Origin of the sequence: Paracoccus sp. J39, assembly GCF_000518925.1 — a bacterium.
GTDB lineage: Bacteria > Pseudomonadota > Alphaproteobacteria > Rhodobacterales > Rhodobacteraceae > Paracoccus.
On the sequence record NZ_JAEN01000026.1, the window covers coordinates 1 to 55,883 of the forward strand.

At 66.7% G+C, this 55,883-nt stretch carries 53 protein-coding genes, 1 pseudogene and 1 riboswitch (1 of these 55 running past the window's edge); of the genes and pseudogenes, 35 read left to right on the forward strand and 19 right to left on the reverse strand.

Going from position 1 to position 55,883, the window contains the following annotated elements:
- The first annotated feature begins 374 nt into the window (after positions 1-374).
- The 6 genes from L632_RS23115 to L632_RS0118610 all read left to right on the forward strand — a co-directional run bounded on the left by L632_RS23115 (position 375) and on the right by L632_RS0118610 (position 4,107).
- Entirely contained in the window at positions 375-899 is a 525-nt protein-coding gene (locus L632_RS23115; protein WP_028714246.1) for an Hsp20 family protein, read from the forward strand.
- A 261-nt stretch (positions 900-1,160) separates the two neighbouring features.
- Positions 1,161-1,841: a phosphatidylserine decarboxylase gene (locus L632_RS0118590; protein ID WP_028714245.1), complete on the forward strand. Its 681-nt coding sequence runs from the start codon at positions 1,161-1,163 to the stop codon at positions 1,839-1,841.
- Positions 1,841-2,584, forward strand: a complete 744-nt coding sequence (gene pssA, locus L632_RS0118595) for a CDP-diacylglycerol--serine O-phosphatidyltransferase (protein WP_028714244.1) — start codon at positions 1,841-1,843, stop codon at positions 2,582-2,584. The genes L632_RS0118590 and pssA overlap by 1 nt, the downstream gene beginning before the upstream one ends.
- A 9-nt stretch (positions 2,585-2,593) precedes the next feature.
- A complete protein-coding gene (locus L632_RS0118600) occupies positions 2,594-3,214 on the forward strand; it encodes a class I SAM-dependent methyltransferase (protein WP_028714243.1) in 621 nt (206 codons plus the stop codon).
- A gap of 39 nt (positions 3,215-3,253) precedes the next feature.
- Positions 3,254-3,637 carry a DUF4186 domain-containing protein gene (locus tag L632_RS23120; protein ID WP_028714242.1) on the forward strand — a complete coding sequence of 128 codons (384 nt, stop codon included), beginning with the start codon at positions 3,254-3,256 and terminating at the stop codon, positions 3,635-3,637.
- The gene (locus tag L632_RS0118610; RefSeq protein ID WP_028717329.1) at positions 3,634-4,107 is read left to right on the forward strand and encodes an aminoacyl-tRNA deacylase; all 474 of its coding nucleotides are present in this window, start codon (positions 3,634-3,636) and stop codon (positions 4,105-4,107) included. Before L632_RS23120 ends, L632_RS0118610 begins: the two co-directional genes overlap by 4 nt.
- A 23-nt stretch (positions 4,108-4,130) precedes the next feature.
- Here L632_RS0118610 and L632_RS24040 read toward each other — a convergent pair whose 3' ends face one another.
- A complete protein-coding gene (locus tag L632_RS24040; protein ID WP_308352010.1) occupies positions 4,131-4,517 on the reverse strand; it encodes a transcriptional repressor in 387 nt (128 codons plus the stop codon).
- Between the two features lie 52 nt (positions 4,518-4,569).
- On the opposite strand from L632_RS24040, the gene L632_RS0118615 reads away from it, so the two are divergent.
- The 5 genes from L632_RS0118615 to L632_RS23130 all read left to right on the forward strand — a co-directional run bounded on the left by L632_RS0118615 (position 4,570) and on the right by L632_RS23130 (position 10,762).
- Positions 4,570-5,778, forward strand: coding sequence for an SRPBCC family protein (locus L632_RS0118615; protein ID WP_232221003.1), 1,209 nt, complete (start codon positions 4,570-4,572; stop codon positions 5,776-5,778).
- 5 nt (positions 5,779-5,783) lie between these two features.
- Positions 5,784-6,812: a hybrid-cluster NAD(P)-dependent oxidoreductase gene (locus L632_RS0118620; protein ID WP_028717331.1), complete on the forward strand. Its 1,029-nt coding sequence runs from the start codon at positions 5,784-5,786 to the stop codon at positions 6,810-6,812.
- Between the two features lie 111 nt (positions 6,813-6,923).
- Positions 6,924-8,507, forward strand: coding sequence for an NAD(P)/FAD-dependent oxidoreductase (locus L632_RS23125; protein ID WP_028714239.1), 1,584 nt, complete (start codon positions 6,924-6,926; stop codon positions 8,505-8,507).
- Positions 8,494-9,687 (forward strand): FAD-binding oxidoreductase, encoded by a 1,194-nt coding sequence (locus L632_RS0118630; RefSeq protein ID WP_036698863.1) that lies wholly within the window; start codon positions 8,494-8,496, stop codon positions 9,685-9,687. Before L632_RS23125 ends, L632_RS0118630 begins: the two co-directional genes overlap by 14 nt.
- Before the next feature lie 52 nt (positions 9,688-9,739).
- Positions 9,740-10,762 carry a GlxA family transcriptional regulator gene (locus tag L632_RS23130; protein ID WP_028714237.1) on the forward strand — a complete coding sequence of 341 codons (1,023 nt, stop codon included), beginning with the start codon at positions 9,740-9,742 and terminating at the stop codon, positions 10,760-10,762.
- Positions 10,763-10,775: 13 nt separating this feature from the next.
- On the opposite strand, the gene L632_RS0118640 is transcribed toward L632_RS23130, so the two are convergent.
- The 15 genes from L632_RS0118640 to L632_RS0118710 all read right to left on the reverse strand — a co-directional run bounded on the left by L632_RS0118640 (position 10,776) and on the right by L632_RS0118710 (position 23,834).
- Positions 10,776-12,101, reverse strand: coding sequence for an MmgE/PrpD family protein (locus L632_RS0118640; protein ID WP_028717332.1), 1,326 nt, complete (start codon positions 12,099-12,101; stop codon positions 10,776-10,778).
- Between the two features lie 10 nt (positions 12,102-12,111).
- Entirely contained in the window at positions 12,112-13,674 is a 1,563-nt protein-coding gene (locus L632_RS0118645) for a class I adenylate-forming enzyme family protein (protein ID WP_028717333.1), read from the reverse strand.
- A 15-nt stretch (positions 13,675-13,689) separates the two neighbouring features.
- Positions 13,690-14,880, reverse strand: a complete 1,191-nt coding sequence (locus tag L632_RS0118650; protein WP_028717334.1) for an acyl-CoA dehydrogenase family protein — start codon at positions 14,878-14,880, stop codon at positions 13,690-13,692.
- Positions 14,881-14,892: 12 nt separating this feature from the next.
- Positions 14,893-15,768 (reverse strand): nitrilase-related carbon-nitrogen hydrolase, encoded by an 876-nt coding sequence (locus tag L632_RS0118655; RefSeq protein WP_036698867.1) that lies wholly within the window; start codon positions 15,766-15,768, stop codon positions 14,893-14,895.
- Between the two features lie 65 nt (positions 15,769-15,833).
- Positions 15,834-16,718, reverse strand: a complete 885-nt coding sequence (locus L632_RS0118660) for a glycine betaine ABC transporter substrate-binding protein (protein ID WP_028714233.1) — start codon at positions 16,716-16,718, stop codon at positions 15,834-15,836.
- Positions 16,719-16,755: 37 nt separating this feature from the next.
- Positions 16,756-17,478 carry an ABC transporter permease gene (locus tag L632_RS0118665; RefSeq protein WP_036698864.1) on the reverse strand — a complete coding sequence of 241 codons (723 nt, stop codon included), beginning with the start codon at positions 17,476-17,478 and terminating at the stop codon, positions 16,756-16,758.
- On the reverse strand, positions 17,475-18,623 hold the full coding sequence (locus L632_RS0118670; protein ID WP_028714231.1) for a betaine/proline/choline family ABC transporter ATP-binding protein: 1,149 nt from the start codon (positions 18,621-18,623) through the stop codon (positions 17,475-17,477). The genes L632_RS0118665 and L632_RS0118670 overlap by 4 nt, the downstream gene beginning before the upstream one ends.
- A 25-nt stretch (positions 18,624-18,648) precedes the next feature.
- Complete coding sequence (locus L632_RS0118675; RefSeq protein WP_028714230.1) at positions 18,649-19,299, reverse strand: ABC transporter permease; 651 nt, start codon at positions 19,297-19,299, stop codon at positions 18,649-18,651.
- 535 nt (positions 19,300-19,834) lie between these two features.
- Positions 19,835-20,146: a hypothetical protein gene (locus L632_RS23135; RefSeq protein ID WP_051416336.1), complete on the reverse strand. Its 312-nt coding sequence runs from the start codon at positions 20,144-20,146 to the stop codon at positions 19,835-19,837.
- Positions 20,143-20,826 (reverse strand): hypothetical protein, encoded by a 684-nt coding sequence (locus L632_RS23140; protein WP_051416335.1) that lies wholly within the window; start codon positions 20,824-20,826, stop codon positions 20,143-20,145. The genes L632_RS23135 and L632_RS23140 overlap by 4 nt, the downstream gene beginning before the upstream one ends.
- Before the next feature lie 2 nt (positions 20,827-20,828).
- Entirely contained in the window at positions 20,829-22,223 is a 1,395-nt protein-coding gene (locus L632_RS0118690; protein WP_028717336.1) for an APC family permease, read from the reverse strand.
- A gap of 1 nt (position 22,224) precedes the next feature.
- Positions 22,225-22,395 carry a hypothetical protein gene (locus L632_RS24750; RefSeq protein WP_028714228.1) on the reverse strand — a complete coding sequence of 57 codons (171 nt, stop codon included), beginning with the start codon at positions 22,393-22,395 and terminating at the stop codon, positions 22,225-22,227.
- A gap of 7 nt (positions 22,396-22,402) precedes the next feature.
- The gene (locus tag L632_RS0118700; RefSeq protein ID WP_036698865.1) at positions 22,403-22,780 is read right to left on the reverse strand and encodes a hypothetical protein; all 378 of its coding nucleotides are present in this window, start codon (positions 22,778-22,780) and stop codon (positions 22,403-22,405) included.
- Positions 22,773-23,096 (reverse strand): hypothetical protein, encoded by a 324-nt coding sequence (locus L632_RS23145; protein WP_232215737.1) that lies wholly within the window; start codon positions 23,094-23,096, stop codon positions 22,773-22,775. Before L632_RS23145 ends, L632_RS0118700 begins: the two co-directional genes overlap by 8 nt.
- 324 nt (positions 23,097-23,420) lie before the next feature.
- Positions 23,421-23,834 (reverse strand): universal stress protein, encoded by a 414-nt coding sequence (locus L632_RS0118710; RefSeq protein WP_028717337.1) that lies wholly within the window; start codon positions 23,832-23,834, stop codon positions 23,421-23,423.
- Positions 23,835-24,479: 645 nt separating this feature from the next.
- Here L632_RS0118710 and L632_RS23150 point away from each other — a divergent pair.
- Together L632_RS23150 and L632_RS23630 are read left to right on the forward strand one after the other, a co-directional pair.
- Complete coding sequence (locus L632_RS23150; RefSeq protein WP_051416334.1) at positions 24,480-25,583, forward strand: hypothetical protein; 1,104 nt, start codon at positions 24,480-24,482, stop codon at positions 25,581-25,583.
- Between the two features lie 86 nt (positions 25,584-25,669).
- Complete coding sequence (locus L632_RS23630; RefSeq protein WP_051476496.1) at positions 25,670-26,638, forward strand: alpha/beta fold hydrolase; 969 nt, start codon at positions 25,670-25,672, stop codon at positions 26,636-26,638.
- Here the strand turns inward: L632_RS23630 and L632_RS23635 are convergent.
- Entirely contained in the window at positions 26,593-27,171 is a 579-nt protein-coding gene (locus tag L632_RS23635; protein WP_028714225.1) for a DedA family protein, read from the reverse strand. The two genes, L632_RS23630 and L632_RS23635, sit on opposite strands and share 46 nt — an antisense overlap.
- 256 nt (positions 27,172-27,427) lie before the next feature.
- Positions 27,428-27,619, forward strand: a riboswitch (cobalamin riboswitch).
- Between the two features lie 176 nt (positions 27,620-27,795).
- On the opposite strand from L632_RS23635, the gene L632_RS25130 reads away from it, so the two are divergent.
- The 22 genes and pseudogenes from L632_RS25130 (at position 27,796) to L632_RS0118830 (ending at position 51,639) form a co-directional block, all read left to right on the forward strand.
- Entirely contained in the window at positions 27,796-28,569 is a 774-nt protein-coding gene (locus tag L632_RS25130; protein ID WP_028717338.1) for a TonB-dependent receptor, read from the forward strand.
- The gene (locus L632_RS25010) at positions 28,526-29,677 is read left to right on the forward strand and encodes a TonB-dependent siderophore receptor (protein WP_305809641.1); all 1,152 of its coding nucleotides are present in this window, start codon (positions 28,526-28,528) and stop codon (positions 29,675-29,677) included. Before L632_RS25130 ends, L632_RS25010 begins: the two co-directional genes overlap by 44 nt.
- A gap of 1 nt (position 29,678) precedes the next feature.
- Positions 29,679-30,251: a hypothetical protein gene (locus tag L632_RS0118740; RefSeq protein ID WP_028717340.1), complete on the forward strand. Its 573-nt coding sequence runs from the start codon at positions 29,679-29,681 to the stop codon at positions 30,249-30,251.
- Positions 30,248-31,132 carry an ABC transporter substrate-binding protein gene (locus L632_RS0118745; RefSeq protein WP_028717341.1) on the forward strand — a complete coding sequence of 295 codons (885 nt, stop codon included), beginning with the start codon at positions 30,248-30,250 and terminating at the stop codon, positions 31,130-31,132. Before L632_RS0118740 ends, L632_RS0118745 begins: the two co-directional genes overlap by 4 nt.
- Positions 31,129-32,130, forward strand: a complete 1,002-nt coding sequence (locus L632_RS0118750; protein WP_028717342.1) for an iron ABC transporter permease — start codon at positions 31,129-31,131, stop codon at positions 32,128-32,130. The genes L632_RS0118745 and L632_RS0118750 overlap by 4 nt, the downstream gene beginning before the upstream one ends.
- Complete coding sequence (locus L632_RS0118755; RefSeq protein WP_028714220.1) at positions 32,127-32,903, forward strand: ABC transporter ATP-binding protein; 777 nt, start codon at positions 32,127-32,129, stop codon at positions 32,901-32,903. The genes L632_RS0118750 and L632_RS0118755 overlap by 4 nt, the downstream gene beginning before the upstream one ends.
- Positions 32,904-32,971: 68 nt before the next feature.
- A pseudogene (locus L632_RS24050) lies at positions 32,972-33,098 on the forward strand (4Fe-4S dicluster domain-containing protein); the annotation flags it as partial.
- A 111-nt stretch (positions 33,099-33,209) separates the two neighbouring features.
- Positions 33,210-34,643, forward strand: a complete 1,434-nt coding sequence (locus tag L632_RS0118760; RefSeq protein ID WP_028717343.1) for an aldehyde dehydrogenase family protein — start codon at positions 33,210-33,212, stop codon at positions 34,641-34,643.
- 3 nt (positions 34,644-34,646) lie between these two features.
- Positions 34,647-36,044 carry an FAD-binding oxidoreductase gene (locus tag L632_RS0118765; protein ID WP_028717344.1) on the forward strand — a complete coding sequence of 466 codons (1,398 nt, stop codon included), beginning with the start codon at positions 34,647-34,649 and terminating at the stop codon, positions 36,042-36,044.
- A gap of 125 nt (positions 36,045-36,169) precedes the next feature.
- On the forward strand, positions 36,170-37,834 hold the full coding sequence (locus tag L632_RS0118770; protein ID WP_028717345.1) for a thiamine pyrophosphate-dependent enzyme: 1,665 nt from the start codon (positions 36,170-36,172) through the stop codon (positions 37,832-37,834).
- Positions 37,831-39,927 (forward strand): hydantoinase/oxoprolinase family protein, encoded by a 2,097-nt coding sequence (locus tag L632_RS0118775; RefSeq protein ID WP_028717346.1) that lies wholly within the window; start codon positions 37,831-37,833, stop codon positions 39,925-39,927. The genes L632_RS0118770 and L632_RS0118775 overlap by 4 nt, the downstream gene beginning before the upstream one ends.
- Positions 39,924-41,558: a hydantoinase B/oxoprolinase family protein gene (locus L632_RS0118780; protein ID WP_028717347.1), complete on the forward strand. Its 1,635-nt coding sequence runs from the start codon at positions 39,924-39,926 to the stop codon at positions 41,556-41,558. Before L632_RS0118775 ends, L632_RS0118780 begins: the two co-directional genes overlap by 4 nt.
- Positions 41,555-42,775 carry a pyridoxal phosphate-dependent aminotransferase gene (locus tag L632_RS0118785; RefSeq protein ID WP_028717348.1) on the forward strand — a complete coding sequence of 407 codons (1,221 nt, stop codon included), beginning with the start codon at positions 41,555-41,557 and terminating at the stop codon, positions 42,773-42,775. The genes L632_RS0118780 and L632_RS0118785 overlap by 4 nt, the downstream gene beginning before the upstream one ends.
- Positions 42,772-43,593, forward strand: a complete 822-nt coding sequence (locus L632_RS0118790; protein ID WP_028717349.1) for an NAD(P)-dependent oxidoreductase — start codon at positions 42,772-42,774, stop codon at positions 43,591-43,593. Before L632_RS0118785 ends, L632_RS0118790 begins: the two co-directional genes overlap by 4 nt.
- Positions 43,590-44,798: an FAD-binding oxidoreductase gene (locus L632_RS0118795; RefSeq protein ID WP_028717350.1), complete on the forward strand. Its 1,209-nt coding sequence runs from the start codon at positions 43,590-43,592 to the stop codon at positions 44,796-44,798. Before L632_RS0118790 ends, L632_RS0118795 begins: the two co-directional genes overlap by 4 nt.
- 65 nt (positions 44,799-44,863) lie before the next feature.
- A complete protein-coding gene (locus L632_RS0118800) occupies positions 44,864-45,778 on the forward strand; it encodes a LysR substrate-binding domain-containing protein (protein WP_028717351.1) in 915 nt (304 codons plus the stop codon).
- A 126-nt stretch (positions 45,779-45,904) separates the two neighbouring features.
- Positions 45,905-46,624 carry an SDR family oxidoreductase gene (locus L632_RS0118805; protein WP_028717352.1) on the forward strand — a complete coding sequence of 240 codons (720 nt, stop codon included), beginning with the start codon at positions 45,905-45,907 and terminating at the stop codon, positions 46,622-46,624.
- Between the two features lie 6 nt (positions 46,625-46,630).
- Complete coding sequence (locus L632_RS0118810; RefSeq protein WP_028717353.1) at positions 46,631-47,380, forward strand: SDR family NAD(P)-dependent oxidoreductase; 750 nt, start codon at positions 46,631-46,633, stop codon at positions 47,378-47,380.
- Between the two features lie 110 nt (positions 47,381-47,490).
- Positions 47,491-48,522, forward strand: coding sequence for an amino acid ABC transporter substrate-binding protein (locus L632_RS0118815; protein WP_028717354.1), 1,032 nt, complete (start codon positions 47,491-47,493; stop codon positions 48,520-48,522).
- Between the two features lie 95 nt (positions 48,523-48,617).
- Positions 48,618-49,796: an ABC transporter permease subunit gene (locus tag L632_RS0118820; RefSeq protein WP_028717355.1), complete on the forward strand. Its 1,179-nt coding sequence runs from the start codon at positions 48,618-48,620 to the stop codon at positions 49,794-49,796.
- Positions 49,793-50,878, forward strand: a complete 1,086-nt coding sequence (locus L632_RS0118825; protein ID WP_051476497.1) for an amino acid ABC transporter permease — start codon at positions 49,793-49,795, stop codon at positions 50,876-50,878. Before L632_RS0118820 ends, L632_RS0118825 begins: the two co-directional genes overlap by 4 nt.
- A gap of 11 nt (positions 50,879-50,889) precedes the next feature.
- Positions 50,890-51,639, forward strand: a complete 750-nt coding sequence (locus tag L632_RS0118830; RefSeq protein WP_028717357.1) for an amino acid ABC transporter ATP-binding protein — start codon at positions 50,890-50,892, stop codon at positions 51,637-51,639.
- A gap of 511 nt (positions 51,640-52,150) precedes the next feature.
- Here L632_RS0118830 and L632_RS0118835 read toward each other — a convergent pair.
- Positions 52,151-53,263 (reverse strand): ABC transporter permease, encoded by a 1,113-nt coding sequence (locus L632_RS0118835; RefSeq protein ID WP_028717358.1) that lies wholly within the window; start codon positions 53,261-53,263, stop codon positions 52,151-52,153.
- Positions 53,260-55,883: the 3' portion of a ribosome-associated ATPase/putative transporter RbbA gene (gene rbbA / locus L632_RS0118840; RefSeq protein WP_028717359.1), read on the reverse strand. The gene runs 115 nt beyond the window's last position; only the last 2,624 of its 2,739 coding nucleotides appear in the window; the start codon falls outside the window, past its right edge; it ends in the stop codon at positions 53,260-53,262. Before rbbA ends, L632_RS0118835 begins: the two co-directional genes overlap by 4 nt.

Below are 55,883 nucleotides of genomic sequence, written 5' to 3' on the forward strand. Positions count from 1 at the left end.
GCTGGCGCAGGATTTCATGGGGGAAAGCGTGATCCGGCTGGAACCTGGCGGGCTGCGCCACGAATTGCGGACGCGGATGTGCCATATGGGCATGGACCCGGTCGCGGAATGACCGGATCGCGGCGAGAGCGGGGCGCCGCGGCAGCCCGGCCAGACGCGCCGAAGCGCCCCGGCGGGCCGGTCGCGATGCCCGAAGCGGCGCCCGGCATCCGCCCGCGGCCTCGCCGCCGGTGCCGGCGCGGCCAGGGGACTTGAATCCGGCCGATCCGGTCCTAAATCGCCTGTTGCGGGCCGCCGGGTCCGGGGCCTGCCTGCCGGGCGTCTTCCGGCAAGATCAAATGCTTGTACCCATGTTGCTCAAGGAGGATGTGGCTATGAGAACCACGTTTGACTTCACCCCGCTCTTCCGGTCGAGCGTCGGATTCGACCGGCTCCTGAACGCCCTCGAAACCGCCTCGCGCGCCAATGCGGCGGAAAGCTGGCCGCCCTATGACATCGCCCGGGAAGGCGAGGACAGCTATCGTATCAGCATGGCCGTGGCCGGTTTCCGGCAGGACGACCTTTCGCTGACGCAAGAGCGCAACATGCTGATCGTCACCGGCCGCAAGGAAGGCGACGACAAGGCCGAATACCTGCATCGCGGCATTCCCGTCCGCGGCTTCGAGCGGCGCTTCGAACTGGCCGATCACGTCAGGGTCGAGGCGGCGGAACTGCATGACGGGCTGCTGACCATCACCCTGCGGCGCGAAATCCCCGAGGAGATGAAACCGCGGCGGATCGAGATCGCCTCGACCAGGACGGTGCAGGCGGCCGAGCAGAAGCGCATCGCCTCGGACAAGCCCGCGGAGAAGGCGTCGGTCACGCCCTCCGGGAAGGCGGCGGAGACGGCTGCGGCCTGATTCCTGCGCCGCTCGGCCATCGCGGTTTCGCGTGATCGGGCCGCCGGTGCCCCCGCAGCGCCTGCGCGGCGCTGCGCGCGTCCGGGGCGTTGAACCGTGATCCCGCCGGTCGGCGCCCGCAGAGCCGGCGGCTTCATGCCGGCCCTCGCCAGGGGTTGATCGCGCATCCGCAAGGGCCACATGTATGGCAGGCTGCGCTATTGCGCGCCGGGCCAATCCCATTATGACTGGCGCGGCAGCTCAGCCCCGGGGAGAAGCCAGATGCGCATGCGCGACACCTTCATCAAGCCGATGCACCGCGAGGGCGTCCGTTTCGTGGCGATCTTTGCCGCCGTGACGCTGGTGCTGTTCCTGCTGTGGGAGCCGCTGGGCTGGATCGGCGTCGGCCTGACCATCTGGTGCTATTACTTCTTCCGCGACCCCGAGCGGGTGACGCCCGCCCGTCCCGGCCTGGTGGTCAGCCCGGCGGACGGCGTGGTCTCGCTGATCGAGCCCGCGGTGCCGCCGGCCGAGCTGGGCATGGCCGACGCGCCCCTGACCCGCGTCAGCGTGTTCATGAGCGTGTTCAACTGCCATGTGAACCGCAGCCCGGTGGCGGGCGAGGTGGTCTCGGTCGCCTATCGGCCCGGCAAGTTCTTCAACGCCTCGCTGGACAAGGCCAGCGTCGACAATGAACGCAACGGCCTGCGCATCCGCATGCAGGACGGCCGGGAACTGGCCGTGGTGCAGATCGCCGGCCTGGTCGCGCGGCGCATCGTCTGCTTCGTCAAGCCCGGCGACCGGCTGCGCACGGGCGAACGCTTCGGCCTGATCCGCTTCGGCTCGCGGCTGGACGTCTACCTGCCGCCGGGCGTGGCGCCGCTGGTCGAGATCGGCCAGACCATGGTCGCCGGCGAGACCGTCATCGCCGAACTGCCGCCGGCCGAGCGGGCGGAGGCGTGATGGAACAGCCCACCGGCCCGCAGACCGAATTCTCGCTGGTGCAGCTGCTTCCGAACATGCTGACCATCATCGCGGTCTGCGCCGGGCTGACCGCCATCCGTTTCGGGGTGCAGGGCGACTACATGCCGGCGGTGCTGCTGATCATCGGCGCGGGCATCCTGGACGGCATCGACGGACGCATCGCGCGGCTGCTGGGATCGTCCAGCAAGATGGGGGCCGAGCTGGATTCGCTGGCGGATTTCCTGAATTTCGGCGTCGCACCGCCGCTGATCCTGTATTTCTGGGCGCTGAAGGACATCCGCAGCCTGGGCTGGATCTGCGTTCTGGTCTTTGCCGTTTGCTGCGTGATCCGGCTGGCGCGGTTCAACGTTTCGAGCAAGTCCGAGGAGGCGCATCGCGACAGCGCCTATTTCGAGGGCATCCCTTCGCCCGCCGGGGCGCTTCTGGTGATGCTGCCGATGTATCTGTCCTTCGCCTTCGCCGACCGGCCGGTGCTGCCGCAGATCGTCATCTGCCTGCACATGATCCTGGTCGGCCTGCTGCTGATCAGCCGGATCCCCACCTGGTCCTTCAAGACCACGAAGATCTCGCGCGAGAACGTCAAGTTCTTCCTTGTCGGCGTGGCCTTCATCGGCGCCGCGCTGCTCAGCTTTGCCTGGATCACGCTGATCGCGCTTTGCCTGGGCTATGCCGTCATGGTGATCTGGGCCTGGATCGACCGGGACCGCCCCTCAAGCCGATAAGGAACGGCCATGGATATCGAAGCCATCCAATCCTCCTATTCCCGCTGGGCGCCGATCTATGACCGGACCTTCGGGGCGGTGACCCATATGGGCCGGCGCCGGGCGGTGGACTACATCAACCGCCGCGGCGGCAGCGTGCTCGAGGTCGGGGTGGGCACCGGGCTGTCGCTGGAACATTACGGCCCGCAGATGCAGGTCACCGGCATCGACTTCAGCCAGGACATGCTGGACAAGGCCATCGCCAAGGTGCAGCGGCTGGGCCTGAAGCAGGTGCGCGCGCTGCGGCAGATGGATGCGCGCAAGCTGGATTTCCCGGACGGGAGTTTCGACACCGTGACCGCGATGCATGTGCTGTCGGTGGTGCCCGAGCCGGAAAAGGTGATGGCCGAGATCGCGCGCGTCTGCCGGCCGGGCGGCAAGGTGGTGATCACCAACCATTTCGCCCGCGAACGCGGCGCCCTTGCCGCGCTGGAGCGGGTGTTCGCGCCGCTGGCCAACACCATCGGCTGGCATTCCGATTTCCCCATCGACCGGGTGCTGCAAGAGCGGTCGCTGGTCCTGGAAGAACGCCGGAGCCTGCCGCCGCTGGGCATGATGACCTTCCTGGTGCTGGGCAAGGTCGCGGGCTAGGGGCTTTCCGCCGCGCGCCGGGGCGGCTATGTCCGGGGCATGACGGCGCAGAACCAGATCCTCGACCGGCTGGCCCGCTCGGCCTTTCGCCGCCGCTTTCGCCTTGGCCCGAAAGAGCGCGCCTATGCCGATGCCAAGGGGCGCGAGACCATCGCCGCCCATGCCCGCGATTTCGTCGCCGCCCGGCTGGCGCCCGCCCAGCCGGCGAACGACGGCCGGCAGACGCCGATGCGCGGCCATCCGGTCTTTATCGCCCAGCACGCCACCGCCTGCTGCTGCCGGTCCTGCCTGGGGAAATGGCACGCCATCCCGCCGGGCCGGGCGCTTGGCGATGCCGAGCAGGCGCGGATCGTGGCGCTGCTGATGGGCTGGATCGACCGCGAGATGGGCTTTGCGCCGCCGCGGGACGGGACCGCCGGATGAGCACCGGCACCCCGGCCACGCAATTCCTGCACCGGGCGAAGCTGGGCTTCCGCGCGGTCGAATACCGCTACGACCCGGGTTCCGAGCGGGTGGCGCTGCAGGCGGCCGAAGCCATCGGCCTGCCCGCCGGGCGCTTGCTCAAGACGCTGATGGTCGAGGTGGACGGGCGGCCCGCCTGCGCCGTCATTCCCGGCGACCGCAGCCTGTCGATGAAGCGCGTGGCCGCGGCCTTCGGCGGCAAGACGGCGACGATGATGCCGCCGGACAAGGCCGAGCGGCTGACCGGCTATCGCACCGGCGGCATCAGCCCCTTCGGCCAGCGCCGCCCGGTGCCGGTGATCTTCGAGGCCGAGGCCATGGGCTTCGACGAGGTGGCGGTGAACGGCGGCAAGCGCGGGCTGCTCTTGCTGCTGTCGCCGCGCGCGGCGCTGACCGCGCTTGGCGCCCGGGCCGAGCCGCTTTCGGCCTGAGAAACCGTTGAAGCGACGGGCGATCAAGGCCTGTCCGGTCTCGGATATACCCATGTTTTCGTGACTTTAGCCGCATTGATGAAATGGTCGTGATGTCCGGAACCGTTGGTTTCGAAGCGCGCACGTCCGTCGGCGAAGCTGTGGCGCTCGACCAGGCCACAGCTTTCCAGTGTGCTGACCGTTCGATAGACCGTAGCGATGGAGATCCGGGTGGCCCATGCGGATCGTTCATGCAAGGCGCGACCTGTCGCCGGATGCCCCCGCTGACGGCTGTCCACCCCTTCCCTTCGGGCGACGGCACCAGACCTTTTCGCGGCCCGTCGGAAAGCTGACGGCCGATGTCGCATTGCTGCTGCGCCGGAACCAGGGCGCAGGACAGGATGCCCGCGAATGCCGAAATGCGCCCCCATGGGAAGGGTTATCAAGAGGTTAGCGAGAATGCTGAAAGAACGGATAGCGGGTTTGCTCGCGCAGCGCCGGCCCGGCCATTCCCTGCCCCGCGACTTCTATGTCGATGACGAGATCTTTCGCGCCGACATGCAGGCGGTGTTCGAAACCGACTGGATCTTCGCCTGCAACGTGGTCGAGATTCCGCGCCCCGGCGACTACCTGACGCTGAAGGTCGGCGGCAATCCCGTCGTCGTGCTGCGCAACCGGGATGGAGAAATCGCCGCCTTTCACAACAGCTGCCGGCATCGCGGCTCGCTGATCTGCCAGAAGGAAAGGGGCCGGGCGAACCGTCTGGTCTGCCCCTATCACCAATGGGTCTACGAGCTGGACGGCAGCCTGATCAATGCCCGCCAGATGCCCGAGGGGTTCGACAAGGCGGCGCACGGCCTCGCCCCGGTCCATGTCGAGGTGATCTGCGGCATGGTCTATATCTGCCTTGCCGACGAGCCGCCCTCGCTGGCACGCTTCCGCGCCGGGGTCACGCCCTATATCGCCCCGCACATGCCCGACCGCACCAAGGTTGCCTTCACCTCGACCATCGTCGAGGAGGCGAACTGGAAGCTGGTGATCGAGAACAACCGCGAATGCTATCACTGCGCTGGCAACCATCCCGAGCTGCTGGTGACGCTGGTCGAATTCGCCCTGCCCGACGATCCGCTGGTCAAGGCGCAGTTTCAGGGGCTGATGGAGCGTTCCACCGCGCGCTGGGACGGGCTGGGGCTGCCCCACAAGCCCGCCGAGGGCGGCAACGAGTTCCGCTGCATCCGTCTGCCTTTCAACGAGGACTGCCTGTCCTTCACCATGGACGGCAAGCCCGCCTGCAACAAGCTTCTGGCCGATTTCACCGAGCCCGATCTGGGCTCGGTCCGCATGTTCCGGGTGCCGAACAACTGGAACCACTTCCTCTCCGACCACATCCTGCATTTCCGGGTGCTGCCGCTGTCGGCGAACCGCACCGAGGTGCGCACGACATGGCTGGTCCACGAGGATGCGGTCGAAGGCGTGGATTACGACCTGCAACGCCTGACCGAGGTCTGGCTGGCCACCAATGACGAGGATCGCGTGCTGGCCGAGAACAACCATCGCGGCATCCTGTCGCGCGCCTACCGGCCCGGCCCCTATGCGCCGTCGGAATTCATGCTGAACAATTTCTCGGAATGGTATGCGGGCAAGATGGCGGATTTCACCGGCGGCCCGCAGGCGCGGATCGCGGCGGAGTAAGGCGCATGGACATGCAAGCCCCTTCGGCGGCCCTGCTGTCGCTGTCCTGCATCGCCGTCCGCGACGAGACGCCCACCGTCAAGACCTTCCGCCTGCGCGCGGGCAGCGGCCCGGTGGGCTTCACCCCCGGCCAGGCGCTGGTGGTGAAGGTGCCCCTGCCGGGCGGCCCGGTCTGGCGCAGCTTCACCATCTCGGGCGGGACCGGGGGCGATCTGGAGCTGACCATCAAGGCGCAGGCGCCGGGCGGCGCGACCCGCTGGCTGCATGACAATCTGCGCGAAGGCCGCGGCATCGAGGCCCGCCCACCGCGCGGCGCCTTCACGCTGGGGCTGCGCGACAACGACCGGCTGGCCTTCGTCTCGGGCGGCTCGGGCGCCACGCCGATGATGGCCATGCTGCGGCATCTGGCGGAGACCGATCCCGAGGCCGATCTGGCCTGGTTCCACGCCGCCCGCGATCCGGCCGAGGTGCTCTTTGCCCGCGAACTGGCCGAATTGCAGGGCCGGATGCCCAAGCTGACGGTGGCGATCAGCGTCAGCCGCGCCGCACCGGGCTGGTTCGGCTATCGCGGCCGCGTCAGCCGGGGGCGGCTGGCGAGTGCCATCCCGGATCTGGGCCGGCGACAGGTCTTCTGTTGCGGGCCGCAGGGCTTCATGCAGGAGGTCCGGCTGATCCATGCCGCCGAGGGCGGCGCGCGGGCGCAGTTCCACACCGAAAGCTTCGGCGGCGTGGCCCCCGCCGCTGCGCCCATCGCCGAAGCCGCCCCCGAAGGCCCCGGCTTCGGCCTGACCGTGAACGGCCGCGCCATCGGCATCCGCGCCGACGAGACGCTGCTACAGGCCAGCCTGCGGCAGGGCGTCATCATCCCCTGCGGCTGCGGCGAGGGCATGTGCGGCACCTGCATGGTGCAGCTGGTCTCGGGCCAAGTGGACAGCCGGCCGAATGGCGGGCTGACGCCGGAAGAGGCGGCCAAGGGCTATGTGCTGGCCTGCTCGACCCGCGCGGCGTCGGATGTCGAGATCAGGCTGGCCTGACCCCGGATCACGGTCGGATTTCTTTCCCTTCGGGTCGAAAACCTGCTGCCGGCCCGGCGGGCTTTACACCAAGGATGGCCCTGCCGCGATGCAGTCACCAGAGGACGCAAGATGACCACAGACCCCCGATCCGTCGCCGGCAAGCGCCTTGAGATCGCGGAACGGACCCAGATCCTGGTCGTGGGCGCCGGTCCCGCCGGAATCGCCGCCGCCCGCCACGCCCATCAGGGCGGCGCGCAGGTGATGCTGGTGGACGAACATCCCGTGCCCTTCGAGACCATGGGCGAAAGCGTCCCGCAGATCTGGGGCGGCCGGATGGGCGGCACCATCCGCAACCGCAACGCCATGACCGAGCGGATGCTGGAAGCTCGCCCCGATCTGGTCGAACTGTTCGATCTGGGCATCGACATCCGCCTTGGCACCGCCTGCTGGGGGCTGTTCGCCAATCAGCCCAATCTGGGCTGGATGCCCGGTCTGGTCGCCGGGCTGGTGGATGAGGAACAGGGCAGCCATCTGATCGGCTTCGATCAGGCCATCGTGGCCACCGGGCGGCGCGACATGGGGCTGGCCTTTCCCGGCTGGGACCTGCCCGGCGTGCTGGGCGCCGGCGCCGCGCTGATGCTGGCGCGGCTCTATGATGCGCTGGACAGCCGCCGCGCGGTCATGCTGGGCTCAACCCCAGAGGCGCTGCTGGCGGCGCTGGACCTGATCGACGCGGGCGTGACCATCGCCGCCGTGGTCGAGCAGGCCGAGGCCGCCGCCGCGCCCGAGGATCTGGTCGCGCGCATCCGCGCCGCCGGGGTCGAGATCGTCACCGGCGAGGCGCCGCGCGGCGTCACCTCGGACGCGGATGGCGTCACCGGGCTGGTGCTGCGCAACCGCACCATCGCCTGCGATTCCGTGCTGCTGGGCGTGGGCGCGGTGCCGATGATCGACCTGCTCCACGCAGCCGGGGCGCGCTGCGCCTTCGACAACGATCGCGGCGGCTTCGTGCCGCTGCTGGGCGCGGGGGGCGAAACCAGCCTGCCCGGCATCCGCGCCGCGGGCGACTGCGTGGGGATCTGGCCCGCGAAATCCGCCGATCCCGCGCTGGCCGAGGCCGAGGGGCGGCTGGCCGCCGGGGCCGCGCTGGCGGCGCTGGGGCTGGCAGAGGCTCCGGTCGATGCCGCCCCGCAGCCCGCACCCGCCGCCGATCTGGGCGCATACCGCAAGGCCTGGGTCCGCTCCTCGGTGGTGGAGGCCGTGGCCGACATGCCGGTCTGCCAATGCGAGGAGGTCACGGCGCGCGAGATCCTGGATGTCAGCCCGCCGCGCTATCTGAACGCGCCGCATCTGCCGAACCTGACGCGCAGCCTGACCGAGATCCTGGGCGAGGGTCCGCCCGATCCCGACCAGATCAAGCGGCTGACCCGCGCCGGCATGGGCCCCTGTCAGGGCCGCCGCTGCCGCGAGCAGATTCAGGCGCTGCTGGCCTTGCAGGAGGACCTGTCGCTGGGGGTAGTGCCGCTGGCCGGCTATCGCAGCCCGGTCCGCCCGCTCAGCCTGGCCGCCGCCGCCCTGCCCGAGGATCCCGCCATCGCCGCCGCCTGGGATTCCTGGTTCGGAATGCCGCGCCAATGGGTCCCTTTCTGGGATGTCGAGGACCATTACACGGTCGCCGCGCTTGCGACGGAGAAGGAACATGTCAGCGAATAACCCCATTCCCGGCATCGACGCCGGCGACGACAATCGCGGCGCCTCGGTCATCGTGATCGGCGGCGGCGTCACCGGCCTCTCCACCGCCTTCTGGCTGGCCGAGGCGGGCGTGGACGTGCTGGTGCTGGAACGCGGCATCGTCGGCTGGGAGGCCTCGGGGCGCAATGGCGGCGGTTGCTCGCATCACCACAGCCCGCTTTTTGCCGAGGAACAGCGGCTCTGGCCGATGATGGACGAATTGCTGGGTTACCCGACCGAGTTCCGGCCGAACCGCATCCGTATCGCGCTTTCGCCCGAGCAGTTCACGCTTTACGGCCGCGCCGCGGCCAATGCCCGCAAGCAGGGCTTCCGCGCCGACGACCTGGACGCGCAGACGGTGCGCGATCTGGTGCCGCTGGCCGGGGACAATGTCCATGCCGGGCATTACTATCATTTCGGCGGCCATGCGAACCCGCACCGCACCGTGCAGGCCTATGCCTGGGCGCTGTGCGACCGGGGCGGGCGGGTGCGCCAGCATGTCACCGTCACCGGCTTCTGCCGGCAGGGCGGCCGGGTGAGGGCGGTCGAGACCGACAGGGGTGTCTTTGGCTGCGACCATCTGGTCATCGCGGCGGGGCCGCAGACCGGCCGGCTGGCCGCGATGCTGGAGGTCGCCATCCCCATGCGCGCCGCCCGCGCCGAGATGATCGTGACCGAGCCCCTGCCGCTGATGCCGCTGGGGGGGATCGACGGCAACGGGCTTTATGGCCGCCAGACCCTGCGCGGCAATCTGGCCTATGGCGGCGGCCCGCATGAATGGGTCGAGACCGAGGAACAGCCGGGCGGCCCGCGCCCCTCGACCCCGCTGGCGGGCAGCATCGCCCGGCGTGTGGCCCAGCTTCTGCCCAAGGCCGCCCATGCCCGTGTCATCCGCAGCTGGTCGGGCATCATCGAGAACACCCCCGACGGCCGCCCCGTCCTCGACCGCCCGGCGCCTTGGCAGAACCTGACCGTCGCCACCCTGTCCGGCGTGGGCTTCGGCCTGTCGCCCGCCTCGGGCCGGGCGCTGATGCAGCTGGTGACGCAGGGGCACTGCGATTTCGCCGATCTCTCCAGCCTGCGGCTGGCCCGCTTCGACCGGCTGGAGCCGGATTGGGACGCGCTTCAGGGCTGGCTGCCCGCCGCGGTGGCCTCGGCCTGATGGGACCGGCTTGAAGCGGGGCGGCTTGAAGAACGGGGCAGCTTGGCCGAACATGGCGCATCGCAACCCGGACCCGCCGATGTTCTACCACGACACGGGCGAGCCTTTGTGCTTCGCCTTCCTGATGCTGGAAGGGCTCTCGATGCTGAGCCTCGCTTCGGCGACCGAGCCCCTGCGCGCCGCCAACCGCCTCTTGGGGCGCGAGGCTTTCCGCTGGGACCTGTGCAGCATCGACGGCCAGCCGGTCATGCCGTCCTCGGGCATTCCCTTTCCGGCCATCCCCGTCGATCAGGCGATCGAGCGCAACCACGCCCTGTTCATCTGCGGCGGCGCGCGGGTCGATCCGCAGGACGAACGCCCCTATCTTGCCGCCCTGCGGCGGGCGGCGCATCGCGGCCGGGCCATCGGCGCCCTGTCCACGGCCAGCTATCTCTTGGCCAGGGCCGGGCTGCTGGACGGCTATCGCTGCACGATCCACTGGGAAAACCGCGCCGCCTTCGAAGAGGATTTCCCGCATCTGCCGATTACCGGCACGCTTTACGAGATCGACCGCAACCGGCTGACCTGTTCGGGCGGGACGGCATCCATGGACCTGATGCTGCATATCATCGCCGACCTGCACGGGCGCGACCTGGCCAACGGGGTCGCCAACCAGTTCCATCACGCCCGCATGCGCGATGCGGGCGAGAACCAGCAGGGCGGCCGGGCCGAGCAGATCGGCACCCTGCCCGGGACGATGCAGATGGCCATTCGCCTGATGCAGGCCAATATCGAGACGCCGTTGCAGATCGAAAGGCTGGCCGCGTTGACGGGCGTCAGCGAACGCCAGATGGAGCGCAATTTCCGCAGCTTCCTGGGCATGACGCCGGCGCGCTGCTACCTGTCCCTGCGGGTCGAGCGCGCGCGCGAGATGCTGCTTTACACCGAGCAGCCGATCATCGACATCGCCGTCGCCACGGGCTTCGCCTCGACCTCGCATTTCTCGAAATGGGTCAAGGAATTCTACGGGATACGCCCAAGCGAGATGCGCGAACAGGCGCGGGCCGCCCGCGCCCGGTCGCGCCGCATCGCCTGAACCCGACCGCCGCTCAGGCAGCGCCCAGCAGTCCGAACAGCGCCGCCGTGCCGCCGCCGTCGCCCAGCCGGTCCACCGCGCGTTCCAGAGCGGTCGTTCGAACCTCGCCCAGAACCGGCGCGGCATAGGCGCGGAACTTGGCGCGCACCGCATCCATCGGTGCCGGGGCCTCGGGATCGCCCGCCGCCTCGGTCGGGCCGGATTCCAGCACCCGGCCGTCCTTCATCACCAGCCGCACATCGGCAAAGCGGCGGGCCGGGAAGGCGGCATTGAAATCCTCGCGCTCGGTGACGGTCATGCCGGCGGCAAGGCTGCGGATCAGCGGGTCGGCCAAGCCGTCCTCGGCCACGTCCGCGGGATCGACGCGGCCCCGCACCAGCGCCACGGCGGCGGGGTAGGCGGTGGAATACTGCGCCTCTTCGGTGCTGGCCGGATCGCGGGCGGCCAGGCGGCGGGACTGGTGGAAGGTGGCGATCTCGATCCGCTCGACCTGATCGGCGGTCACCCCATGCCGCGCGCGCAGGTCCAGCACCGCCTGCACGGAGGGCTGCGCCCAGCGGCAGACCGGCCAGGGCTTGAAATACTGCTCGGCGATGCGCCAGTTCGTGCCCAGATCGGCCCAGAGGTCGGCGACATCCGCGCCCTCGACGGTGATCGCCGGGGCGCCGGTAAAGCCCGCCGCCGCCAGATAGGCGGCCGAGACGCCGGCCATCGCGCCCCAGCCCGAGCCGTCCTTGACCATGGTCGGATGGTCGATGCAGCGCATCATCTGGCTGCGCGGGCCGTGATATTCGGCGATGCCCACGGCCTCGCGGGTCCGCGCCGCATCCAGCCCCAGCACCCGCGCGCCCAGCGACGCCGCCGCCACCGCGACCCAGGCGCCCGAGGTGGGGTAGTCGCAGGCGGTGCGGTGCAGCGCGATGCCCGCGCGCGTCCCGATCTCATACCCGACGACCAGCCCGGCCAGAAGCGCGCGGTCGTCCGTCCGCCCCTCGGCCTGCATCAGCGCCAGCAGCGCGGGCAGGCTGCCGCAACCGACATGGCCCTTGGTCAGCTTGTGCCCGTCATGGCCGTCCAGCGCGTCGATGGTCATGCCGCCCGCCAGCGCCGCGCCCGCGGGGCTGACTCCGCGGCCGTCCATCAGCATCGGAGCCGCGCGGCCCCCCGCGCCGAAATGCGCCGCCGCATGGTCGCGGATGATGCGCGACAGCCGCGTCCGGCTGCCGCCCGCCGCGACCCCCAGCAGGTCCAGAAGCCAGCGGCGGCCAAGGTCCAGCACCGCATCCGGCATGTCCTCCGCGCGCATGTCGTGCAGGAAATCGTGAAAGTTCGATGGCATGATGCTGTCCTCAACAGGCCGGCTGCGGGGCATGGCGCGCGACCAGCTCGCGCCGCAGCACCTTGCCGCTGGGGTTCAGCGGCAGGCTTTCCAGAAACTCGTAGCGGCGGGGCCGCTTGTAGGGCGCCAGATCGTCGCTGGCCTTGCAGAACGCATCCAGATCCTGCGCGCTCAGCGCCGGGTCCGAGCGGACGACGAAGGCCGTCACCGCCTGGCCCCATTTCTCGTCCGCCAGCCCGACGACCGCCACCTCCTGCACGCCGGGGCAGCGATAGAGGATCTCCTCGACCTCGCGCGGATGGATGTTCTCGCCGCCCGAGACGATCATGTCGTCGGCCCGGCCGTGGAAGTAATAGAACCCGTCCCGGTCCTGGCTGAACAGGTCGCCGGTATAGATCCAGCCCGCCTTCAGCTTCTTCTGCGTTTCGAACGGGTTGTTCCAATAGCCCTGCATCGCCTGCGGGCCGCGCACGATCAGCTGGCCCACCTGTCCGCGCGGCACGGTTTCCGAGGGCGGCACCTCGCGCCCGGGGTCGTCGGTCACGATCCGGCATTCCGAAATCAGCGTCGGCTTGCCGCAGGACCCCAGCTTGCGCAGCGCGTCCTGCGGATGCAGCACCAGCGTCAGCGACGCCTCGGTCATGCCGTAGCCGTTGAAGATCGCCGGGCAGAACTCGGCCATCACCCGCTCCATCGTGGCGGCGGAAATGGCCGCGCCGCCGGTGGTGATCAGCCGCAGCGAGGAGAGGTCCTGATCGCGGAAGCGCGGGTGAAACAGCATCTCCTGGATCTGGGTGGGCACGGCGAACAGCGTGGTGATGCGCTCGGCCGCGATGGTGTCCAGCGTCTTTTCCGCCTCGTAGCGGCCGATCACGACATTGGTGCCGCCGACCAGCAGATGCGGAATGAAATAGGCCTGCATGCCGCCCACATGGTAGAGCGGCGCGATATGCAGCGCCTTGTCAGTGTGGTTCAGCGAATATTCCATGACGCAGTTCATCGCGATGGCGATGTCGTTGGCATGGGTGTGGATCACCCCCTTGGGCCGCCCGGTCGTCCCCGAGGTATAGACCAGCGAGGAAATCGCATCCCCCGGGGGAATGATGCGCGGCTCGTCCCGGTCCGCGGTCTGTTCGGCCAGGGTATCGAAATGCAGATGGCCGGCGGGGATATGCGCCCGGTCATAGGCGCAGCCGATGAAATCGTGGACCGAATGCATCTGCGCCGCGATCCTTTCGACGTTTTCGGTCAGGTTGCGGCCATAGATCAGCACGCGGGCGCCGGAATCCTGCAGGATATAGGCGGCCTCGCCCGCCGAAAGGCGGAAGTTCATCGGCACCGCCACCGCGCCCAGCATCTGGCAGGCGAAATAGGTCGTCACCGAGTTTTCCGAGGTCGAGACATAGAAGGCCACGCGGTCCCCGGGCCGCACCCCCAGATCCGACAGCGCCTGGGCAAAGCGGCGCACGCGGGCCAGCCATTCGGCATAGGTCCAGCGCCGGTCCTCGAAGACCAGCGCCAGGTGATCCGGGTAGCGGTCGGCGGAAGCCTCCAGAATGCGGGCGATATGCATCGGTCTCTCTTGCTGTCACAGATTGGGACGGATCGCCGGCATCTCGCGCGCCGCGATCAGGTATTTGCACATCTCGGAGCTGCCGCCGACGATGGGCAGCGCGCGGGCATCGCGGTAAAGCTGCTCGGCCCGGCCGTATTGGCGGGTGACGCCGTCGCCGCCGAGGATCTGCACCGCGCGGTCCGAGCAGAAGACGGCGGTCTCGGTCGCGACCAGCTTGGCCTGGCTGGCCTCGCGCATCAGATCCTTGCCGCCGATGCCGCCGTCATACATCCTGGCCGCCCGCTGGGTCAGCAGTTCGGCCGCGTCGATCCGCCAGCTCATCTGCGCGATCATGTCCCAGATCAGCTGTTTCTGGCCCAGCTTCTCGCCGAAGCTGACGCGGCTTTGCGCATGGTCGCGCGCCAGGTCGAAGGCCGCCCGCGCCACGCCCAGGCCCGAACCGCCCAGGATCACCCGCTCGAAGTTGAAGGCGCCCAGCATGATGCGGAAACCGGCATTCGCCTCTCCCAGCAGGTTCTCCTCCGGCACCCGCACCCCGTCCAGCGCGACCTCGCCTACGACCGAGCCGCGCCGGCCCATGAAGTCGTAAAGCCGCGGAAAGGACAGTCCGGGGGTATCGGCGGGCACCAGAACCGCGCTCATGCCTCTTTGCGGAGGGGCGTCGGGATCGGTGATGCCCCAGACGATATAGACATCGGCCTTGGACGCGTTCGAGATATAGCGTTTGAACCCGTCGATCACCCATTCGCGGCTGGCCTCGTCAAAGCGGATCGCGGTTTCCATGCCGGCGCTGTCCGAGCCGACATTCGGCTCGGTCATGCAGATCGAGCCGACGGCGCGGCCCTCGAGGATCGGCGTCAGGTAGCGTTCGCGCAGTGCCGGGCGGGCATGACGGTGGATCGGATAGGCGCAGGACAGGGCCGTGGCGATGGTCGTCTCGAAGGCATAATTCAGATAGGCGGCCTCTTCCGAGACGATCACCGCATGGGTCAGGCCGGGCCGCGACAGGCTGCCCGTGTAAAGGTCGGGGAACATCAGCTTCAGATAGCCGGCCTCGCCCAGGGCCTGCGCGACCTCAAGCTGGGCCGCGAAATCCTGGTCGCGCTCGATCCGGTCGACGCGCGGGGCCAGTTCGCGGGCCAGAAAATCGCGGATCTCGGCGCGGAAGGCCCGGTCCTCGTCATTCAGGAAGAAATCGCGCATCGTCGCCTTGCCTCATTCGCGGACGAAATCCGGGACGCCCAGCGTGTCGATCAGCCGCGCCGTCTCGCGCTGGACCAGCGCCAGATTGCTGTCGCGCACCGTGGGCAGCAGGTGGCGCGCGCGGCGCAGCACGTCGTAATCCAGCACCGCGGTGATCATCTCCTCGCCGGAACCGGCCACGGCCAGCGCGCGCCCGAAGGGATCGATGATGCGCGAACCGCCCCAGAAGGTCAGGTCGCGCTCGGTCCCGGTGCGGTTCACCATGACGACCGGGGCGCCGTAGATCATCGCATAGAAGCGGCAGGTCAGCGCCCAGCCGCCGGGATTGTCGAAATCGGCGCCCACCGCTTCCTCGCCGGAACTGACCGGGCAGATCAGCAGGGTGGCGCCATGCAGGAAGGCCAGATGGGTCAGCGCCGGGTTCCAGACATCGGCGCAGATCAGCAGGCCCGCGCGCCAATGCCCGTCCAGCTCGCAGGTCTCGACGAAGCGGCCGGGGGCGTAATGCTTGCCCTCTTCCAGCTTGCCATAGGTGGGCAGGTTCACCTTGCGGTGCAGATGGATCATCCGCCCGTCGCACAGGATCGCCGCCGCGTTGTAGAATTGCGCGGCCGGCCCTTCCTCGATGAAGCCCAGCGTCACGGCCATCGGGCCCGCCGCCTCGGCCAGCCGCTTCAGCCGCGGGTCCTTGCGCGACATGGCCGCGTCGAGCAGGCGCTCGGACCCGTAATGGCCGGTCAGCGACAGTTCCGGCATGACCAGCATGTCCAGGCCCGCCTCGCGTCCCCGTGCGATCCAGTGCAGGTGGCGGTCCAGATTGGCGTCGACATCGCCGATCTCGCTGGAGAATTGCGCGGCGCCGATGGTGATCGTCTTGCTGGTGGTCATCGCCTTCGGCCCCTCCGCATCGCCCTCCCGGGGACAGGGGCGCATCCGCCCCCGCCCGTCCCGCCTCAGATGAGGCCGTTGTCCTGCAGGAATTTCGCCGCCGCGTTCTCGACCGAGACCTTGTCGACGTCGACGCTGGCATTCAGCGCGGCCATGACCTGATCGTCCAGCTTGGCCGAGACCTCGTTCAGCAGGTCGCCGATATCGGGATTGGCCTCCAGCACCTCGGCGCGGATCACGGGCGCCAGCGCGTAGCTGGGGAAATAGCCCCGGTCGTCCTCCAGCACGGTGAAGTCGAAGGCGGGAATGCGGCCATCGGTGGCAAAGACCAGCCCGACATCGACCTGCCGGTCCCGCAGCGCCTGATAGACCAGCCCGGTATCCATGCGCTTGACATTGGCGCGGCCGAACTCGAAGCCGTAAGCCGCCTCCAGCGGCTTCAGCCCGTCCGGGCGGGCATAGAATTCGGCGTTCGAGCCGAAGGTCAGGCTCTGGCCGCCGTTGATCGCCCCTGCCAGGTCGGAAATGGACGCGATGCCCTTTTCGCTGGCATCCGCCGCGCGCATCGCCAGGGCATAGGTATTGTTCGCCTCGGACGGGTTCAGCCAGACGATGCCCTTCTGGGCGTCCAGCTCCTTGACCGTGTCATAGGTCTGCTGCGGGTCCAGCTTTTCCTCGATATTGTTGTAGGTGATGAGCGAGGTGCCGGTATATTCCCAATAGACGTGGATCTGGCCGTTCTCCATCGCCTGGCGCACCGCGGCCGAGCCCATGCCGGCGCGGTTGTCGACCCGGTGGCCGTTGGCCTCCAGCACCTGCTGGGTGATGGCCGACAGGATCTGCTGTTCGGTGAAGTTCTTGCCGCCGACCACGATGTCGGCCGCCTGCGCGCCGGTCGCGAATGCCGCGAAGGCCAGTGCCGCAAGGCCGGATTTGACGGTGATGTTCATGCTGTTGGCTCCCTTGGTTGCTGGTTCTGGTTCCGCCTTATCGAAGCGGATTCACGCCTTTCGGGATCAGCCGCAGCTGCGCCTGTCCCATCAGGAAATCGACGGCCACGGCCAGCGCCGCCGTGGGGACCGCGCCCGCCAGCAACATGCCCGTGTCCATCAGGTCGATGCCGGTAAAGATCAGCTCGCCCAGTCCGCCGCCGCCGATCAGGAAGGCCAGCGGCGTCGTGCCCACATTGATCGCCAGCGCCGTGCGGATGCCCGAGAAGATGACGTAGAGCGCGTTCGGGATCTCGACCCGCAACAGGATCTGCCGCTGCGTCATGCCCATGCCGGTCGCGGCCTCCTTCAGATGCGAAGGCACGGCCAGCAGCCCGGCATAGGTATTGCGCACGATGGGCAGCAGCGAGGCGACGAACAGCCCGAAGAAGGCCGGCGGAAAGCCGATGCCCAGAAGCGTCATCGACAGCGCGATGACCGCAAGCGTCGGGATGGTGGTGCCGATGTTGAAGACCTGCATCACCGTTTCGGCATAACGCTCCATCGAGGGGCGCGACAGCCAGATGCCCACCGGCACGCCCACGAGGATCGCCGCTCCGCCGGAACTGGCGACCAGAAACACGTGCTGGCGCGTCAGATAGGTGATGTCGTCCCAGTATATCGCCATCTGGTCCAGCAACCCCGAGGTCGCTACCCAGATGCCCAGCAGGAAGACCAGCAGCATCGTCGCCCCGCGCCCGAGACCCAGCCAGCGTGTCATGACGCCCCCTGTTCCAGTCCCGCGCCCTTGTCGGGACCATAGGTCGCGCGCAGCGCCGCGGTCACGTCCGGCTGGGTGATGACGCCCGCGAAACGGCCGTGATCGTCGGTGCAGGCCAGCCACATCGTGTCATGCGCGAACATTTCCGAAACCACGGCGCGCAGGTCCGCCCGGATCGGCACGGTGGCGGGCAGCGGATGGGCGAAGTCCCGGACCGCGCCCGAGGCGCCGGCCATCTCTTCGGCGGTCACGAAGCCCACCGGGCGGCGGTCGCTGTCGATGACCACCGCGCGGCGGGCCTTCGCGACGGTCAGCTGGTGCAGCGCGTCGGACACCTTGGTCGACCGCGCGGTCACCGGCACCTCGGTGGAGGCCACCTCTTCGGCCGTGACCAGCCGCAGCCGTTTGAGCGTGCGGTCCGCGCCCACGAAATCGGCGACGAAGGCATTGGCGGGATGGGCCAGGATCATGTCGGGCGTGTCGTATTGCTCGATCCGGCCGGCGCGGAAGATGGCGATCTTGTCGCCCATCTTCACCGCCTCGTCGATGTCGTGGCTGACGAACATGATGGTCTTCTTCAGCTCGGCCTGCATCTTCAGGAACTCGTCCTGGATGATCTCGCGGTTGATCGGGTCGATGGCGCCGAAGGGCTCGTCCATCAGCATGACCGGCGGATCGGCGGCCAGCGCCCGGATCACGCCGACGCGCTGCTGCTGGCCGCCCGACAGCTCCTTGGGATAGCGCCGCAGGAACTGGCGCGGGTCGAGACCCACCAGGTCCAGCAGGTCGGCGGCACGCTGCCGGGCCTTGCGGATGTCCCAGTTCAGCAGCCGGGGGACGACGCAGATGTTTTCCTCGATCGTCATGTTCGGGAACAGGCCGATCTGCTGGATCACATAGCCGATATTGCGCCGCAGCTGGATATCGTCCAGCTGCGCGGTGTCTTCGCCATTGATGTAGATCTTGCCGCTGGTGGGCGGGATCAGCCGGTTGATCATCTTCAGCGCCGTGGTCTTGCCGCAGCCCGAGGGCCCCAGCAGGATGCAGATCTCGCCGGTGGGCACTTCCATGTTCACCCGGTCGGCGGCCACGATATCGGCGCCGGGGGTCTTGAATCTCTTGGTCAGGTCTTCGAGTCGGATCATCCGCAAAGGTCCTTGCCCGGAAATGTCAGCGTTTCAGCCCGGCCGGGGTCAGCCGCTTCTGCAATTGCAAAAGCGCCCAGTCGGCCACGATGGCGAGAAGAGAGACGGCGAGTGCGCCGGTGACAAGCTGGCGCGGATCGGTCTGAGAGATGCCGCGCGCGATCAGCACGCCCAGGCCGCCGGCGCCGATATAGGCGGCGATGGCCGCGACGCCGATATTCATCACCACCGCGGTCCGCACGCCGGCCATGATGACCGGGATCGCGATGGGGATCTCCAGCCGGGTCAGCCGCTGGAAGGGCGTCATGCCCATGCCGATGGCCGCCTCGCGCAGCGCCGGATCGACATTGGTGATGGCGGTATAGGTGTTGCGCACGATGGGCAGCTGCGAATAGAGCAGGATCGCGATCACCGCCGGCAGCCAGCCGATCCCCTGGCCGATCTTGGACAGGATCGGGATCATCAGCCCGAACAGCGCGATCGAGGGGATCGTGACGATGATCGAGGCCACATAGAGCACCGCGTCCGCGATCCGCCGGTTCTGGGTGATGGCGATGCCGATGGGCACGCCGGTCAGGATCGCCAGCCCCACGGCCACCGCGACGATCGAGATGTGCTCGCCGGCCAGCCGCAGGATGACCGGCCAGTTATTCGCAATGAAACCAAATATTTCCATATCCCTCTTTCCCTCGGGCAGAGATGGGGGGCCGACCAGCGATATCCCGGAATAGCCCGGTTGAAACGGCATCATGTTGCGCCAATTCGTCACCAGCTTGCACGAATCCGTCGCGAGGACGGTTCAGGCGCCAGTGAACCGGGGCGGAGATCATCGCTCCACCGGATCGCATATCGCAAAGCTGTCGCATGATCCCATCTTGCAACAATCCCGGCCGCAGGACCACCCCGCCTGTCCGGCGTCAGGGCCTATGGGACGGAATTCTTGATTGAAGGCGGAAGGGCTTGCGGTTCGTCGGGCCTGTCAGGCAGCGATGATGAGCCGCAAACCCGTGGACCAGGAAGCCGTCGCCGTTCGGGCGGATCAACGCCGCGGCCGATCCCCGGCGGGATGCTGACCGAAGCGACGGTCGCGCAGGTGCCGGTGGGCAGGTGAGGGGCGGAGGTGCCGCCGGTTCGACCATCGCGCCGAACCCCGGTCCTCTGCTATCGCCATGGAAGGATGCCCCTGAACCCCGCCTGATTGCACATCGGTTTTAAGAGGCGTTCTGGCCACCGCTATGCCTCGGCCTTGCGCTTGAACGCGCGTCATGCGTCCAAACCGCCTGCCGGATGCGCGCGCGCTTGTAGGCGTCGAAGATCGCCATGGCGTGCACGAAGAAGGCCCCTGCGAAACGGCCCACAAAGGATATCTCGGGTCCGGTGGTCATCAGGGTGAAGCCACCCAGCAGCAGCAGGAAGAACAGGAAGATCAGCCCGCGCTGCGGCTCTCCGTTCCAGACCTGGCCGGAACCCGGCAGCAGGACGGCCGAGGCCAGCACCAGATAGGGATTGGGCGGCGGCCTCATGCGCATTTCCTTTCGGCGGCGGCCTCGTCCAGGATATCCGCGCGCAACCCCGCCAGCGCCGCAAGAAGCGGTGCAAGCGTCTGCGGGGCAAGCGGGGTCCGTCCCATCTCGGCCTCGCGGAACAGCAGGTAGCGGCCGCGCTCGGCCTCGTCGGCAAGCCAGGTGATCCGCAGGCCCTTGGGCGAGATCACCAGCTCTTTCACCCTCGCATCGGCAAAGACCGCACGGTGGCGGGCCAGCAAGGCGGCGTCGCCGGGCGAGAGCGGCCTTTCGCTGCGCAAGGTGGCATCATGGGGAAATCCCTCGGGCAGCAGGGTTTGGTGCGGCAGGGTGTCGAAGGCCGAGAAAGGCTCGATCCCGCGCGGACGCGCCATCAGGTGGACGCGTTGCGAGACCGGCAGGGCGGCGGGCTGGGTCACCAGAAGCCACAGCGCCGGCAGCTTGCGATAGGTCAGCGTGTCGGGCACCGCCTGGAGATCGGTCTCGACCCCTTCGATGCGGCCCGAGACGCGGGCAAAGCCGGTCGGCGACACCGCGCGGCGCAGATCGCGCATCATTGGCGCGATGCGGTCGAAATAGCCGGCGCGGGCAGAACTGCGCCGCGCCGCCTCGGATCTGAGGCGGAGGGCTAGGATCACCAGCCCCCCGCCAAGGATCAGGACGAGAAGCCCCGCCTGCATGTTCAGTAGCCCCTCGGCTTCGGCCAAGGCATGGTGAACTGCGCGCCGCGGTCCACGAAGCGGTAGCGCCAGAAGTGGAACCACAGCGAGACCACGATGTAGAAGGCGATCATCGCCACCAGTTGCGTGCCGTAGCCGAGGAACACCGCGAAGAAGGCCGTCCCGCACAGCGCCAGCAGCGCGAAGGCCGGCAGCGGGTGGAACGGATGTTCGTAGCCGCGCTTGATGGTGTCGAGCGGCCATTTGCGCCGGAACAGGATGATGTTCAGCGGCATGAAGGTGTATTCCAGCAGACCCGACAGGATCGAGAAGGTGATCACCTGGTCGATCGGCGCGCCAAGCGCGAAGATCAGCGCGATCGGCACCAGGAAGATGATCGAGCGATAGGGCGTGCGGTGCTTGGGATGCACCGCGCCGAACCAGCCCGGCAGGTAGCGGTCGCGCGCCATGGCGAACCAGGCGCGGCTGGCGTCGTTGATGCAGCCATTGGCCGAGGCCAGCGTCGCAAACAGCGTGCCGATGCCCAGAAACACCATCAGGAAGCTTGATCCGCTAAGCCGGGCCGCGTCGAACAGCGGCACGCCGGCCTGACCCAGATATTCCCAGGGCATCAGCCCCGTGCAGACATACCAGGTCAGGGTTGCCGCGATGGCCAGCGTCATCACCCCGGCCAGCGTGCCGAAGGGCAGCGAGCGCGCCGGGCTGCGCACCTCTTCTGCGGCCTGGGTGGTGCCTTCGATCCCCAGATAGAACCACAGGCCGAAATGCATCGCCGCGAGGATACCGAGCCAGCCGTAGGGCAGTGATGCGGCGCCCTCCATCAGGTCGGCATGGCGCAGCGGGCTGGTCCCCAGGGCGCCCGAGGTCGACAGGAACAGCACGATGATCGCCGAAAAGGCGATGGCGGTGATGACCAGGTTGAAGGTCAGCGTCGCCAGCACGCCGCGATAGTTCAGCCAGGCCAGGAACATGATGGCCAGGATGATGAAGGGCCGCTGGTCGATCCCGCCGTGATGGCCGCTCATCATGGCGACGGTATCGACGAGGAAGCCGACCGTGATCGCGTTCGCCGCCTCCAGCATGGTATAGGCGAAGACGAGATAGAGCCCGACGTTGAAGGCCATGAGCGGCCCGACGATATGCTTGGCCTGGGTATATTGCCCGCCGGCGGCGGCGACGGTCGAGGTCACTTCTGAATCGATCATCGCCACGCAGGTATAGAGGATGCCGGCGAACCAGCAGGCCATCAGCGCGGCATAGGCGCCGCCCTTGCCGACCGCGAAGTTCCAGCCCATGTACTCGCCGACCAGAACGATCCCCACGCCAAGCGCCCAGACATGGGCGGGGCCAAGCACGCGGGCCAGGCCGACATGTTCGGTTTTATGCACCTGTTCCATGTCACCCCCGATGCTGTTCTTCGGTCAGGGCTTCCAGCTCCCCCTCGCGGGAGGAGGTCAGGAACTCCTCGCTATAGGTGCTGTCGGTGCGGATCCAGTCCAGGACGATGACCAGGCCGAACACCGCCGAGGCGCCCCAGGCCGCATATTCCAGATAATCCCAAAGATCCATGATGCCCTCATTCTCCGAATTTTTCGGCGATCACGTCGCGATATTCGTTTTCTGAAAACCGCAGCAGGATTGCGTAATAACCCACGACGACAACGATCATCGCCAGCAATGCGCCGATCGAGAAACTGTAGTCGAAACGCGCGGTGATCATTTCGGCGGCAAGGCTCGGGTCGGAATAGCCGAGTTTATGCCATTGCTCAACCATGGCCGGGTTTTGGGCCAGCGCCTCCCATGTCGGATTTTCGAGGGTCTGCGGGTTTTTCGCGGACCCCGCGAGACCAAGCCACAAGGGAATATACAACGCGCCAATGGCCATGATCAGCAGGACGATCACGTCGATGATCTGGCCGATCTTGCCTTGGACGGGGGCATTGTATTTAGCCATGACGCAGGACCCTTTCCTCATAGCGCCTGGCTTCCCTGGCCTCTCGGGCTTCGTCGAGGAACTGGATATCCAGCCCGTACATGAAGTCCCGGTCCTCGCGATAGTGGCGCAGCATCGCCATGATGGCTGCCGAATTGAACAGCAGCACCACCGCCCCGCCGATCAGCAGCACCGTCCGCGCTGCCGCCGACGGCGCCAGCGACCAGGTCCCGATCGCCACGAAGATGATCGCAAACCAAAGTCCCAGCACAAAGGCCAATGCCACGGCGATGTCGCGCCGATGCATGGTTTCGATCCGTTTCGTCAGATTCGACACGTTGCATTCCTCCCTGAGGCCCGATTTTTGATAAGTCGTCCGCGTGGGCCGTAGCGCGATTCTTTCTGCGCTCGAAAGCTTTTTTCTCTACAGGAAAGGCATCCTGCGACATTCTGTCAAGTTTCTTCTTCAGCGGAGAGAGATTTTTGGCCGAGGGAACGCCGGTCAAGGCCGTGCGTGCCAAGCGCAAAGCGCGCTTGGTCGTCGCCTTGGGATCCATGAATTACATTGATATATCAAGCAATTGGTTTCACGGTCGCGCAAACCGGCGCCCGGTCCGCGCGACAGGATTTTCCCATGCGGGCGATCGTCAGTCGCGGCGAATCACCGGGCGACGGTGACGGTGCAATGCGCGCGTGCCATGACATCGGCCGCGACAGAGCCCAGCATCAGTCGCGACAATCCACGCTTGTCACCGGTTCCGACAACGATCTGGTCATAGGCGTTGTGCTCGGCATAGGTCACGATTCCCGCGGCGGCTTCGCGGTTGACGATGTCGACCTGCTTCACCTCGGCGACGCCGTTCTCGAGCGCGAGGGTGCGGGCGCGCTCGAGCTTGTCGGTCATTTCCTGATTGGTCCAATGATGGATGACCGGGCCACGCGCACCGCCATGGGCGATATTCACCACGCATATGGTCAGCGACGCGCCGAATTTCGCAGCCAGCTGTGCAGCGTAAGCGACGGCAATATCGGAATGATCGGTCCCGTCGGTTGGACAAAGGATCTTCTGGATCATCGGATTTCCTCCCTTCTTAAATCCACAAGGCGGGAGGCTCCCATTTTTACCTGTGACTTGCCAAGGAGTTTTTGAAGGAAGGGCCATAATTCCTGCAAGCCGGTTCCCTCGATTTGCAGCGGCCGGGCGATTGCCGCCGCCCCGCTGGCCCACGTCCGGATCGGCCAACCCGCGAAACGGCAAGCAAAAACGGAACGGTCGTCCTGGGGTTAGGGTCCGTTGATCTTGCGGTTATATGCAGAAGACGATCAGGATGGATGCGCCCAGGCTGCGGGTAAAACAGGGGAATCGAGGACGACGGATCGGGTGAGCGCAGGGCGGGACGAACTCCAAACCGCATGCTGTCCCGGATATCCAGATGGGCAAAGATCGGCGGCACATCGCCGCTGTGACCAGAGGCCAGCGCATTGGCCGACAGCACCTCGAAATGCGGTTCGCGCTGGCCGGTTTCGCCGCAGCGCGCAAAGCCCCGCAACCGGCGTAGCGCTTGATCGCTGATCATCGAAATCTGGACCTTCGGGCTATATTGCGCCATGGTCGCTTCTTCCGGATGGCGCGTCGGAAGCCGGGCCGCATCGCCGGCAAAGATGGCTCGGCCCTGCCCGGAGCACCATCCGCGACCCCGGAAAAGGACGACCCGAACCATTGACCTGCACGCCTCAAGCCGCCTCTCTCCAGTTCCGTCCGCCGGAGGGAGAGCGTTATCCCGCCTTCAAGCGCCACATCCCCGAACGGCTGTTCTATGTGGTTCCCGCGCTGATGTGGCTGGCGCTGGCGATCCGTTACCGCAGCCTGACGCTTCCCAGCGCCGCCAATCCCGCGATGGAGGCGGGGGGCCTGTGGGGCGAAAGCAAATCGCAGGGGCTGGACCTGTTCGGGTCGCAGGGCAGGGCGCGGCTGGCCCGTTTTGCCCGCCTTCGTTGCGATCCCGGAACCGAGGCCCCCGTGGATTGCGCCCTGGCCGCGATGGCCGAGGCCGGGCTGGATTTCCCGGTCGTCGCCAAACCCGACCGCGGCTATCAGGGCTGGGGAGTCAGGCTGATCCAGCGGGCCGGGGATCTGGCGGATTATCTGTCGGTGCAGCCTCCGGGCACCGTCATCCTGTTGCAGGAACTGGTCGACTTGCCCGGCGAGGCGGGGATCTTCTATCTGCGCCATCCCGACCAGGTGCGGGGACGCATCGTCTCGATGGCCTTCGTCTATCCGCCCCATGTGATCGGTGACGGTTGCCGCAGCGTGGCCCAGCTGGTCCGGGCCGACAAGGTCCTGCGTCCGAACAGCGCCATCTATCGCGACCGCCATCCCGAAAGCTGGGAGACGGTGCCCGGCCCCGGCGCCTTCCACGTCCTGACCAATGCCCGCAGCGCAAGGCTCGGCGCGGTCTATCGCGACGCGCAATCGCTGGTGACGCCGCAGCTGGAATCGCTGATCGACGAGATCTCGCGCGAGATACCGGATTTTCATTTCGGGCGCTTCGACATCCGCTTCCGCAGCGTCGAGGACCTGGGTGCGGCCCGCGATTTCAGGATATTGGAGCTGAACGGCGCCGGTGCCGAGATGCTGCATTTCTGGGCCGGCGGCAGCACGCTGCGGCAGGCATACGGTGCGTTGTGGAAACAGTATCGCTGGCTTTTCGCCATCGGCGATGCCATGCGAAGGCGCGGGGCGCGGCCCGTCGGCCTGCGCGCCATGATCCGGTTGCAGCGACAACAGGAGGCGCTGCGGCGCGTCTATCCCCAAAGCTCGTGAACATCCCTTGCGCAGCTGCGCGCCGGGCGAGACAATCCCGCCGTCGAGCGGTGCGGCGGCTTCAGTCCTCCGCAAAGGAGCCTTGCATGATTCCCGATCTGCCCATCTGTCCGCCCCCCGGCCAAACCATCGTGATCCCCGCGCCGGAACAGACGCTGGCCGAAGGGGCGCTGGGTTTCGTGCTTGAGCCGTTCCAGCCGTTGCGCGAACAGTTCTCGGCGATCACCGGCATCGGGCTGGAACCCGACGACGCCTGGCCCGGGGAACAGGGCCGCACGGTCCGGCAAATGCGGCTGGCGCGCGGGGACGGGCAGGCCCAACTGGGCTATCTGGCGGCGGGCCAACCCGGCGGGCGGCGGGTGATTTTCCTGCATGGCAGCCCCGGCACCGCCGAGGAATGGGACCGCTTCCTGCTGGACGTTCCGGTCGGGCAATATCACATGGCCGTGGACCGTCCCGGCTTCGGCGCCAGCGGGGAAAAGCCCGAGCCCGATCTGGCCGGTCAGGCCGCCGCCGTCGCCCCGCTTCTGACGGCGGGCGGGACCGGAGCCGCGGTATTGGTCGGCTATTCCTATGGCGGCCCGGTTGCGTTGCGGCTTGCCGCCGACTATCCCGACCGGGTTGCGGGGGTTTTGCTGATCGGCGGCGCCGCCGATCCGGAGCTGGAGGAAACCCATCCCCTGCAGCAACTGGCGGCGCTTGATTTCTTTGCCGGACTTCTGCCCACGGAACTGGCCAACGCCAATGCCGAGTTGATGAATCTTCGGCCCGGGCTTGAGGAGCTGACCCCCGACCTGGCGCGTGTCACTGCCCCCGTCACCATCGTCCAGGGGCTGGCCGATACGTTAGTGCCGCCTGAAAACGTGGCCTTCCTGCAGGCGCATTTGCCCGGCAGTCCCGGCCCGCGGCTGATCCTGATCGAAGAGGCCGACCATTTCCTGCCCTGGACGGATGCCGACTTGCTGCGCGCAGCTCTGGCTTGCGTCATCGGGGACGGAAAGTCGTCGTCTCAGTCGCCCGAGCGCCCCCCCTCGTCCTTGTCCGAGGCGAAATAATAGACCGTGAAGCGGTGGCTCAGCCAGACCGCGCCGATCACCAGCCCAACCATGACCGGCCAGGCCCAGTTGCCCAGCAGATCGAACAGGACCAGGTTGAGGCCGAACGCCCCGAAGAACAGCGCCGCCGTATATACTGCCGCGACCACGCCGTTCACGATTGCGAAACGGCGAAAATCGACGCGCAGGAAACCGCTGGCCATGAAGACCGGAGGCAACAGCCGTGCCAGCAGCGCCGCCGGCAGGACGCCGCGATCCAGCAGCCGCCGTCCCCGCTCCAGCATCTTGCCGTCCACCCAGCGCCGGACGAGACGGTTGCTTCCGGCCAGTGCGCCGATCCCGTAAAGGGCCCAGTCGCTGATGATATTCCCGGTTACCAGCGCCACCAGGGCCAGTCCGGTGCCGATCTCTCCTGCGGCGGCCAGTGCCGCGCCGGCGATGATCGCCCCTTCTTCCATGACAAAATTCGCAAGAAACAGCAGCAAGGCCAATATCAGCGGATTGCCCAGATATTGTTCGATAAGGGCTTCCACCGCGCGGAGTCTCCTTGGGGCGAGGGGCGGGACAGATCAAGCTAAGGACACCCACCCGCAAACGCAAGCCGCAAGGCTTGCGCCGGCGACACGCATGGCGCCGAACGCATCCAGATCGCGCGATGCCCAGAGGCACTCGGCCCCCCGGGGTGACGTCGATCTCCTCATCGATCTTGCCGCGATATCAAGCGCACTGCCATCAGGCGGGAAAAAGCAGATACTGCCCATCTAATCTGTTTATTTGACAACTCCCTTGTGCTATCCGGTCGCCGACGGTGCCCCGCAAGGGGTGAAAAGGGAATGCGGTGAGGGAAACCGATGCCGCAGCTGTGCCCGCAACTGTAACCGGGAGCGACCCGCATATGCCACTCTGCCCCAGGGCGGGGGAAGGCGCGGAACTCGCAAGGAACCGGAAGCCAGGAGACCTGCCGTCGCTGTCGCCCATCCCGCGGCCGGGACAAGCCGAGGGTGCGGATTTCCGCTGCGGTGACCCATGTGGATCGAAGGCAGCGGTATGTGCGATGCGACCGATAGAATCTGAACTCGCGCGCGCGGCGGAAGAACCGTCGCGGCGATGCCTTCGTATCCGGCTTCCCTTCCCGTTGAACGAGGATAAGTGCCGAAATGAAGGTCCGCCATATCATTCCCGTGCTGTTGGGCACAACCCTTGCCGTCCCGCCTGCCACCGCCGAGGACGCGGTGACGCTGGATACCATCGTCGTCACCGCCTCGCGCGCCGACCTGCCTGAACGCGCCATCGGCAGCGCCGTCACCGTCGTGACCGAGGAGCGCGCCCGCCGCGAACAGGCGAAGCGCATCACCGACCTGCTGCGGGACGTGCCGGGGGTTCAGGTCTCGCAGGACCGTCCCGGTGCCTGGACCAGCATCAGCATCCGGGGATCGGATAACGGCCAGGTGCTTGTCCTGATGGACGGGGTCCGGCTTGGCGATCCGTCCTCGACCGAGACGGCGTTCCAGTTCGACCATCTGGATGTCGAGGGCATCGACCGGATCGAGGTGCTGCGCGGCAACCAGTCCTCGCTTTACGGATCGGACGCGATCGGCGGCGTTGTCAACATCATCACCAGGCGCCCGGTCCAGGACGGCTGGCGGCTGTCCAGCGGATTGGAGCTTGGTCCGGACGGCTGGCGCCGGGCCACCGCGACCCTGCTGTGGAAAAGGGGCGATCTCGACGCCCGGGTCAGCGGCTTTTCCACGCATTACGACGGCCCGTCGCAGGCCGATCCGCGCACCAGCCCGGTTCCCGGCCCCATGGACGACGACGCCCATCGCGGCAACGGGATCGGCACGGCACTGGGCTGGCAGATCGCGCCGCAGTTGCGGGCCGAACTCTCTGCGCAGCGATACGTGGCACGAATACGATTCGCCGCCCAGTGACGGCAGCGATACGGTCGAAAAGGACGAATGGAACCTGGGCGCGCGCATCCTCCATGAAAGCGCCGACCGGACCCTGCGGCAGACGCTCAGCTGGGGCCGCTACAATGCCCGGCGAACCTATCATACCGGCTTTTCGCGGCCCGAGGGCGATGTCTACGACGGCATGCTGACCCGCTATGGCTACGACGTGACCTGGAAGCCGGCCGAGCCATGGTCGCTTGTGGGCGGCGTCACGCGCGAGAAGGAAGAAACCCTCCAGATCACCAATTATACCGGCAGCTTCATCGCCAGCAACGCCACCACCGCGCTCTTTACCGAGGCGGCCTGGCGTCCCGACGACCATCTGACCCTGACCGCCGCGCTGCGCCGCGACGACAATGATCAGTTCGGCACCTTCAACACATGGCGGCTGACCGGGGCCTATCTGCTTTCCGCCAGCGGCGCGGCGGATGTGAAGCTGCGGGCCAGCTATGGCACCGGTGCAAAGGCGCCGGGGCTTTATCAGCTTTACGATCCGACCTATGGCAATCCCGACCTTACGGCACAGCGTAGCCGCGGCTGGGACATCGGCGCGGATGTCTATTGGCCGGATGCCGGGCTGGAACTGGGCGCGACCTATTTCCAGAACCGGGTCGAGGACAAGATCGCCTGGGGCCTGCGCGAGGACGGCAGCTATGGCTATTACATGGCCGGCCGCACGCGCGAGAAAGGCATCGAGCTGTCCTGGCAGGCCGAAATCCTGCAAGACCTGCTGATCCAGCACAACCACACCTGGGTTCTGTCCCATAATGACGAAACCGGCCAGTGGCGCGGCCAGCCCAAGAACTCCGGTGCGCTGACCGTCAGCTATCGCCCCGGCGACTGGTCGGTGGGCGCGCGCCTGCGCTATGCCAGCCGCAACGGCCTGGGCGCGGTCAGCGGCTATGGGCAGGAGATTGGCGGCTATGGCGTGACCGACCTGCTGGCCAGCTATCGTCTGGATGAGCGGGCCGAACTCTATGGCCGGATCGAGAACGTCTTGGACAAGCAATACCAGACCAGCTGGGGTTACAACACCAACGACCGCAGCTTGTTCGCCGGCATCCGCCTGAGCCTGCAGGGGAACTGACATGACGAAGCTGACCATGGAAACGACCGTGAATGCCGAAGGGCGCGCGACGGAACATCGCTGGCCCGCACCGCTGGATCAGGACTGGCTGCAAGACTTCCTGACCGACATCTTCGACAATCATTGGCAGGGGCTCTCTTTCGGTCCCATCGTCGAGGGGGCCGCCTATGAATTGCGGCCACCGTCCAAGCCGCAGCGCATTTCGCTGCATGACGGCTATCTGACGGTGTTCTACCGGCTTCAGGGGCATTTTCATCTGTGCATCGGCCGCAACGAAGGCGCCGTGAAGCAGGGCGGCGAGGCGCTGGTCGCCCATCGTCGTCCGGGCAAGGCCGAGTTCTTCCGCAGCCTCGATCCCGACGGGCATCCCCGCTCGTGGGGATTCCGCATGGATAACGGCAAGGGCGAGCAGATGCTGAGCCTCTTCTTTCCCAACCCTTTCATCACCGCCGACGACCAGCTGGCCGACCAGCCGGACTGGGAGCGGCTGGCGACATGGGACCACGTTCGCCGCACCTATATCGGCATCGAGGACGGCGCAGCGGACCGGATGAGCAAGGGCTACAGGGGATGAAACCCATCGCCGCCCTGGCGGCGGGCCTTGCGGCCCTGCTGTCGCTCGGGATCGCCGCGGCACATGTGGGGGCGGGGGGCGGGCAATCCCTGCCCCCTGCGACACCTGCCGCGAAACCGCGCGTCGCCTCGACGGCGCTATGCGGGGATATGTGGGTGCTGGCGCTGGCCGATCGCGACCAGATCCTCAGCCTGTCGCGGGATGCGGCGGGCCCGTCCTCCCCCTATGCCGGAGAGGCGGCCGGTCTGCCCCGGAACCGCGGCAGCCTGGAGGAGCTGATCGCGGGCGATGCCGGCCTGGTGGTGACGGGCCAGGGCAGCTCGACCCAGATGCGCAGGGTTCTGGGGCGCTTCGGGATCGCCGAACTCGATCTCGGGGCGACTTCGGACCTGCAGGAACTGGCGGACAAGATCCCGCAGGTCGGAAAGCGGCTGGGTCAGCCCGAGCGCGGCAAGGCGCTGCGCGCGGCGTTCCTGCACGACCTCGCGGCCGCCGCCGACCCCGGCAGGGACGGGCCAGTGGTGGCCTATTATCGCCCCGACGGCGGCGGCGCGGGTGCCGGCACCATCGTGGATGCGGCGCTTTCCGCTGCCGGATACCGGAACATGCAGCGCAGGACCGGTCCCGCAGGCTGGGGCGGCATCCCGCTTGAGCAGATCGTGATGACCCCGCCCGGGGCTTTCGTGGTTTCCTATTTCGACACGCAACCGCCGGCGCGAAACGCCGGGCTGGGGCGCAATCCCGTCCTGCGGCGGGCTGCCGAACAGGGCGTGGTCCTGCCGGTCCCGGGCAAGCTCTGGCCCTGCGACCATCCGGTGATCTCGCAAGCCGTCACGCTTCTCGCCGGCGAGCGGGTCCGGCTGGAGGACGCGTTCCGATGATCCGCCCGGTTCCGCAGCTGGCGCTGAATATGGCGCTGCTTCTGACCTGCTGCGTGCTGGTCGTCATCTCGCTTGTCCTTGGCTATACGCCCATCCCGGTGGGCGAGGTGCTGCGGGGCCTTGCCGGTCTTGCAGACCCCAAGACCGTGACCATCGTGCAGGATCTGCGCCTGCCCCGCACCGCGCTGGCGCTGCTGATCGGCGGATCCTTGGGACTGTCGGGCGCCGCGTTGCAGGGGTTGCTGCAAAACCCCCTGGCCGAGCCGGGGGTGGTGGGCGTCAGCTCGGCTGCGGCCTTCGGCGCGGTTCTGGTCATCTATTTCGGGCTGGCCGCGACCAGTTCGTGGACCCTGCCGCTGTCCGGGATGGCCGGGGCACTGGCGGCGACGACGATCCTGTGGGCTCTGGCCGTGCGTGGCGCTGCCAAGCTGACCTTGCTGCTGACCGGGGTGGCGATAGGCGGGCTGTCGATCGCGCTGATCTCGCTGGTGATGAACCTGTCCAGCAACCCCTGGGCCATCAGCGAGATCGCCTTCTGGCTGATGGGATCGCTGAAGGACAGGACGCTTTCCGACCTGGGGCTGGCCGCGCCCTTCATCCTGATCGGCTGCGCGATGCTGATTGCCTCGGGCGGGGGACTCGAGGCGCTGACCCTGGGCGAGGATACCGCCCGCTCGCTGGGAACGCCGGTGAACCGGGTCAGGATGCAGGTGGTGCTGGGCACCAGCCTGTGCGTCGGCGCCGGGGTGTCGGTCGCGGGGGCGGTGGGCTTCGTCGGGCTGATCGTGCCGCATCTGCTGCGCGCTTTCACGGATCACGCCCCGGCAAGGCTGCTTCTGCCCTCGGCGCTGGGTGGGGCGGCGCTGCTGCTGACGGCCGATATCGCGATCCGGCTGATCGCCGTCGGGCCGGAATTGCAGCTTGGCGTCGTCACCTCGCTGATCGGTGCCCCCTTCTTCTTTGCGCTGATCTTTCGTTTGCAAGGAGAGCAGGCATGATCCCGCTGCACCTGAAAGGGGTGGGCGTCTCGCTGCGGGGGCGGGAAATCCTGCGCGACATCACCCTTGCCGTTCAGCCGGGCGGCATGACGGCGCTGGTCGGGCCGAACGGTGCCGGAAAATCGACGCTTCTGCGGGCGAGCCTTGGACTTGTTCCCCTGAGTTCGGGCGAGATCCTGCTTCAGGGCCGCAACCTGACCGCCGTGCCGCTGCGGGAAAGGGCGCGGCTGCTGGCCTATCTGGCGCAGGGCCACCACGCGATCTGGCCGATCCGCGTCCGCCGGCTGGTCGGGCTTGGCCGTCTGCCCTATCGAGGCTGGTCCAGACGGGCGGCGGCCATGGAGGATGCGCTTGTCGAGGCCGCCATGGCCCGATGCGGCGTGATGGGTCTTGCAGACCGGACCGTCGACACCCTCTCGGGGGGCGAAAAGGCGCGGGTCATGCTGGCCCGCGCCCTTGCCGTCGGTGCCGAGGTGCTGCTGGTGGACGAACCCATCGCCGCGCTGGACCCCCGCCACCAGCTTGAGGTCATGGCCCAGCTTCGCATGATCGCACGGGGCGGAACCGCAGTGGTCTGCGTGCTGCACGACCTGCAAATGGCGGCAAGGTTCTGCGACCGGGTCGCGGTCCTCGCGCAGGGCAGGATCGTGGTCGCCGGCCCGCCTGAAACCGCGCTTTCCCCCGATGTGTTGCGCCCGACCTACGGGATCGAAACGGTGAAGATCCAGATCCGTGGCCAGCAGCTTCCGGTCGCATGGGAGGTGACCGACTAGGCGGCACGGAAAACCACCGCCCGCGAAGGTCCAAGGGCAACGCGGGCAGGCCGCGGGCGTTGAGCGGCCCGCGCTTCCGGATCAACTTCCAGAACTGCGTGCATTGCAAGACCTGCGACATCAAGGACCCGTCCCAAAACATCAACTGGACCGCGCCCCCAGGGCGGCGATGGGCCGAACGACCCGAATATTTGACAAGGGAAACTTGTCGATCGCCAATCCTTCTTGGCGGTCTGATCGCCGAGGATCGGGAATAATCCTGCCAGTTTCTTGAGGCAAATCCTTGCCCGGCAGCAGGAGGCAGGCATGCAAGACTGTAAGCGCAACTTGATCGGCGGCGAATGGGTCTCGCCGCAGGCCTTCAGCGAGAACCGCAACCCGGCCGATCCAGACGAGCTGATCGGCCTCTATGCCCACGCCGAAGCCGGTGACGTGGCCCGCGCCGTCGAGGCGGCGAAGGCCGCCCAGCCGGCATGGGCTGCCGCCTCGCCGCAATTGCGCTCGGACGTGCTGCGCCGGGCGGGCGACATGCTGCTGGCCCGCAATAATGAGATGGGTCGGCTGCTGGCACGGGAGGAGGGCAAGACGCTTGCCGAGGCCAAAGGGGAGGCCCTGCGCGCCGCGCAGCTGTTTCACTTCTTCTCGGGCGAGGCGGTGCGCAATCCGGGCGAAAAGCTGACCTCGATCCGCGACGGTGTCGAGGTCGACGTGATGCGCGAGCCCCTGGGCGTCGTGGGTCTCATCACGCCCTGGAACTTTCCCATCGCCATCCCCGCCTGGAAGACCGCCCCGGCCTTGGCGGCAGGCAATGCGGTCGTGCTGAAGCCGGCCGATCTGACGCCGGGCTGCGCGCATCTGCTGGCCGAGATCTTGGTCGAGGCGGGATGTCCGGGGGGCGTGTTCAACCTGGTGATGGGCAGCGGTTCGGTCATCGGCAAGGCGCTGGTCGAGCATCCCGACGTCGCTGCGATCTCCTTCACCGGGTCCGAGCGGGTGGGTCGCGGCATCGCGGCGGGCTGCGCGCAGGGGCTGAAGAAGGTCCAGCTTGAGATGGGCGGCAAGAACCCGATGGTGGTGCTGGCCGATGCCGATCTGGATGTGGCCGTGAATGCCTGCCTCAACGGCGCCTTCTTCTCGACCGGGCAGCGCTGCACCGCCTCCTCGCGGCTGATCGTCGAGGAGCGGATCCATGACGCCTTCGTCGACCGGATGCGGCAGGCCATGGCGGCGCTGCGGATCGGCGATCCGCTGGACGAGGCCGTGCAGATCGGGCCGGTGGTGTCCGAGGGCCAGCTTGCGGGCAATCTGGACTATGTGCGGATTGCCGGGGAAGAGGGATGCGAGGTCGTGGGCGGCGAGCGGCTGGACCGTGCCGGCTATTTCCAGAACCCGGCGCTGTTCGTCGGCGCCACGAACCTGATGCGCACCTCGCGCGAGGAGATCTTCGGCCCCTGCGCCTCGGTCATCCGGGCCGCGGATTTCGACGAGGCGCTGGCGGTGGCGAATGATACGCCCTTCGGGCTTTCGTCGGGGATCTGCACCTCGTCCCTGAAACATGCGACGGCGTTCCGGCGTGGCTCCAGGGCGGGCATGGTGATGGTCAACCTGCCGACCGCCGGTGTCGATTACCATGTGCCCTTCGGCGGGCGCGGCGCCTCCAGCCTTGGCGGTCGCGAGCAGGGCCGGATCGCGATGGATTTCTACACATCGGTCAAGACCGCCTATGTCTTCGCGGGGTAGAGGATGAGCCTGCAGCAGGAACTGAAGACGATCCTCGGCGCCTCGGGCTGGATCGAGGGCGCGGATGCCGCGTCGTGGCAGCGCGACTGGCTGGATCGCTATGGCGAGGCGCCGCTGGGGGTGGCCCGTCCCGCCTCGACCGCCGAGGTCGCCGATGTGGTCCGGGCCTGCCATGCCGCCGGCGTCCCGGTGGTGGTGCAGGGGGGCAATACCGGGCTGTGCGGCGGCGCGGTGCTGGGGCGGGCAGGGGGCGTCATCCTGTCGCTGTCGCGGATGGCCACGATTTCGCAACCGGACGTCGCCAGCGCCTCGGTCGAGGTCGAGGCGGGGGCGGTGTTGGCCACCCTGCACGACGCGCTGGATGGATCGGGGATGATGTTTCCCATGCATCTGGGCGCCGAGGGATCGGCCCAGATCGGCGGGCTGATCGGCACCAATGCCGGCGGCAGCCATGCGTTCCGCTATGGCATGATGGCCGATCTGGTTCTGGGGCTGGAGGTCGTCCTGCCCGACGGCACGATCTGGAGCGGCCTTCGCGCGGTGCAAAAGGACAATGCGGGCTATCAGTTGCGCCGCCTGTTCGTGGGGTCCGAGGGCACGCTGGGCATCGTGACCCGCGCGGTGCTGAAACTGTTCCCCGCGCCGCGTCAGCGGGCCACGGCGTTTCTCGCCTTGCCCGATGAAGCGGCGGCGGTGCGCTTCGGGACGCGGTTGCAGGCAGAGGCGGGCCAGTTCCTGACCGGCCTGGAATTTTTCCCGGAACTTGGCTTGGAGCTTGCCCTGAAGCATGTCCATGGGCTGGCCTATCCGCTGGAGACGCGGGGCGGCTGCTATCTGCTGGTCGAGGTCGCGAGCGGCTCGGACAAGGTGCCTTTGGACGATATTCTGGGTGCCGTTCTGGAATGGGGCATGGCGGAGGGGCTTGTCCTCGATGGCGCCCTGGCCGCGTCCGAGGCGCAGCGCGCGGCTTTCTGGCGCCTGCGCGAGGAACAGCCCGAGGGCCAGCGGCTGGAGGGGGCGCAGCTGAAGCATGACATCGCGGTTCCGCCGGGCCGGATCGCCGAATTCGTGGACCGTGCGGGCGCGCTTTGCCGGGCGCTGGTTCCCGATGTGCGGATCAACCCCTTCGGCCATCTGGCGGACGGCAACATCCATTACAACCTGACGCCCCCCGAAGGGATGGCGGATTTCGCCGGTCAGGACCGTGAGCTTGCGCTGCGGCTGGCGCGGCTTGCGACCGAGATGGGCGGCAGCTTTGCCGCCGAACACGGTCTGGGCCGGGCGAAGATCACGCTGGCCGACGCCCTCCGCCCCGCCGCCGAACGCCGGCTGATGCGGGCGGTCAAGGCGGCGCTGGACCCCGAGGGCACGATGAATCCCGGCGCGGTGATCGGCAACTAAATCTTGTCGATGGGCCGGAAATCTTGATTTTGTCCGCCGCCCCGGACGGGCAGGATCACCCCAGACAGATGGTTCATTTGCGCCCGCTGGCCGGTTTTGAACGCCAGGGCAGGAAGGATACGGGAATGCGCAACGGAGGTCAGCTTCTGGTTGAAAGCCTGGTCGCGCTTGGCGCGGAAAAGGGTTTCGGCGTTCCAGGGGAAAGCTATCTTGCGGTGCTGGATGCGCTGCACGATACGCAAGGCAAGCTTGATTTCGTGCTGTGCCGGAACGAGGGCGGTGCGGCCTTCATGGCGGCGGCCTGGGGCAAGCTGACCGGCCAGCCGGGCCTGTGCTTCGTGACGCGCGGGCCGGGCGTCACCAATGCCTCGATCGGCGTGCATACCGCGATGCAGGATTCGGCGCCGATGATCCTGTTCGTGGGCCAGGTGGCGACCTCCATGAAGGGCCGCGAGGCGTTCCAGGAGATCGACTATCGCGCCGTTTTCGGCACGATTGCGAAATGGGCGGTCGAGATCGACGATGTCGGGCGCATCCCCGAGATCCTCGCCCGCGCATGGACCACGGCGCTGACCGGCCGTCCCGGCCCGGTGGTGATCGCGCTGCCCGAGGACATGCTGACCAGCCTGACCGACGCCGCGCCGCTGGCCGGTCCCGCGCGCATCACCGAGCCGGCCCCGACCGCCGAAGCCCTGGCCGAGGCGCTGGCGGTGCTGGAAGGGGCGGCACGCCCCCTGATCCTGCTGGGCGGCTGCAACTGGACCGAAGCCGGGCAGAAAGCATTGCAGGGTTTTGCCGAGGCCAGCGACATCCCGGTCGTCGCCGCTTTCCGCTATCAGGATCAGTTCGACAATTTCTCGCCGGTCTATGCCGGCGAGGCGGGGGTCGGCATGCCTGCCCATGTGCGCAAGCTGATCCTGGATGCCGATGCGATCCTGGCGATCAATGTCCGCTTCGGCGAGATGACGACGGACGGCTACACGCTGCTGGACGTACCGGTCCCGGCGCAAAAGCTGATCCATGTCCATGCCTCGGATCGTGAAATCGGCAAGATCTATCAGCCGACGCTTGGCATCCAGGCGGGGCCGAATGCCTTCGCCGCCGCCCTGCGCCCGGTAAAGGGCAACTGGGCCGCGTGGCGCGCGAATGGTCGCAAGGCCTACGAGGACGGTTTCGAGGCGCCCGCCCAGCCCTCGCCCGTGGATATGGTCCTGGCTACCGCGCATCTGCGCGAGGTGCTGCCCGAGGATGCGATCCTGACCAATGGCGCGGGGAATTTCACCGTCTGGCCGAACAAGTTCTACAAGTTCGGGCCCAAGGCGCGGCTGCTGGCGCCGCAATCCGGGGCGATGGGCTACGGCGTTCCTGCGGCGGTCGCCGCCAAGGTGGCCTTCCCCGAGCGCACCGTGGTCTGCTTCGCCGGCGACGGCGATTTCCAGATGAACTGCCAAGAGCTTGGCACCGCCATGCAGGCCGGCGCGCAGCCGATCATCCTGGTGCTGAACAACGGCATCTACGGCACCATCCGCGCCCATCAGGAGCGCAACTATCCCGGCCGCGTCTCGGGCACGACGATGGAGAATCCCGATTTCGTCATGCTGGCGCAGGCCTATGGCTACCACGCCGAACGGGTCGAGGCGACCGAGGACTTCCCGGCGGCCTTTGCCCGCGCCCGCGCCTCGCGCACAGGCGCGCTGCTGGAACTGAACATTTCGCCCGAGGCGCTGACCCCGCGCCAAACCCTGTCACAGATGCGCGAAGCCGCGCTGAAAGCAAAGGAAACCGCATGAGCGCCGCCCGTCAACAGATCCGGTTGGGTGCGGATATCGGCGGCACCTTCACCGACATCGCGCTGGATTGCCGCGGCACGATGTTTTCGACCAAGGTGCTGACGAATTACAGCGCGCCGGAACAGGCCATCCTGGACGGGATCGAGATCGTGACCCGCGACGCCGGCATCTCGCCCGCTGACCTGGACATCGTGATCCACGGCACCACGCTGGCGACCAATGCGCTGATCGAACGGCGCGGCGTCCGCACGGCGCTTGTCACCACCGAGGGTTTCCGCGACGTGATCGAGATGCGGACCGAGAACCGCTTCGAGCAATACGACCTGAACCTGAAGCTGCCCACCCCGCTGATCCCGCGCGAGGATCGTTTCACGGTCAAGGGCCGGATCGGGGCGCAGGGGCAGGAGCTTCAGCCGCTGGACGAGGCCGCGCTGGAAGAGATTGCCGACAGGATCGCCGCCGAGGGCTTCGGCGCCGTCGCCATCGGCTTCATCCATTCCTACATGAATCCGGCGCATGAACGCCGCGCCCGCGAAATCATCGCGGCCAAGGTCAATGTGCCGATCTCGATCTCCGCCGAGGTCTCGCCGCAGATGCGCGAGTTCGAGCGGTTCAACACCGTCTGCGCCAATGCCTATGTGCGGCCGCAGATGGCGGATTACCTGGCCCGGCTTCAGGTCCGGCTGAAGGAGATGGGGTCCGATTGCCCGGTCTTCATGATCCACTCCGGCGGCGGGCTGATCTCGGTCGAGACGGCGGCCGAATTTCCCGTGCGCCTGGTCGAATCCGGCCCGGCGGGCGGCGCGATCTTTGCCGCCGACGTGGCGCAGCGGTTCGGGCTGGAGACCGTGGTCAGCTACGACATGGGCGGCACCACTGCCAAGATCTGCCTGATCGAGGATTTCCAGCCCAAGACCGCCCGAACCTTCGAGGTCGCCCGCACCTATCGCTTCTGCAAGGGCTCGGGCATGCCGATCTCGATCCCGGTGATCGAGATGATCGAGATCGGGGCAGGGGGCGGCTCCATCGCCTGGGTCGATGCCATGGGCCGTATCCAGACCGGCCCGGAATCGGCGGCATCCGAACCCGGTCCTGCCTGCTATCAGCGCGGTGGCAAGCGCCCGGCGATCACCGATGCCGACCTGGTTCTGGGCAAGCTCGATCCCGACAATTTCGCCGGCGGCGCGATCAGGCTGTCGGTGGCGAATGCCGAAGGCGCCATCGCCCGCGACGTGGGCGACAGGCTGAACCTGCCCGCCGAGGCCGCCGCTTTCGGCATCGTCGAGGTGGTGGACGAGAACATGGCCAATGCCGCCCGCGTCCATGCGGTCGAGAACGGCAAGAACATATCGGACAATATCATGATCGCCTTCGGCGGCGCCGCTCCGCTGCATGCCGCGCGGCTGTGCGAGAAGCTGGGGATCGACGAATGCCTGATCCCGCCGGGCGCAGGCGTGGGTTCGGCCATCGGCTTCCTGAAGGCACCCTTCGGTTATGAGGCGCTGGCTTCGAAGATCGTGCGCCTGTCCGAATTCGATCCCGCGCAGGTCAATGCCTTGCTGGCCGATCTGAAGAGCACCGCCGAAGGCTTCGTCCGCGCCGGAACCGATGGCACGATCCAGCGCGAGATCACCGCCTTCATGCGCTATGTCGGCCAGGGCTGGGAAATCCCGGTCGCGCTGCCCGACCGCGATTTCGCCGCCGGGGATGTCGAAAGCCTGCGCGACAGCTTCCGCGAGAACTACGCCCGCTTCTTCGGTCGCGCCATCGACGGGCTGGACGGGCTGGAGATCGAGATCGTCACCTTCTCGGTCAAGGCGCAGGACGAACGCCGCGCGCCCGAGCGGGTGGCGATCACCCGCGGCGAGGGCCGGCCGGAAACGCCGGTTACCCGAGCGGTCTTCGACCCGGCGCAGGGCGAAATGCTGACCACCGCCATCGTCGAGCGCCAAAGCCTGACCCCCGGCGCCCGCGTCAGCGGCCCGGCCGTCATCGTCGAGCGCGAGACCTCGACCGTCGTCACCTCGCCCTTCGATGTGGTGATGCAGGCCGACGGCACCCTTCTTCTGACCCGCAAGGAGATCGCGGCATGAACGCCAGAACCCAGGATGCGACCCGGGAAATCCGCATGCAGGTCATGTGGAACCGGCTGATCTCGGTGGTCGAGGAACAGGCGATGACGCTGCTGCGCACCGCCTTCTCGACCTCGGTGCGCGAGGCGGGCGACCTTTCGGCCGGCGTTTTCGACCCGCAGGGCCGGATGCTGGCGCAGGCCGTCACCGGGACGCCGGGCCATGTGAACACCATGGCCGAGGCCGTGCTGCATTTCATCGCCGAAATCGGGCGCGACGACATGTTCCCCGGTGACACCTATGTCACCAACGACCCCTGGAAGGGCACCGGGCACCTGCACGACATCACCATGGTCTCGCCGTCGTTCAGGGGCGATGAACTGGTCGGTTTCTTCGCCTGCACGGCCCATGTCGTGGATGTGGGCGGGCGTGGCTTCGGGGCGGACGGCAAGTCGGTCTATGAGGAAGGCATCCAGATCCCGATCATGAAATTCGCCGAACGCGGCGAGGTGAACCGGGATCTGATCCGCATCCTGCGCACCAATGTCCGCGAGCCGAACCAGGTGGTGGGCGATTTCTTCTCGCTGGCGGCGTGCAACGATGTCGGCCACCGTCGGCTGATCGCGATGATGGAAGAGATCGGGCTGGAGAATCTCGACAACCTGGGCGAGTTCATCTTTTCCCGCACCCGCGCCGCCACGCTGGAACGCATTCGCGCGCTTCCCAGGGGAAGCTGGTCGAACGAGCTCTGGACCGATGGCTATGATGAGCCGGTCAAACTGGCTGCCACCGTGAGTTTCGGCGAGGATGTGGTGCATATCGACTTCACCGGCACCGACGGGCAAAGCCGCTGGGGCATCAACGTGCCCCTGATCTATACCAAGGCCTATGCCTGCTATGCGCTGAAATGCGTGGTGGCGCCGGATATTCCGAACAACTGGGCCTCGCTGGAGCTGTTCACGGTCTCTTCGCCGGTCAATATCCTGAACGCCGAGCGTCCGGCTCCGGTCAGCCTGCGCCACGTGAACGGCCATATGGTGCCCGATCTGGTGCTGGGTGCGGTCGCCAAGGCCATGCCTGGCCAGATCCTGGCCGAGGGCGCCGCGGCCTTGTGGAATATCCACATCTCCGCCCGCCCGGTCGCCGGGCAGGAAGGGCGCCGCGCGGAAATCCTGATGTTCAACTCGGGCGGCATGGGCGCGCGGCCGGGACTGGACGGGCTTTCGGCGACGGCCTTTCCCTCGGGCGTGATGACCATGCCGATCGAGGCGACCGAGCAGACCGGCCCGATCACCGTCTGGCGCAAGGAATTGCGCCCGGATTCAGGAGGGGACGGCGAGTATCGCGGCGGGTTGGGGCAGATCATCGAGATCGAAGCCGCGGACGGGCATGAGTTCGACTTTTCGGCCATGTTCGACCGGGTGGGCCATGCGGCCAGGGGTCGTGACGGCGGAAAGGACGGCGCGCCGGGCAGGGTTGCGCTGGATGACGGCACGGAACTGAGGCCCAAGGGCTGGCAGCATGTGCCGGCCGGGCGCCGGCTGGTCCTGCAACTGCCCGGCGGCGGCGGTTTCGGCGACCCGGCCCGGCGCAGCAGCGAGGCGCGGGCCGAGGATGCCTTCAAGGGCTATGTGACGGAGAAGGGCAAATGAGCTATGTGGCAGACCGCCTTGCGGCGGTGAAACCCTCGGCCTCGATGGCCGCCTCGCAAGCGGCCAAGGCGCTGCGGGCGACCGGGGTCGATGTGATCGACCTGGGCTTGGGAGAGCCGGACTTTCCGACACCCGCCCATGTCGCGCAAGCCGCGCACAAGGCGGCGCTGGCGGGCGAGACGCTTTATACCGCCTCGGCCGGCACGCCTGCGCTGCGCAAGGCCGTGGCCGAGAAGTTCCGGCGCGAGAACGGGCTGGATTACGGTCCCGACGACATCGTGGTGGCGAATGGCGCCAAGCAGATCATCTTCAACGCGCTGATGGCGACGCTGAACGACGGCGACGAGGCGATCCTGCCCGCGCCCTATTTCGTCAGCTATCCCGAGATGGTGAAGCTGCTGGGCGGCGTCCCGGTGATTGCCGAATGCCCGGCAGAGACCGGCTTTCGCCTGACGCCCGAGGTTCTGGAAGCCGCGATCACCCCACGCACGAAGTGGCTGTTCCTGAACATGCCCGGCAATCCCTCGGGCGCGGTCTATTCGCGGGACGAGTTGCGTGCGCTCGGCGCGGTGCTGGCGAAGCATCCGCAGGTGCTGATCCTCTCGGACGAGATCTATGAGCACATCATTTTCGACGGGCGCGCATTCGTCAGCTTCGGCGCGGCCTGCCCGGAACTGAAGGACCGCAGCCTGATCGTGAACGGCGTCGCGAAAGCCTATGCCATGACCGGGTGGCGCGTCGGCTATGCCGCCGGTCCCGCGCCGCTGATCAGGGCGATGAACACGGTGCAGAGCCAGAGCGTCACCTCGGTCGCCGCGCCCATGCAGGCCGCGGCGCTGGCGGCGCTCACCGGCCCGCAGGATTGCATCGCCCGGTTCCGCGAGGCTTTCCAGCGCCGCCGCGACCTGGTGGTGGCGGGGATCGCGAAAATCGACGGGTTGACCCTTCCGGCCCCCGAAGGCGCGTTCTATGCCTATATCGGCTGTGCGGACCTGATCGGTCGTCGCACGCCCAAGGGGGAGGTGCTGGCCGATGACGTGGCCGTGTCGAATTATCTGCTGGCCGAGGGTCATGTCAGCTCGGTGCCCGGCTCGGCCTATGGGCTGGCGCCCTTCTTCCGCATCTCGACCGCCACCAGCGACGAGATCCTGACCGAGGCCATAGCACGGATCGCCCGTGCCGTGGCGGCGCTTGAACCAGCCGAGGTAACCGCATGACTGCCCCACGTTTCGACACCATCCTGATCACCGGGGCCGCCGGCCGTCTGGGCAGCGAATTGCGTCGCGGCCTCGCGCCGCTGGCACGCAGGTTGCGCCTTGCGGACGTGGCGGAGATCAAGGACATCCAGCCCAACGAAGAGGTTGCCGTTTTCGACCTGGCCGACGAGGCCGCGGTGCTGAAGGCGACCGAGGGCGTCGATGCCGTCGTCCATTTCGGCGGCGCGCCGCTGGAGCGCCCCTGGGACGAGATCCTGAATTCCAATATCCGCGGCAGCTACCACATCTATGAAGGTGCGCGGAAGAATGGCGTCAAAAGAGTGATCTATGCCTCGTCGGTGCATGCCATCGGCTATTACCGGCTGGAGGACCATATCGACGCCAATGCCCGCCAGCGGCCGGACAGCCTTTACGGGCTGTCGAAATGCTTCGTCGAGAATCTGGGCCAGCTCTATTGGGACAAGTTCGGTATCGAGAGCGTTGCCCTGCGCATTTTCTCGTCCTTCCCCGAGCCGGCCGACCGGCGGATGCTGTGGTCCTGGCTTTCCTTCGACGACTGCGTGCGGCTGGTCACGGCCAGCCTGACCGCGCCGCGCGTCGGCTGCACCATCGCCTTCGGCATCTCGGACAATGCGGTGAAGCCGGTGGACAACCGGCTGGCCGGGCATCTGGGCTATCATCCCCAGGACAATACCGAAGGCTTCCGGGCCGCCATGGAAGCCAAAACCGACCCCGCCGATCCCCATGCCCCCGCCGTGCAATGCCTTGGCGGCTGGTTCGTGGACCTGGGCCACCCCGACGACGAGGCAGCGCAATGAAGGACAGCTATGACGTGGTCATCGTCGGCGGCGCCGTCATCGGCTCGGCGGTGGCCTATTTCCTGACCGCGAACCCGGATTTCAAGGGCTCGGTCCTGGTGGTCGAGCGCGACCCCACCTATCTGAAGGCCGCGACCTCGCTGTCGTCCTCGTCGATCCGGGTGCAGTTCTCCAACCCGGTGAACGTGAAGATCAGCCAGTTCGGCAGCGCGTTCATCCGCGACTTCGCCGAGACGATGCAGGTGGCGGGCGAGCCGAAGCCCGACCTGAACTTCCATCCCGGCGGCTATCTCTTCCTAGCCAATACCGAGGACCAGGCGCGCACCCTGCGCGAGAACCACGAGGTCCAGCGGGCCTGCGGCGCCGATGTGGTGCTGTGGGGGCAGGAGGATCTGGCCCGCGCCTTCCCGCATCTGAATGTCGACGACATCCTGCTGGCCTCTTATGGGCAATCGGGCGAAGGTTGGTTCAACAACACCGGCCTGATGTATGGCTTCAAGGCCAAGGCCCGTGAGCAGGGTGCGGAATATGTCACCGACGAGGTGGTGGCGATCGGCCGCGAAGGCAACCGCGTCACCTCGGTCACGCTGAAATCCGGCGCGGTGATCCATGCGGGAACGGTCGTGAATGCCTCGGGTCCGCGTGCGGCGCTGACGGCGCGGATGGCCGGCCTTGACGTGCCGGTCGAGCCGCGAAAACGCACCCTGTTCGTCTTCGATTGTGCGAAGACCCCCGAGGGCACGGCCCAGGTGAACGCAGGCCGCCTGCCGCTGATGATCGACCCCTCGGGTGTCTTCTGTCGCCCCGAGGGCCGGTTCTTCCTGACCGGCTGTGCGCCGGTTGAGGATCCGGCGGTGGACTGGGACGACTTCGAGCCGCGCTACGAGGAATTCGAAGAGATCATCTGGCCGACGCTCGCCGAACGCTCGCAAGCCTTCGAGGCGATCAAGGTGGTGAACCAATGGGCGGGCCACTATGATTTCAACACCCTGGACCACAACCTGATCGTCGGACCGCACCCGGAAGTGACGAATTTCATTTACGCCAACGGCTATTCCGGGCATGGCTTGCAGCAGGGGCCCGCAGCGGGTCGCGGCGTGTCCGAGCTGATCGTCCACGGTGGCTTCCGCACGCTCGACCTGTCCGAAGTCGGCTATGAGCGCATCGTCGAAAACCGGCCCTTCCTGGAAAAGGCGGTCATCTGATCGCCGGAAAAAGGCGAAGGAACCATGCGTTTGAAACGCTGGATTGACGGAAGTTCGGGGCGGCCATGAGCGACCGCCCCTTTCGCCTGCCGCCGTTGAACGCGTTGCGCGTCTTTCACACCGTCGTGCGGCATTGCAGTTTCCGGGCCGCCGCCGACGAATTGCTGGTGACGCCCCAGGCCGTCAGCCAGCAGATCAAGCTGCTGGAGGAAACCCTGGGGCTTGAGCTGTTCGAGCGCAAGGGCCGCGTCATCGAGCCGAACGAGCAGGCGATCCTGCTGGCGCATTACATCCAGTCCGCCTTCGAGGAGATGGAGGAGGGCGTGCGCCGCGTCACCAAGGTCGGACGGCGAACCCGGATCAATGTGAATGCCAGCCCCTATTTCGCGACACGCTACCTGCTCGACCGGCTTGCGAGGTTCCGGGAAACCATGCCGGATGCCGATCTGCGCCTGACGACGATGGTCGATCTTCCCGATTTCGTGGCGGATGACGTGGATGTGGCCATCCAGTGGGGCTATGGCACATGGAAGCCCTATGAGGCGAGCCTGCTTCTCTATGATTACAAGGAAATCTGCTGCACGCCTGAAATCGCCCGCAAGATCGGGGATCCCGATGATCTGAGAGGCCTGACGCTGCTGCATTCGGTTCTGTCGGATCGGCTTTGGCCCGATGTGCTGGCCCATCTGGGCGTGAAAGCGGAGGTTTCAGGGGCTGCGATCCGCTTTCAGGATGCCGCGACGATGCGGCGCGCGACGGTGGCGGGGCTTGGCGTCGGCCTGATTTCGACCATCGATGCGGAAGAAGACCTGAAACTGGGCAAGCTTGTCGCCCCCTTCGGGCGGGGGATCATGCAGGACATGCCGCGCGAGCACGTGCCCGGCTTCTATCTGGTCCTGCCCAAGGCGCATCGCCGGGTCAGCGCCATCGCGGCATTCTGCAAATGGATCGCGGAAGAGGACTGGACCCAGCCCCAGTGACCGGAGAGGGCGCGATACGCCGCCCCTCGCGCCGGTGAAAGGCAAGAAAAACTTGTCGATCCAGCACTTTTCTTGATTTGGTTGCGCCCCCCGATGCTGCACGCTTCTGCTTGAAAGGATGCAGGCATGACTCGAGCTTTGGTCACAGGCGCCACCAGCGGAATCGGACGGGCAATCGCATTGTCCCTGAGGGATGCCGGTCACGAGGTGATCGCCGTCGGACGACAACCCGACGCGCTGGCGGATCTTGAGGCGCAAGGCGTCAGAGGTCTGGGACTGGACCTGGCCGAGCCGGCGGCTCTCCGTTCACTCGCGGAATTGGCGCCGGACATCCTTGTCAACAACGCGGGCATGATGCCGGCGATGGTGAACTTCTGTGACCTGCCCGAGGACGAGATGCAGAGAGCCATCGCGGTGAACCTGACCGCGGTGCTGCAACTGACTCGGATGATCGCGCCGGGCATGCGCCAGCGGGGCAGGGGCCATATCTTCTTCACCGGTTCGACCGCAGGCCATGCGCCGTTCCCGAACCTGGCCGTCTACTGCGCCACCAAGGCGGCCATCGGCGGTTTTGCCCAAGCCTTGCGTCTGGATATGGCGCCGCATGGCGTGCGCGTGACCGAAATCGTCGCGGGCCGTGTCGAAAGCGGTCTTTACAAGGATCTGCTGTCGGAGGAGGCGCGCGCGGCGATGTATGCCGGCAACTCCGCCGTGCAGCCGCAGGATGTCGCCGCCATGGTGCTTTCGATCTGGAAGCTGCCGCAGGCCGTGGATGTCGCACGGTTCGACATTCTTCCCACGCATCAGGCGACAGCAACCGGCGGCCAGAACAGGAAACAAGGATAAAGGCAGATGCAGGGACTTTCGGTCTTAATCGTGGGCGGCGGTGCCGGGCTGGGCGCGCTGATCGGCCGCATGGCGGTGGAAAATGGGGCTTCGGCCTTGGGGATCATCGACCTCGACCCCGATGCGGCTGAGGCGGCACTGGCCCCGGCGCGAGAGGCCGGCATTCCGGCCGCATTCGCGGCCTGCGACATCCGCACCGCCGATGCGGCCCATGCGGCGCTGGACAAGGTGGCCGACGAGTTGGGCCGGATCGACACGCTGGTGAACTCGGCCGCCATCTATCCCAGAAAGCCGATCCTCGAGATCACGGATGCCGATTGGGACGCCTCGAATGCGATCAACGTCAAGGGCACCTATCACATGATGGTCGCGGCGGTCCGCAGGATGCGGCAGCAGTCCCTGAACGGTCTGGTGCGCGGGCGGATCGTCAACATCACCTCGGTGGATGCCTTCAAGGCGCATCCGCAGAATGCCCATTACGCTGCCACCAAGGCCGCCGTGGTCAGCCTGACGAAAAGCATGGCGCATGAAGTCGCCCCCGACGGAATTCTGGTCAATTCGGTCGCGCCGGCCGGCATGGCGACGCAAAAGGCCCGCGAGCTGGGATTCCTTGCCGAGCTGGCGAAGGCCAGCCCCCTGGGCCGCGGCGGCGAACCGGAAGAGATGGCGGAATGGGTGCTGATGGCCGGCGGCCCGAAGAATACCTATATGACCGGAGAAAACATAATTGTTTCAGGTGGTTACATTTACGCCTGACACTGTTTCCCTATCCGCGGCGCCAGAAGCGGAAAACCTGGCGCGAAACGCAGGCCGCGGCGGGATCAAGACCGAATGCCTGTAAACAAATGCCAACACGGGAGTGGGCTATGAACTGTTTTCTGAAAACCGGCATTGCCGCCGGTATCCTGACCCTTTCCGCCGCCGGAGCCTTCGCAGGGAACGGCGACACCCTGAAGACGGTGAAGCAGCGCGGCGAATTGCTGTGCCCGGGCCATAACGGCTCGTATCTGGGCTTTGCCGAAACCGACGATCGCGGCAACTGGAAAGGGATCGACATCGAACTGTGCCGCGCCATCGGCACCGCCATCCTTGGCGATCCGTCCAAGGTCCGCATCATCCCGCTGTCCTGGGAACAGCGCTGGCCGTCGCTGCAATCGGGCGATGTGGATATCATGATCAAGGCCTCGGGCGGCACGCTGAGCCGCGACACCGACCTGAACATGCAATTCTCGAACTCGTACTATCTGGGGACGACCCGCGTCCTGGCCCATAAAGAACTTGAGCTGGAAAGCCTCAAGGATGCCGAGGGCGGCACGATCTGCGTCATGGCGGGCACCTCGCAGGAAAAGCAGCTGACCTCATATCTGCAGCAGATCGGCATCGAGATGGAGGTCGTCGCGATCGAACGCACATCCGAGCTGGAGGGTGCCTATTTCTCGGGCCGCTGCGATACCTACATCCAGTGGGGACCGGTTCTGGCTGTGTCCCGCGCGGCATCGAACGATCCCGAGGCGCATGTCATGCTGCCCGATATCGTCGCGTTGGAGCCCTCGGTGATGTTGATGCGTCAAGGGGACGACAACTGGGTCGATATCGCGAACTGGACGCTGAGCGCGCTGCTCTTCGCCGAACAGGAGGGCATCACATCGGAAAACATCGATGAGATGAAGGCGAATCCGCCCACGGTCGAAGTCGGCAAGTTCCTGGGTGCGACGCCGGGCATGGGCGCGGGGCTGGGGCTGTCGGACGACTGGGCCTATAACGTGATCAAGAAAGTCGGCAACTATTCCGAAATCTTCGAGCGCAGCTTGGGACAGGAATCGCCCTACAAGATGGACCGCGAACTGACCGCGCTGTGGAAGGACGGCGGCGTGCTGTTCCCCTACATCATCGACTGACAGGAGCAGGGGCAGTCCCGCAAAGCGGGCAGAGCGATCCCTATCCCGATCGCTCTGTCATGCGGTTTCACAGCGACATGTTGGAGGCTCTCTGCATGACAACGATTCCTTTCTGGCGCCGCAAGAAAATCCGCCGGCAGGTGCTTCAGGGCGCCTTTCTCGCGGCCATCGCCGCGATCCTGATCATCGGCGCGACGACCGCGCAGAGGAACCTTTCCGCGCAGGGGATCTCGTCGGGCTTCGGTTTCCTGTGGCGCGCGACCGGCTGGGAGATGGGGACCTCGCTGCTGCGGACATCGCCCGGCGATCCCTATTGGTGGTTCATCTTCAACGGCATCCTGAATACGTTGCTGATGGGCTTCGTCGGGCTGTTCTGCGCCACCTTGCTTGGCCTGGTGATCGGCCTTGCGCGCAGTTCGAAAAATGCCCCGGCGCGTCTGCTTGGCACGATCTATATCGAGATCTTCCGCAACATCCCCCTGATCGTGCAACTGTTCTTCTGGTATGCGGTGGTCACGCAACTGCCCAATCCCCGGAATGCCATCCAGATCGGCCATGTCATGCTGACCGGTCGCGGCCTGCACTTTCCCGGTCTGAACGTGACCGTGCTGTCGGCCGTGGTGGCGATTGCGATCATGATCGCCGCGCTGTTCGTCATCTTGTGGATCGCGGTCGCCCGGCGTTTCGGCAGGGTCGAGTCCGCGCGCCGCCGCCTGCTGAGCCTGGGCGTTCTTGTGACCGGCATCCTTGGCGCGGCGGTCGCGCTATCCTGGGGGCGTATCCCCGAGACCCCGCTGGTCAGCCTGCCCGAGTTGCGCGGCCTCAACATTCGCGGCGGCTTCCAGTTGCGGCCGGAAATCTATGCGCTCGCCTTTGCCATCACCGTCTATGGGGCGGCCTATATAGGCGAGATCGTGCGCGGCGGCTTCAAATCCGTTGGCCGCGGCCAGGTCGAGGCCGCGCAGGCGCTTGGCCTGTCGCCCTGGCGGGTGTTCAGCCGGGTGCGGATGCCCTTGGCGGTCCGCGCCATGCTGCCGATCCTGATCAACCAGTATGTCTGGCTGATCAAGGCCACGACGCTGGGGATCGCGGTCGGCTTTTCGGACCTCTTCATGGTCATCGCCGGGTCGATCACCCATTCGGGCCAGACGCTGGAACTGATCGGCATCCTGATGGCGGGCTTCCTGATCATCAACTTCTCGCTTGCCGCTGTGCTGAATCGCGTCAACCGCGCCATCGCCCTGAAGGGCAAGCAGATCGGAGTAGCACAATGACCGATCTTTCGATCCATGCCCCCGACCCGTCGCAGCGCCTGTGGCGCCGGTTGCGCAGCGAATATTTCGCCTCGCCGCTGGGCTCGATCCTCACGCTGGTCTGCGTCGCCATCCTGGGCCTGCTGATATGGTGGGTTCTGGATTGGGCGCTGTTCCGCGCCACCTTCGAGGCCGACGCCCGCGCCGCGGAATGTCGGGCGAATGGTGGTGCCTGCTGGGCCGTCATCGCCAATCGCTGGCGGCTGATCATGTTCGGCATCTATCCCTATGACGAGCAATGGCGGTCTGCGCTGGCCTGCGTGATCGTCATCGCGACCGTCGTTCTCAGCTGCCTGCCGCGCATGTGGGGCATCATACGGCTGGCTGCGATCTGGCTGTTTGCCGCCCTGGCCTTCTATATCCTGATGAAGGGCGGAGCACTGGGCCTGTCGCGGGTCAGCGAGGAGCAATGGGGCGGGCTTGCCCTGACCTTGTTCCTGTTCGTTTCGACTGTCGTGATCGGGATGCCGCTGGCGGTGATGCTGGCCCTGATGCGCCGATCCGAGATGCCGGTCATCGCCAGGGTCACCGGGCTTTTCATCGATGCTATCCGTTCGCTGCCGCTCCTGGCGATCCTGTTCACCTTTGCCGTGGTGCTGCCTTTCGTGTTGCCCGCCATGCTGACGGGCGAAAAGCTTTACCGGGTGATCGTGGGACTTGCGATCTTCTTCGCCGCCTATCAGGCCGAGATCATCCGCGGCGGGCTGCAGGGCACTGCCTCCGGACAAGAGGAGGCCGCCAAGGCGCTTGGCATCCCCTATCGTTACCGCATCAGCCGGATTGTCCTGCCCCAGGCCTTTCGCCTGGCCTTGCCTGCCACCATCAACCAGATCGTGATCACCTTCATGGAGACCTCGCTGGTGGTGGTGGTCGGCTTTGTCGAGCTGCTTGCTGCAGGCAATGCCGCCTATAACACCGGAGAATGGAAATTCGCCTATGTCGAGGTGTATGTCTTCATCTCGGCGATCTATTTCACCTTCGTTTTCGGCCTGTCCCGTTATGGCGCCTATCTTGAGCGGCGCATGAATATCGGCCGCCGATAGGAGCCTGCCAGATGAGCAATCGCCAAGCCCCCGCCATCGAGATCACCGGCCTGAACAAGTTCTATGGCAGTTTTCACGCTTTGCGGGATATCAACTTGACCGTTTCCCGAGGAGAGAAGGTGGTCGTCTGCGGGCCGTCCGGTTCGGGCAAGTCGACCATGATCCGCTGCATCAACCAGCTCGAAGAACATGATGCCGGCACAATTCGGGTTCTCGGCACGGCGCTGGACGACAGCGTGGGAAGCATCGACGAGATTCGGCGCGAGGTCGGCATGGTGTTCCAGCATTTCAATCTGTTCCCGCATATGACGGTCATGGAGAACTGCACGCTGGCCCCGATGCTGGTGCGCAAGACCCCGCGCGCCGAGGCCGAGGCGACGGCGATGCGTTTCCTGGAAAAGGTCCGCATCCCCGATAAGGCCGAGAAGTTCCCGGGCCAGTTGTCGGGAGGCCAGCAACAGCGCGTCGCCATCGCCCGCGCCTTGTGCATGAAGCCCGAGATCCTTCTGTTCGACGAACCCACCTCGGCGCTGGACCCAGAGATGATTGCCGAGGTGCTCGACGTCATGAGCAGCCTCGCGACCGAAGGCATGACGATGATCTGCGTCACGCATGAGATGGGCTTCGCCCGCAAGGTTGCGGACCGGGTGATCTTCATGGATCGCGGCGAGATCGTCGAGGAAGCGGCCCCCGACGCGTTCTTTTCAAATCCTCAGAATGAACGGACCAGGCGCTTCCTGTCGCAGGTGCTTGGTCATTGAGAGAGCGGCCGCCAGCGTGATCGCGGAATAAATTGAACGTAAAGCCAACGGGTGGGAGACATGCCGAGGTGACTTGCGCTGGCTGCCGCATGGTCGATCATGGCTTCTGCGCAAGCGGAAACGGCCTGGATTATGGCTGCGGGTTACACCGAAGGAAGCTTCTTTACGCAAGATATTGAGACCAAAGCGGGAGTTGAAATAGATCTCCTTGACTTGCGCAGGGCTTCTGCACCGGCAGGCCCATAAGTTCGGTCGATGAGGCTCCCTCGGGCTTTCGAAATAGTCCTGAAGGCCGAACGGGGTGGCCCAAATCCTCAAAGCGGGCTGCAGGCGCCTGCCGGTTCACAAACCGCGCGCCTCCGCATCCGGCGGCCAGAAAGCGGTTTGAACGAATCGCGCTTTATGTTAATTGATTGATCAGTCAAGTTGTGGTGGTTTGACGTGTTACCGACTGCCGGACCTCCGGGTCCGGCTTCTCTCAGACCACCACCGCGCGCGCTGTTTCCCGCCATCAGCTCAGGAAGCGGCGGAACTGCCGCAGCGCCAGCCAGAACAGCGCGCAGCCGATCACCGCCAGCGCCAGAAGCTGCGGCCAGACCACGCCCAGCCCCGCGCCCCGGAACAGCACGCCCTGCGACAGGATGACGAAATGCGTATTGGGCGCCAGCGCCATCAGCGCCTGGATGATGTCGGGCATACTTTCGCGCGGGGTCATGCCGCCGGACAGCACCTGAAGCGGGAACAGCACCAGCATCAGAAGCAAGCCGAATTGCGGCATCGATCCGGCCACCGTGGCCAGGAAGATGCCCATCGAGGTGGTGGCGAACAGCATCAGCGCCGCCGCGGCGATGAACAGCGGCACCGAGCCCGCGACCGGCACCTGCAGCGCCATCTGGACCACCACGGTGATCGCGAAGCTGGAGGCCAGCAGCACGACAAGGCCCATGGACCAGACCTTGGACAGCATGATCTCGGCCGCGGTCACCGGCATGACCAGCAGGTGCTCGACGGTGCCGTGTTCCTTTTCGCGGATCAGGGCGGCGCCGGTCAGGATGATCGACAGCATGGTCACGGCGTCGATGACGCTGTTGATCGCGCCGAACCAGCCTGCGTCCAGCGCCGGGTTGTAGCGCGCCCGCAGCGCCAGTTCGACCGGCAGGACGGTTTCCTCGCGATGGCCGGCCGTGAATTCCTGGACCTCGGCCGCGACGATCTGCTGGACATAGCCGCTGCCGGTGAAAGCCTGGCTCATCCGGGTGGCGTCGACGTTCAGCTGGATCGCGGGATGGCGGCCGGCCAGCAGGTCGCGCTGGAAATCGGGCGGGATGTCCAGCGCGAAGGTGTCCAGCCCCTCGTCCATGCGGCGGTCCATCTCGGTCGTGGTGATCAGCCGCGGCGTGCCGAAATAGGGCGGGGTGAAGGCGCCCACGATGCGCTCGGAGAGGGCCGAGCGGTCCTCGTCCACCACGGCGATGGCGGCGTTGGACAGGCTTTCCGGCATCGCCTTCGATTCGGTATAGATCGACAGCGAGAAGGCATAGACGATCAGCAGCAGCATGGCCGGGTCGCGCCACAGCCCGCGCAGTTCCTTGATGCCCAGGTTCCAGACGTTGCGCAGCCTCATTTCGCCTGTTTCCTCAGCAGCAGGGCGCTGAGCCCCAGGATCAGCGGCCCCGCCGCCGCGAGCGCCGCGAAGGCCATGCCCAGATCGGCAAAGCCCAGCCCCTTGGAGAAGGCCCCGCGCGAGGCGATGATGAAATGCGTCGTCGGATAGACCTCGCCGATGGCGCGGCCGACGCCCTGCAGCGAGGAAACCGGGTCCAGCAGCCCGGAATATTGCGCGCCGGGGATCATGGTCAGCAGCACGGTCGCGAACAGCGCCGCCGCCTGGCTGCGCATGAAGGACGAAATCAGCAGTCCCATGGCCGTGGTGGCGGTGACATAGAGCGCCGCCGCCAGCGCCAGCGCCGCCAGGCTGCCGGTCAGCGGCACCCGGAAGGCGAAGACCGCGAAAGCCGTCATCAGCGCGAAATTCAGCATTGCCAGCGCCACATAGGGCAGTTGCTTGCCGATCAGGAATTCCAGCCGCGTGACGGGCGTGACGTAGAAATTGATGATCGAGCCCAGCTCCTTTTCCCGCACCACGCTCAGCGTGGTCAGCACCGCCGGGATCAGCAGCAGAAGCAGCGGGATCACCGCCGGCACCATGGCGACCAGGCTTTTCACGTCCGGGTTGTAGCGGAATCGCGTCACCAGCTCGAAGCTGCCCTGCACGGCGGCATCGCCATGCGCCTCGCGGGTCTTGCGCATGATCCAGTCGGCATGCATGCCCTGCACATAGCCGCGCACCGTCTCGGCCCGGGTCGGGTTGGCGCCGTCGATCCAGGCGCCGACCTGCACCGCGCCGCCGCGCGCCACGTCGCGGGCGAAGCCGGGCGGGATCTCGATGGCCAGCGCCAGGGTGCCGCTGCGCATCCGCGCGTCCATGTCGTCATAGCCTGCCAGCGGCTCGGTTTCGGTGAAATAGCGCGAGCCGGCGATGTCCAGAACATAGTCGCGCGAGGTCGCGGTCTGGTCGCGGTCGAGCACGGCGAAGCTCAGGTCCTCGACATCCATGTTGATGCCGTAGCCGATGACGAACATCAGGATCAGGCTGCCCAGCAGCGCCAGCGTCAGCCGGATCGGGTCGCGCCGCAGTTGCAGCGATTCCAGCCGGGAATAGCTGAACATGCGCGCCAGGCTGAACCAGCCGCCGGTCCGGGCGGACGTTTCGGCCGTATCGACCAGCGGGGCGGGGGCGGGCTCGTCGCCGATCGCCTCTTGCAGATAGGCGACGAAGGCGTCGTCCAGCGTCGCCGCGCCCTTGGATTGCCTGATCGCCTCGGCCGTGTCGCTGACCAGCACCCGGCCGGCATGCATCAGCGAGATGCGGTCGCAAAGCTCGGCCTCGTTCATGAAATGGGTCGAGACGAAGATCGTCACCCCGTCCTGGCGCGACAGCTCGCCCAGCATCCGCCAAAAGGCGTCGCGCGCCACCGGATCGACGCCCGAGGTCGGCTCGTCCAGGATCAGGATCTCGGGGCCGTGGATCATCGCCACGGCCAGCGACAGGCGCTGGCGGATGCCGAGCGGCAGGGCGTCGGGCAGGTCGTCCGCCACGGCCTCAAGCCCGAAACGCTCGATCATCCGCCGGACGCGGTCCGCGACCTGTCCGGCCTCCATGCCGAACAGCCGCGCGTGCAGGTCGAGGTTCTGCCGCACCGTCAGCTCGGAATAAAGCGAGAAGGACTGGCTCATGAAGCCGACCCGGCGGCGCACCGCCATGTCGGACGGATCGACCCGGGTCCCGAACAGCCGCGCCGTGCCCTCGCTGGGTTCGAGCAGGCCGGTCAGCATCTTCATCGTCGTGGTCTTGCCGCAGCCGTTCGAGCCGAGAAAGCCGAAGATCTCGCCCTTGCCGATGCGGAAGCTGACATCGTCGACGGCGGTGAAATCGCCGAAGCGCATGGTCAGGTGCCGCGCCTCGATGGCGGTCTCGCCGTCATCGGCGCGGCGCGGCGGGATCGAGACCGGCTCATGCCCCCGTCTTTCGCTGTCGGGCAGAAGCGCGATGAAGGCGCGGTCCAGATCCTCGGCCCCGGTGCGTTCCAGCAGCTCGGCCGGGCTGCCGGTGGCCAGCACCCGGCCCGCGTCCATCGCCACCAGCCAGTCGAAGCCGGCGGCCTCCTCCATATAGGCGGTGGCCACGATCACGCTCATGCCCGGGCGGTCGCGGCGGATGCGGGCGATCAGCTCCCAGAACTGGCGGCGGGACAGCGGGTCGACGCCGGTGGTCGGCTCGTCCAGGATCAGCAGGTCCGGGTCGTGGATCAGCGCGCAGCACAGGCCCAGCTTCTGCTTCATGCCGCCGGAAAGCTTGGCGGCGGGGCGGTCGCGAAACGGCGACATGCCGGTCGCCGCCAGCAGCGCGTCGATGCGGCGGGCGCGCTCGGCCAGGCCGTGGCCGAAAAGCCGGCCGAAGAAATCCAGGTTCTCGGCCACCGACAGCGTGGGATAGAGGTTCCGGCCCAGCCCCTGCGGCATATAGGCGATGCGCGGGCAGATGCGGGCGCGGTGGCGGGCGTCGCCCATGTCGCCGCCCAGCACCCGGATCTTGCCCTGCTGGATCGCCCGCGCCCCGGCGACCAGCGACAGCAGGCTGGACTTGCCCACCCCGTCCGGGCCGATCAGCCCGACCATGCGGC

What these genes read in the sequence shown, in the direction of transcription:
- L632_RS23115 (WP_028714246.1), top strand. Translation starts at nt 375, where the DNA reads ATGAGAACCACGTTTGACTTCACCCCGCTCTTCCGGTCGAGCGTCGGA.
- L632_RS0118590 (WP_028714245.1), top strand. Translation starts at nt 1,161, where the DNA reads ATGCGCATGCGCGACACCTTCATCAAGCCGATGCACCGCGAGGGCGTC.
- pssA (WP_028714244.1), top strand. Translation starts at nt 1,841, where the DNA reads ATGGAACAGCCCACCGGCCCGCAGACCGAATTCTCGCTGGTGCAGCTG.
- L632_RS0118600 (WP_028714243.1), top strand. Translation starts at nt 2,594, where the DNA reads ATGGATATCGAAGCCATCCAATCCTCCTATTCCCGCTGGGCGCCGATC.
- L632_RS23120 (WP_028714242.1), top strand. Translation starts at nt 3,254, where the DNA reads ATGACGGCGCAGAACCAGATCCTCGACCGGCTGGCCCGCTCGGCCTTT.
- L632_RS0118610 (WP_028717329.1), top strand. Translation starts at nt 3,634, where the DNA reads ATGAGCACCGGCACCCCGGCCACGCAATTCCTGCACCGGGCGAAGCTG.
- L632_RS24040 (WP_308352010.1), bottom strand. Translation starts at nt 4,517, where the DNA reads ATGGGGGCGCATTTCGGCATTCGCGGGCATCCTGTCCTGCGCCCTGGT.
- L632_RS0118620 (WP_028717331.1), top strand. Translation starts at nt 5,784, where the DNA reads ATGGACATGCAAGCCCCTTCGGCGGCCCTGCTGTCGCTGTCCTGCATC.
- L632_RS23125 (WP_028714239.1), top strand. Translation starts at nt 6,924, where the DNA reads ATGACCACAGACCCCCGATCCGTCGCCGGCAAGCGCCTTGAGATCGCG.
- L632_RS0118630 (WP_036698863.1), top strand. Translation starts at nt 8,494, where the DNA reads ATGTCAGCGAATAACCCCATTCCCGGCATCGACGCCGGCGACGACAAT.
- L632_RS23130 (WP_028714237.1), top strand. Translation starts at nt 9,740, where the DNA reads ATGGCGCATCGCAACCCGGACCCGCCGATGTTCTACCACGACACGGGC.
- L632_RS0118640 (WP_028717332.1), bottom strand. Translation starts at nt 12,101, where the DNA reads ATGCCATCGAACTTTCACGATTTCCTGCACGACATGCGCGCGGAGGAC.
- L632_RS0118645 (WP_028717333.1), bottom strand. Translation starts at nt 13,674, where the DNA reads ATGCATATCGCCCGCATTCTGGAGGCTTCCGCCGACCGCTACCCGGAT.
- L632_RS0118650 (WP_028717334.1), bottom strand. Translation starts at nt 14,880, where the DNA reads ATGCGCGATTTCTTCCTGAATGACGAGGACCGGGCCTTCCGCGCCGAG.
- L632_RS0118655 (WP_036698867.1), bottom strand. Translation starts at nt 15,768, where the DNA reads ATGACCACCAGCAAGACGATCACCATCGGCGCCGCGCAATTCTCCAGC.
- L632_RS0118660 (WP_028714233.1), bottom strand. Translation starts at nt 16,718, where the DNA reads ATGAACATCACCGTCAAATCCGGCCTTGCGGCACTGGCCTTCGCGGCA.
- L632_RS0118665 (WP_036698864.1), bottom strand. Translation starts at nt 17,478, where the DNA reads ATGACACGCTGGCTGGGTCTCGGGCGCGGGGCGACGATGCTGCTGGTC.
- L632_RS0118670 (WP_028714231.1), bottom strand. Translation starts at nt 18,623, where the DNA reads ATGATCCGACTCGAAGACCTGACCAAGAGATTCAAGACCCCCGGCGCC.
- L632_RS0118675 (WP_028714230.1), bottom strand. Translation starts at nt 19,299, where the DNA reads ATGGAAATATTTGGTTTCATTGCGAATAACTGGCCGGTCATCCTGCGG.
- L632_RS23135 (WP_051416336.1), bottom strand. Translation starts at nt 20,146, where the DNA reads ATGAGGCCGCCGCCCAATCCCTATCTGGTGCTGGCCTCGGCCGTCCTG.
- L632_RS23140 (WP_051416335.1), bottom strand. Translation starts at nt 20,826, where the DNA reads ATGCAGGCGGGGCTTCTCGTCCTGATCCTTGGCGGGGGGCTGGTGATC.
- L632_RS0118690 (WP_028717336.1), bottom strand. Translation starts at nt 22,223, where the DNA reads ATGGAACAGGTGCATAAAACCGAACATGTCGGCCTGGCCCGCGTGCTT.
- L632_RS24750 (WP_028714228.1), bottom strand. Translation starts at nt 22,395, where the DNA reads ATGGATCTTTGGGATTATCTGGAATATGCGGCCTGGGGCGCCTCGGCG.
- L632_RS0118700 (WP_036698865.1), bottom strand. Translation starts at nt 22,780, where the DNA reads ATGGCTAAATACAATGCCCCCGTCCAAGGCAAGATCGGCCAGATCATC.
- L632_RS0118710 (WP_028717337.1), bottom strand. Translation starts at nt 23,834, where the DNA reads ATGATCCAGAAGATCCTTTGTCCAACCGACGGGACCGATCATTCCGAT.
- L632_RS23630 (WP_051476496.1), top strand. Translation starts at nt 25,670, where the DNA reads ATGATTCCCGATCTGCCCATCTGTCCGCCCCCCGGCCAAACCATCGTG.
- L632_RS25130 (WP_028717338.1), top strand. Translation starts at nt 27,796, where the DNA reads ATGAAGGTCCGCCATATCATTCCCGTGCTGTTGGGCACAACCCTTGCC.
- L632_RS0118740 (WP_028717340.1), top strand. Translation starts at nt 29,679, where the DNA reads ATGACGAAGCTGACCATGGAAACGACCGTGAATGCCGAAGGGCGCGCG.
- L632_RS0118745 (WP_028717341.1), top strand. Translation starts at nt 30,248, where the DNA reads ATGAAACCCATCGCCGCCCTGGCGGCGGGCCTTGCGGCCCTGCTGTCG.
- L632_RS0118750 (WP_028717342.1), top strand. Translation starts at nt 31,129, where the DNA reads ATGATCCGCCCGGTTCCGCAGCTGGCGCTGAATATGGCGCTGCTTCTG.
- L632_RS0118755 (WP_028714220.1), top strand. Translation starts at nt 32,127, where the DNA reads ATGATCCCGCTGCACCTGAAAGGGGTGGGCGTCTCGCTGCGGGGGCGG.
- L632_RS0118760 (WP_028717343.1), top strand. Translation starts at nt 33,210, where the DNA reads ATGCAAGACTGTAAGCGCAACTTGATCGGCGGCGAATGGGTCTCGCCG.
- L632_RS0118765 (WP_028717344.1), top strand. Translation starts at nt 34,647, where the DNA reads ATGAGCCTGCAGCAGGAACTGAAGACGATCCTCGGCGCCTCGGGCTGG.
- L632_RS0118770 (WP_028717345.1), top strand. Translation starts at nt 36,170, where the DNA reads ATGCGCAACGGAGGTCAGCTTCTGGTTGAAAGCCTGGTCGCGCTTGGC.
- L632_RS0118775 (WP_028717346.1), top strand. Translation starts at nt 37,831, where the DNA reads ATGAGCGCCGCCCGTCAACAGATCCGGTTGGGTGCGGATATCGGCGGC.
- L632_RS0118780 (WP_028717347.1), top strand. Translation starts at nt 39,924, where the DNA reads ATGAACGCCAGAACCCAGGATGCGACCCGGGAAATCCGCATGCAGGTC.
- L632_RS0118785 (WP_028717348.1), top strand. Translation starts at nt 41,555, where the DNA reads ATGAGCTATGTGGCAGACCGCCTTGCGGCGGTGAAACCCTCGGCCTCG.
- L632_RS0118790 (WP_028717349.1), top strand. Translation starts at nt 42,772, where the DNA reads ATGACTGCCCCACGTTTCGACACCATCCTGATCACCGGGGCCGCCGGC.
- L632_RS0118795 (WP_028717350.1), top strand. Translation starts at nt 43,590, where the DNA reads ATGAAGGACAGCTATGACGTGGTCATCGTCGGCGGCGCCGTCATCGGC.
- L632_RS0118800 (WP_028717351.1), top strand. Translation starts at nt 44,864, where the DNA reads ATGAGCGACCGCCCCTTTCGCCTGCCGCCGTTGAACGCGTTGCGCGTC.
- L632_RS0118805 (WP_028717352.1), top strand. Translation starts at nt 45,905, where the DNA reads ATGACTCGAGCTTTGGTCACAGGCGCCACCAGCGGAATCGGACGGGCA.
- L632_RS0118810 (WP_028717353.1), top strand. Translation starts at nt 46,631, where the DNA reads ATGCAGGGACTTTCGGTCTTAATCGTGGGCGGCGGTGCCGGGCTGGGC.
- L632_RS0118815 (WP_028717354.1), top strand. Translation starts at nt 47,491, where the DNA reads ATGAACTGTTTTCTGAAAACCGGCATTGCCGCCGGTATCCTGACCCTT.
- L632_RS0118820 (WP_028717355.1), top strand. Translation starts at nt 48,618, where the DNA reads ATGACAACGATTCCTTTCTGGCGCCGCAAGAAAATCCGCCGGCAGGTG.
- L632_RS0118825 (WP_051476497.1), top strand. Translation starts at nt 49,793, where the DNA reads ATGACCGATCTTTCGATCCATGCCCCCGACCCGTCGCAGCGCCTGTGG.
- L632_RS0118830 (WP_028717357.1), top strand. Translation starts at nt 50,890, where the DNA reads ATGAGCAATCGCCAAGCCCCCGCCATCGAGATCACCGGCCTGAACAAG.
- L632_RS0118835 (WP_028717358.1), bottom strand. Translation starts at nt 53,263, where the DNA reads ATGAGGCTGCGCAACGTCTGGAACCTGGGCATCAAGGAACTGCGCGGG.